This is a genomic window from Bifidobacterium sp. LH_730 (genome assembly GCF_056355835.1).
The window spans coordinates 57,672-115,342 of record NZ_JBKETB010000006.1 but is presented as its reverse complement, the minus strand read 5'-3'; the positions used below and the strand labels follow the sequence as shown (position 1 = coordinate 115,342).

Genomic DNA, 57,671 nt, shown 5'->3' with positions numbered 1-57,671 from the left:
GGCGGAGCTCTCCAAGCTCTCCATATGACGCAACCCGATATCAAACGTCGATATCGGGTTGCGTTTTGTTTGTCTGAGACCGAGAGAATCGGCTCGGGCCTTCGCTTAACGCGATGGTCCAGCAATTATGGACTCGCCTCCGGCGAGGCTCAATGTTGCCCTCGCTCGGGCTATCGCCTCGCTCGGGGCTCGTCTACGGACAGCCCACCGGGCTGTCCGCTAACGACTCGCCCACACAGCCGCATCCGGATCGTCGTCGGGATTGTAGCCCGCATCCGGATCGTTGTAGGTGAATTCGTCGTCGATGACGCCGGAATCCGCCTCCGCCAGCAGCTCGTCGATATCCTTCTTGTCGAGCTTGTATTGCGGCAGCACATTCTTGACATAGCTCTGCACGGCCATTCCCATCGGCACGTCGTGACCGGCCTGCTCCGCCAGATACCAGCGGTGGTCCAGCACCTCGTGGAAGAACTGCGCGGGCTCGATCTGGGAGCGGTATTCGGGCGGAATCATGCGCACGGTGGGCTCGAAGATCTCACGCATCCAGTCGGTGGCGACGATCTCCAGTTCCTCGCCCTCGCGCCAGGTCGAGGCGCGGTAGGCATCGAGGTCGTTGAGCAGGCGGCGGGCCTGGTTCTCCTGCACGTCGAGGCCGGTGAGGCGCAGCAGCTTGCGCGAGGCATAGCCGGCGTCGACGACGCGCGGGCGCACCAGCACACGCTTGCCGTCCTCGGCGGTCTTCATCTCCAGCTCGTCGACGTCGAAGCCGAGTTCGTTGAGCTTGTTGACACGCTTCTCGATCTTCCACATCTCGTCGGGGCCGAAGTCGTCGGTGTCGGTCAGCGCGCTCCACAGCGAGTGGTAGCGGTCGACCAAGCGGTTACCGACCTCGATCTCGTCCACATCGTCGGGCAGCAGCTTGCCGGAGGCGAGATCCATCAATTCGCCGATGATATTCGTGCGCGCCAGGTCGATGTCGTATTCGCGCTGGCCTTGGGTGAGCTTGATCTGCAACTCGCCGGTCTCGGCGTCGACGAGGTAGGCCGAGAAGGCGTCGGCGTCGCGCAGGAACAGGACGTTCGACAGCGACACATCGCCCCAGTAGAAGCCGGCCAGGTGCAGGCGCACCATGAGCACGGCCAGCGCGTCGATCAAGCGCTCGGCGGTGTCGGCGCGGAGGTTGCGCGCGAACAGGGCGCGGTAGGGCAGCGAGAACTTGAGGTGCCGGGTCACGAGGATCGCCTCGAGCGGCTCGCCGTTGCGGTCATGGCGGCCGGTGACGACGGCGATCGGCGTGACGGAGGGCAGTTCGAGCTTCTGCAACTGTCGCAGGATCTCATACTCGCGCTCGGCCTTGGCCCGCGTGATCTCCTTCATCGCGTAGACCTCGTCGCCCACATGCACGAAACGCACGACGTGGCGGGAGATGCCGCGCGGCAGATTGGCCAGCAGGTCGGCCGGCCAGGTGGCCAGCGGCTTGTGCCAGGGCAGGGTGAACATCTTCGGATTCGAGCTGGCCGAAGTGATTCGCAGGGCCTGCGGCTCGGCCGCGGTCGGGTCCTCGATCACGGTGATCGAGGTGGCCTTCGCGGCGCGCGGGTCCAGTTGGGAGCGATCCATTGCTGCTTGCATCATGCCCTCCAATCTAGTGGAGCCGCGGGAGAATGCGGCCAGTGTCGGTACAAGGATGTCTTCGACGGAGGAACAATCCGGTGGATTGTTCCTCTATCCGGCTCGCGTGGCCGGCTTATGCGATTCCTCCGGAATCACGGCCGGCCACAAGAAAAGCCCCGCGGCAACGCGGGGCTTTTCCGACGAGACGGCTAGAGAGGAAGGAGAAACGTCTCGTCTAATGGTTGACAAGGCTGCGCCCTGCCAAGCGTTGGTTCGGCCACCCGCTGCGCAAAGCGCGACGGTTGGTCACTCGGATCGATTAGTTCAGACGCAGCTCGGTCGACGGAGCGAACAGGTGCATCTTGGACGGATCGATCTTGATCTTGACGACGGAGCCGATCTTCGGCAGCGCACGCGGGTTCACACGAACCGTGGTGAGCTTGTTCTGATCGGACATCATCGTGGACGCCTCGGCCTCCGAGCCATCGGTGAGGATGTTGCCGTAGATGTAGCCATCGGAGCCCAGATCCTCGACGTTCATGACCTTCAGGGAGAAGGCGTTCGGATCGTCGGTGGCCGCCAGGCTGGCGTCCTCCGGACGGAAGCCCACGACGATCTGGTTGTCGTCCGCGGCGGTCAGCTTGTTGACGGCCTCGGCCGGCAGATCCACGGTGTCCTCGCCGATCTTCGCCTTGCCGTTCACCACCGGGTGGGTGTTGAGGTTCATCGACGGGGAGCCGATGAAGCCGGCGACGAAGACGTTGGCCGGGCGATCGTACAGCTCGGTCGGAGCGCCGACCTGCTGCAGGATGCCGAGCTTGATGACGGCGATGCGGTCGCCCATCGTCATGGCCTCGGTCTGGTCGTGGGTCACGTACAGGGTGGTGACGCCCAGCTCGCGCTGCAGAGCGGCGATCTGGGTGCGGGTCTGCACACGGAGCTTCGCGTCGAGGTTCGACAGAGGCTCATCCATGAGGAAGACCTTCGGCTCACGCACGATGGCGCGGCCCATGGCCACACGCTGACGCTGGCCACCGGACAGAGCCTTCGGCTTGCGATCGAGGTACTCGGTCAGGTCGAGGATCTCGGCGGCCTTCTCGACGCGCTTGCGGATCTCCTCCTTCGGAGTGCCGGCGATCTTCAGAGCGAAGCCCATGTTGTCGGCGACGGTCATGTGCGGATACAGCGCGTAGTTCTGGAACACCATGGCGATGTCGCGGTCCTTCGGCTGCAGGGTGGTGACGTCCTTGCCACCGATGAGGATACGTCCCTTGTTGACCTCCTCGAGGCCGGCCAGCATGCGCAGCGTCGTGGACTTGCCGCAGCCAGAGGGGCCGACCAGAACGAGGAACTCGCCATCCTTGATATCAAGTTCCAGATCATCCACCGACGGCTTGTCGTTGCCCGGGTAGATACGAGTGACATGGTCGAAAACGACGTTTGCCATAGTTGTCAATCCTTTCAGAGGCAGGTACGTGCCTCACGATCCGTTGTAAAGGGATTTTTCGGTGCTTCGATTCGTGTGTCGCCCGCAACGACTTCATTGCCGGCAATCCGCAAACCTCAGCGTTTACTTATTGAATTATGCGGCCCTCGGGAGAACGATCTCCCTCGAACCTCTCCTCACTATACACGCCGCTTCGACATACACGACACGCGGCGCCCGTCGCATGCCCTTTCGGAGGCGTCCCGGCACCACCCGCGGCCCCACCCGACCGCCCGGCGAGGCGGCATCATCCGTTCTTTCTCCCTTTTCTCGTGCTAGAGGCGTCATAGGTACGAGAAAGGGGAGAAAAGAAGCCGTATTCTTCTCGCTTTTCTCGTACCAATGTGTGGCAAGCACGAGAAAGGGGAGAAAGAACGGGCGGAAGGGGACGCCGTGGAGCCGCGATCGGACGGACGCGAACCGGACAGAGGCCGGACGCGGACCAGACACAGCCGGCCGACGGCCGTCAGCCCTTTTTCGGCATGATCCAGAACTTGAGCAGGGGGTAACTGACGATCACGGCGAGCACCGTGTTGACGACGGAGGCGACGGTGCCGGCGACGCCCGCGTTCAGCCCCCAGCCCTGGCACAGGCCGGTCACATACCCCGGCAGCACCAGGTTGACGACGACGATGACGACGGCGAGGATCGCATACTTCCACGCGGCGTCCTTGAAGCTGGAGTCCGATTTGAACACCCACTTCATCTGCACGACGAAGTTCACGATCTGCGCGATGACCTCGGCGCACAGGAAGGTGAGGAACCCGCCCAGGCCGTTGCCGGACTCGGGATAGTTGAAGATGAGGAAATGGAACGGCTGCGTGATTCCCATCCCGGCCACGAACACGGCGGTGCCGATCCAGGTGACGACGAAGCGGAAGATCGTGGAGACGTTCGACAGGATGTTGAACAGGATGAATTCCCAGATATTCGGGTGGTCCTTGATCCACTGGCGGATCGGCCCGAGGGACTTGGTCGCGCCGGAAGCGGAGGGATTGCCGGGAGCGGTGTTGGCGGTCATGATATTCCTCTTTCGTGGGGTTGGCGGATGACACGGATCGGCCGGATCAGTCCAGTTCCTTGGCGATGGTCTTATTGGCGGATCGGTTGCGGAAGAAGCCGGCGACGAACGACGCGGCGCCGCGGAGGGTGCGGCCGTTGGCGATGGCGGCGACCGACTCGGCCATCGCCGGGTCGATCATGCCCTGGGTCATCTTGGCCATCGCGCGCGGCGGCATATTGAGCACGAACAGCGTGTTGAGGTCGGGCGAGCCGGTTTTCTCGCGCGCCCTGCGCTCCCGTTTGACCAGCGTATTGGCCACGGTGCGCGCCACGAAGCCCTTCGAATCGGCCCACGAACAGATCGGGTCGTTGACGCCGAAGGTCGTCGGCTTGCCCGGCGCAAGCACCTCGCGGCCGAAGAGCGCGCGCATCTCGGCGTCGGTCACTTCCTTGACCCGGCCGGTCAGATAGGCGCCAAGCGACGGATCGGCGGGGACCGGCTCGGTGTCGCCGGAGACGACGAAGGTGGTTTCGAGCGCGATGTCGCGCGCGTTTTCGCCGATCATCAGCGTCCAGTCGCCCGATTCGGCGCGCCATGCGTTGCCGGCCGTGTCGAAATGGCGGAAGGTGTATCGGTCGAAGTCGATGCGCACCGTCTTGGATTCGCCTGCGTCGAGCGTCACCTTGGCGAAGCCCTTGAGCTCATGGTCGGGGCGCAGCACGCCGCCGCGGGGCCCGCGCACATAGAGCTGGGCCACCGTGGCGCCGGCCACTTTGGAGGTATTGGTCACGGTGAAGGTGACGCCGGTGTCGTCGGCCTCGAGATCGGCGTAGGAGAAGGTCGCGTAGCTCAGGCCGTAGCCGAAGGGGAAGCGGACCGGCATGCCGACGGTTTCGTAATAGCGGTATCCGACGAAGGGGCCTTCGCGGTAGATGGCGTCGCGGCCGATGGCCGGATACCAGCCGGCGGACGGGCAATCGTCATATCGCAGGGGCCAGGTCTCGGCCAGGTGGCCGGAGGGATTGACCTTGCCGGTCAGCACGTTGGCGGCGGCCGTGGCACCGGCTTGGCCGGACAGGCCGATGTACAGCACGGCGTCCACCTCGTCGAACCACGGCAGTTCGACCGGGGAGCCGGCGACCAGCACGGCAACCACGGGCTTGCCGGCAGCTTTGAGCGCTGCGATCAGGTCGTTCTGCGCGGCGGGAATCGCCATAGTGGAACGGTCGAGGCCTTCGGATTCGGAGCGTTCGTCAAGACCGACCACGGCGACAACCGCGTCCACGTCGTCGCGCCCGGCGAGCGCCAGCGCGTCCTCGATCAGCACACGGTTGGCGGCTCCCTGGCGGTCGTAGCCCTGCTGCCAGCCGACGACCTCCACGCCTTCGGCGGCGGTGAGCGCATCCAGCAGGTTCTCCTCGCGCGTGGCGTTGACCTTGGAGGAGCCGGAACCTTGGAAGCGCGGCGTCTTGGCCATATCGCCCACAACGGCCACGCGGGTGCCGGGCTTGAGCGGCAGCGGATGAGATCCTTCGCTGCGCTCAGGATGACAAGAAAAGGCGCCACCATCGCCCCGGACGAGGGGAGCGGCGCCACTACCGCTGTCATTCTGAGCGGAGGGGCGAAGCCCCGAAGCCGAAGAATCCCCATTCTTCATCAACACAAACGAGCCTTCGGCCACGCGACGGGCCACCTCATGATGCTCGGCGGCCACATCATCGGCGAGCAGATCGTCGCGCCCGACGCCTTGCGTTTGCGTGAGGCGGGCGAGTTTGGCGACCTCGGCCGCACGCGCATTGAGATCGGCTTCGGCGAGCGTGCCGGCCTTGACGGCACCGACGAGTTCGCGCACGGAGGTGTATCCGGGGCTCGGCATCTCCAGCGTGCCGCCGGCCTTGACGGCCGCGACGGCGGAGTTGGAGCCGCCCCAATCGGAGACGACGAGGCCATCAAAGCCCCATTCGTCGCGCAGGATCTCCCCCAGCAGATGCTTGTTCTCATGCGCATAGACGCCGTTGATCTCGTTGTAGGAGGTCATAATCGTCCACGGAGCGGCCTCGCGCACGGCGATCTCGAAGGCGGTCAGATAGAGCTCGCGCATCGTGCGCTCGTCGATCACGGAATTGGAGGCCTGACGGCGCAGCTCCTGGCTGTTGACGGCGAAATGCTTCGGGCAAGCCGCCACGCCCTGCGACTGGATGCCGCGGATCAGCCCCGAGGCCATGCGGCCGGCCACGATGGGGTCCTCCGAGTAATACTCGAAATTGCGTCCGCACAGCGGATTGCGCTTGATATTCATGCCGGGGCCAAGCAGCACGTTCACATCGAGGTCGTGGGCCTCGCGCCCCAAAGCCTCGCCCATCTCCTCGGCGAGCGCCGGATCCCAGGAGTTGGCGACGGTGGCGGCCGTCGGGAAACAGGTGGCGGGCTTGGAGGCACCAAGCCCAAGATGGTCGCCCGCGCCCAGCTGGCGACGCACGCCGTGCGGACCGTCGCTCATCACAAAACTGGGAATGCCAGCGCGCTTGTTGCCGCGAGAATCCCACTCACTCGCCCCGGAAAGCAGGGCCGCCTTCTCGGTGACGGACAGTTCTTCGACTTCCATGGTCCTCCCTCGCACTACTGGCAATCGTCGTCGATATCTTCGATTCAACCAGCCTCGGCTTCGCCATGCCTCCCCTCGCACATAACCTGTCGTTTCCCCGGCATATTCCGCATCCATCCGCCCCGCACACCGGATTTTTATAGTGTTTTATAGTTTTATAACTTTTTATAGTCTTTATACTCTTTTATAGTTTTTATAGTTCGAAGTCATATGGAAGGCATGTTATGGACCGGCCAATCAATCCATTCAAACCAACGGCGGGGCATATGCCGCCGGCATTGATAGGGCGAGATACCGTGCTCGAGGACTTCGAGGAAGGGCTGGATAACGGCCCGGGCGCCCCAGGACGCCTGATGCGCGTCACCGGCGCACGCGGCATCGGCAAAACCGTGTTGCTCACCGAATTTCGCCGCCTCGCCGAAGCTCGTTCGTGGGAGGTCGTCGACGAAACGGCTTCGGCAGGCTTCACCAACCGCCTGCTGCAGCGCCTCACACCATCGAAACATTCGTTCAGCGCCAAACTGCGCCCTTCCATAGCCGTTGCCGGAGTCAGCATGAGCCTGGGCGAAGCGCAAATCTCCTCGCAGCAGATGCCATTGACCCTGCGGCAAGCCATGGGAACGCGTCTCGACGCCCTGGAGAAGAAAGACGCGGGACTGCTCATCACCATCGATGAGGCGCAGGCCGCCGCGCGCGACGATATGATCGCCATCGCCACCGCCGTGCAGCACCTCATTCGCGAGGACCGCAACATCGCCTTCGTATTCGCCGGATTGCCCTCGATCGCCTCGACATGGCTCAACGACGAGGTCCTGACTTTCCTGCGTCGCGCCCAACCGGAACGGCTCGGCGATATCCCTTTGGCGGAAGTGCGCACCGCGCTATCCGACACCTTTGCGGATTCCGGCATAACCATTGAAGGACAGGCCTTGGAGCTGGCGACCAAAGCCACCGAAGGATATCCATTTATGATTCAACTGGTCGGCTATTACATCTGGCGACTGGCCAACCGGCACCGCGAACATCGAACGGAAGTCACCATCGCCGACGCGCAACAGGGCATTCAGGATGCGCTTGGCAGACTCGGCGACACCGTGCATGGGCCGGAACTTGACGGCCTGTCCGCGGTGGATAAAACCTATCTACTAGCCATGGCACAGGATGACGGACCTTCCTCCACATCCGCCGTCGCTGAGCGAATGGGCAAAGACCCCGGGTATGCCGGCATCTATCGCGCTAGGCTCATCGAAGCGCAGGTCATCAAAGACGCCGGCTATGGAAAAGTGGACTTTGCGATCCCCTATCTACGGCGATATCTGCGCGAGCATGCCGCCTATATCCGACTGTCCGGCGGCAGCGAATCCTGACTTTCGAGGCGCTTGACAACTGAATGGGGCCTGCGACCGGGTGGCGGCAGGCCCCTGGGATGGGCGACGTGGCGACGCGTCAGGCGATGGCGGCGAGGTAGCCTTCGTCGACGGCGCGGTTGATGTCGGCGGCCTTGCCGTTGCAGTCGCCGACGAGGGTGACCTTGATGCCCTTGGCCTCGAGCGGCGCGATATCGAAGGGCTGCGGCGTGGCGCCGAGGGCCATCACCACGCAATCGCAGGGGATGGTCACCGGGCGCGTCTGCGGGGCCGGGGCGTCGGCTGGGGCCGCACCAGCGGCTCCCGGGGCAACCGGTCGGCCGCCAGGAGCACCTGGGGCACCGGCTGCACCCGGACGACCGCCCTGCCCGCCCTGGGCACCGGCGCCAGGAGCGCCCGGGCCACCGGGGCGGCCTGCGGGAGCGGGCGGGTTCAGCGTCTCCGTGGCCTCGACCGCACCTTCCGTGACGCGATCGACCTTGGTGTTGGTCATCAGCGTGACGTGATGCGTCTCGAAATCGGCCATCATGACCGGCAGGATGGTCTGGGATTCCTCGGCGGCGATCCTCCCCATCATCTCGACGATGGTGACCTCGCAGCCGTAATCCTCCTGCGCGATGAGCTCGGCGGTCTCCGCACCGACCAGACCGCCGCCGATGACGACGGTGCGGCCGTGCGGTCGCTGCTCGCCGGCGAGCACCTTCCACGCGTCGAGCACATGCGGCTGCCCTTCCTCCGTGCCGGGAATGGGCGGCCTGGCATTGCGCGCGCCGACGGCGACGATAACCTCGTCGAAACCGGCCTCGGCAAGCACGGAAGCGTCGACGGCGGTGTTCAGCTCCACCTTCGCGCCGGCGGCGGCGAGCGCCCGCTCATACCAACGGACCGCCGTCAGCATGCGGTCCTTGCGCGGCGGGGCCGCGGCGATGACCAACTGTCCACCGAGTTCGCTGGCCTTCTCGTAGAGCGTCACGTCATGCCCGCGCAAGGCGGCGACGCGCGCGGCCTCCATGCCGGCCGGACCGCCGCCGACCACGGCGATACGGCGAGGCGTCTCGGCGGGCTTGATCACGCGCTGGTATTCGTAGCCGTTCTCCGCGTTGAGCACGCAGGAAATGAACCTGCGCGAGGCAATGGCATCGGTGCAGCCGCGGTTGCACATGATGCACGGGCGGATCAAGTCCTCCTGCCCGGCCGCGACCTTGTTCGCATAATCCGGGTCGCACAGGATCGGCCGCCCCAGGCCCACGTAATCGCACGCCCCCTCGGCGATGAGCCGCTCCGCTTCGGCGGCGGTGGGAATCGCACCGACCGTGGAGACCGGCACCTCGACCGCTTCCTTAACCCGGCGCGAATATTCCTCCATGAAGCAGTCCGGGCGCGTGCCCATGGCCGGGATCGTGTCGTTGAGATTGCCGGTGTGATTGGCCTGGCCCACATGGAAGGTGTCGACGCCGTCCTCGACGAGCAGCTTTGCCAGTGCCACGGCCTCGTCGATGAACAGACCGCCGCGGCCAAGCTGCGGGTTCTCGGTGATAATCGGCAGTTTGTAGTCGATGCAGATCTCGGGCGAGCCGGCGCGGATGGCGCGCACGACCTCGCGGGCGAAGCGCGTGCGGCCTTCGAAATCGCCGCCGTAATCGTCGTCGCGCTCGTTGATGAGCGGAGAGCACAGCGAGCCGACGAGACGGTCGCCATGCACCTCGATGGCATCGGCGCCGGCCGCCGCCGCGCGCCTCGCCAGCGCTGTGATGGATCCGAGGATCTCGCCCAGCCGTTCAGCCGTCACCTCGTTGACATAATGCGCCATATCGTGGTGCAGTTTGGCGCGTGCACCGGCCATGTCGCCCTTGGCGAAGAGCTCGGCCACGGCCACGGTGTCGTATTCGGGGTGGAACACCTGCAGGCCGAGTTTGCAATCGAACTCATGCAGTGCGTCGGCGAGCGCCTTGAAACTCGGGATCTGCTCGTCGGTGACGAGCTTGGGCGTGGGCGAGATCGTGTGCACGGGCGTCACGTCGCCGAGCACGATGTAGGCCGCGCCGCCCTCGGCCACGCGCTTGTAGAAGTTGATGCTTTGTTCGGTGATCGAACCGTCGCGCGCCTCGTAACCAGTGGTCATGGGTGGGAACATGATGCGGTTCTTGAGCCGCATATGCCGGATTTCCAGCGGTTCCATGAGATGAGTGAGTGCCATGCCATACCTCCTTGCATGCCTGTCGTGCGATGGTCCGCCCGCAGTCGTCATCGACGCAGGTCGCGCACGCCCTTCCATTATCCCCCGTCGCGCGGCAGCAAATGTCATTCACCATGGCCCCACGATTTATATAATCGTGATTTGACTAATCGTAATTATATATATTACGATTTTATTCATGGCCTTCATAGGACGCACCAATGAACTTGAGTTCCTGGAATCCAGTTATGCGCAATCCAACGCGCAATTAGTGGTGCTCTACGGGCGCAGGCGCGTGGGCAAAACCGAAATCCTGTCACATTTCGCTCAGGGGAAAGACCATGTATTTTTCGCGGCGCCGCAGGCCAATAAAGACGAGCAACTCGCCGCGTTCTCCCGCCAGATGTTCGAAGCGGGGGCACCCGCTTCGCGCTATCTGCGCCAGTATCCCGACTGGGAGACCGCGCTGCAGGACATCGCCAACCTGCCAGCTTCAGCCGATGGCAACAAACGTCTCGTCATCCTTGATGAGTTCCCTTATTTGGTGAGATCAGACAAATCGCTCCCCTCGATCATCCAGAATCTATGGGACCACACCTTGCGCCATAACAACATCACGCTGGTGCTGTGCAGCAGTTCCATGAGCTTCATCGAAAAGGAGATTCTGTCCGAAAAATCGCCGCTCTACGGACGGGCCACCGGCATTCTGCGAGTCGATCCCATGCCCTATTGGGATGCCGCGAAATTCTTCCCTCATTACACCCCGGCGAACAATGCGCTCGCCTTCGCAGTTCTAGGCGGCGTGCCGCATTATCTCGCCCAATTCGACCCCGACGAGGACGTGGCGACCAACATCCGGCAACGCATCCTGCGCCGAGGCGCCGCATTGTATAGCGAGGCGGAGTTCCTCATGCACCAGGAGTTCCGTGAGCCCGCCACCTATAACACCATCCTGCAGGCAGTGGCCCTCGGCGCCACGCAGCTCAACGACATAGCGCAACGCACCGCGATGCCAGCCGCCGCAGTGAGCTCCTATCTGAGGAACCTCATCGAAGTCAATATCGTGGAGCGTGAATTCCCAACGAACGCCAAACCGATCGAGGAATCGAAGGTCATGCGAGGCCTCTATCGGCTCTCCGACAACTTCTTCCGGTTCTGGTATGCCTTCGTGGCGCCGAACCGCTCCGATTTAGAGATCGGCGACATCGACGGGGTCTGGCGGCATGACGTCGAACCGTTGCTTCATGATTTCGCGGGAACGCCATTCGAACGCATATGCGCCCAGTGGCTACGGCGAGAGAATATGCGCGGACAGCTTCCGTTCCGGGCAAGTCATATCGGACGTTGGTGGGATGCGCGCACTGAAATCGATGTGGTCGCGACGGACAAGTCCGCAACGCACCTCATCGCCGGCGAATGCAAGTTCCGCAACAGGCCGATGGATATTCCCATGCTGCGGAGATTGCAGGAAAAAGCCTTGCGGCTCAAAGGGGCGGAACGGTCCGCCATGCTCTTTTCCTTGGGCGGCTTCAGCCCGGAGCTGACGAAGCTTGCGTACGAGGACGAATCAATCTGCTTGATCGGCGTTGATGATCTGTATGCGTAACTAAGAGAGCTGACCCGTTTTGCAGGCCGCGCACGCAGGGCTCCCTCCAAACACACAAACAATCGGATCTCCGCCGGGTTTGTGCGTAAGTCGTATGTATCCATACGGATCTCGTATGGATACATACGGAACTCCGCTGGGTTTGTGACACCAGATGCAACAAACCCGGCAGAGTTCCGTATAGCCCCAATAGAGTTCCGCACAAATCCAGCAGAGTTCCGTATAAACCCCGCGGAGATCCGAACATATACATACGAGTTCACAGCCGCCGCCGCATGACTCACTGCGGCGGCGCGGGTGAGACCACATACGGCAAGCGCAACCAGCCCGTATACGGCGAAACCCGCCCGGATGGGGCGGGTTTCGGGAGCCGTTGCCAGCGGAGCGATCACGCTTCGATGGTGACCTTGGCCTCCTTCTTGCGCTTGGTGAACTTGACGATCGCCAAGGCGCTCAGGCCGAGGAAGACGATGGCGGTGACGCCCCACACCACGTAGGTGATGGTCTTCCAGATCGGGGTGGCGACCTCGGGCTCGCCATTCTCATACATATAGCTGTTCACAGCGGTGTAGAGGATGTTGTGCGCCGACGTGCGCATCGCCTTGAGCGAGGTGGCCGACTTGTCGGTGACATGGTTGGTGGTCGTGGTGGTGGCCAACATCATGTCGGTGCCGCCGCGGATGGCGCGATCGGCGCTCATATAACCATACTTTCCGAAGTAATCGGTGAGCACCATGCCCCTGAAGCCCCACTCGCCGCGCAGGATCGTGTTGAGTGTGCGGGAATCGGAGCCAGCCCACTCAGTGCCGATGTAGTTGAAGGAGCTCATGACGGCCGTGGCACCGCCTTCCTTCACCGCCATTTCGAAGGGCTTCAGGTAGGTCTCGCGGATCGACTGCTCATTGGCCCAAGTGTTGAGCATGCTCATGCGGTTGGTTTCCTGATCATTGAGCGCGAAATGCTTGATGAAGGCATAGACACCGTTCTCCTGCGCGCCAGCGGTCTGGCTGGCAGCCATCACGCCGGAGAGCAGCGAGTCCTCAGAGAAATACTCGAAGGTACGGCCCGCGAAAGGATTGCGATGGATGTTCATGGCCGGGGCATACCAACCGGAGACATGCATGTCATGCGCCATCTGCGCGATCATCTCGCCGAACTGCTTGGCCAGGTCCTTGTTCCACGTGCAGGCGAAGGCCGTGGAGGCCGGGAAACCGATGGAACCGACACCGGTGAAGTTGTTGTTCAGCGAAGCCGGGCCATCGGCGTCGACCATTTGGATCTTGCCGATGGGGGAAATCGCCTGCGAGCCATAGCCGCCGTTGGCGATGAGATTGTCCATCTCGTCGAAGGTGAGCTGGTCGAGCAGGTCGTCCCACTTCGGGTCGTCGTAGTCGAGGCCATAGAGCTCGGCCAGACGTACACCGTTCTTGGCGCCGGTGGTCGGCATTTCGTCGGACTCGTCGTTGGTCTCGGCCGGATCGTAGTTCGAGTTGTTGCGGAACTGCGCCTTGCGCTCCTCGGAAAGGGTGAAGTTCGTCGGCGCGGCGGTCGCCTCGTCGTAGTTGGCGAACTTGTCGGCGCGGGACAGATAGGTCACGTCGCCGTCGTCCTCGAACACATTAGTGGCCACGGTCTGGTCGCCGTTGTGCGTGTTGTCCTCGGAATCGTAGGTGATGGTCTCAGGAACGTTGACGTCCTGCTCGGCGATCGAGTTGTGCGAATCCTTCTGGATCGACACCTCGTAGTCGCCGGCTTCGAGCACCCACGCCTTGGCATCCTCGGAATCATAGGAGGCCATGTCATCGTCCTCGAACTCGATCCTGACGGTCTGCGAGGCACCAGGTTCGAGCACGTCGGTCTTCTCGAAGGCCACGAGATTGGCGGAGGCCTTCTCAATGCCACCATTGGTGTAAGGCGGGTTGACATACGTCTCGACGACATCCTTGCCGGCCACATCACCGGTGTTGGTCACCGTCACATCGAACGAGATCTTGCCGTCCTCATAGCTCACATCGCCCATCTTCTGCTCGAAGGTGGTGTAGCTCAGACCATGGCCGAACGGATACAAGACGACATCGTCATAGTCGATCAATCCTTCGTCGGCTGCCGTCTCGTAGAACTTGTAGCCCACATAGATGCCTTCGACGTAATTGACGAATGCCGGGGTGGTGTCTCCGTTCTCGGAATTGGTGGTGCCGAATTCCTCCATATTGTCGTATTTGAAACTACCGGAATTGTTGGCGGAGGGAACGGACTTGAGGTCACGGACAAAGGTGTCGGAGGTCTTGCCCGAGGGATTGATCTCACCGGCGAGAACGGCGCCAAGCGCGGAGAAGCCAGTCTGGCCGGCGGGCGGACACCACAGCACGGATTTGATCTGCGGATAGTTTTCGAGGAAGTCGAACTGGAAGGTGTTCGCACCGTTGTAGACCAAGGTGACCTTGGAGAAATTCTTCGTCACCAGATCGAGCATGTCGCGTTCGGTGCGGGACAGTTCGAGGAAGGACTCACTCTGCTCGAAATCCTTGTAATCCTTGGAGTTATCGGTGTAACGGATGCCCTTGGCACGCATGTCGCGCGGCAGGTCGGCGCCCTCGCCGCCGACACGGGTGAGAACCACCACAGCCTCGTCCGAGAAATCCTTGGCCTGGTCGATCAGATCGCCGTACTGGTCGGCCGGCACCTCGGGCAGGGTCCAATCCTGGGTGCCCTTGTTCATGCCCACGACCGGACGATCGGCGCGATAGTCGGTATAGAGCTTGCTCAGGTCGGCGTTGGCCTCCAAACCAGCGGACTTGAGGCCGTCCAGCAGCGAAACGGTGTCGTATTGGTCGGACATGGAGCCGGAACCTGTGCCTCCATAGACCGGATTGGTGGAGCCCCAGCCGAACACGTTGACCTTCTTGTCGGCCAGCGGCAGGTTGGCGTCGTCGTTCTTGAGCATCGTGATGGCCTCGGATTGCACTTCCTCGGCAAGCTCATTCGCCGCCGCCACCGTGCCGTCGGACAACATGTATTTGGTGGCGGTCGCGTTATTGAGCAGTGTGGACAGCGGGCCGAACAGCATCATCGACACGGCCACGACCGCGGCCACCAGAGCCACGAGCCAGGACTCGGAGTGGATGAGCTTGCGAGCGGCAACGTCCTTCACCGTCTTCTTGTTCACTCCGATGGTCACGCCGAGCGCCAGCACCAGCACGACGACAACGGCAATCAGCTGCGGAGCGATCGACTGGATGACGGAGATGACGTCACTCCAATTGATACCTAGCATGTGATCTCCTCCTTGTTCTTACTTCCGGCGACGAAGGAGCCAGCCGCACCGCCGTGGTGCCCGATGACACTCCCTCATGTCGTTGACACCATTGCACCAAACAAAACCGCCCCGCGTCGAGCCCGCCCCACATCCTGTCATTCGACGCGCATAATCTGTCAGTGGACCGGCGCGAACTGCATATAGAGCTCTTCTCCTAAGTCACAAGCGCCATTATCATAACTTCTCAAAAATTTTGAGAAGTTTTCTATGTAACTTCTCAAAAATTTTGAGAAGTAAGTATCATGGATATCGCCGCAGACACCGCCGATACCGCCAATAGGGAAAGGACACGCAATGGTTCCGGACAATCCACGGGATTCCTACTCCATGCTGGTTCGCGAGGCCATGATGTTCGACATGCCCACGCCGTCACGCCGGGACGAGGCGATTCGCGAACTGCCCGAGCCAGCGGTATTCAACACCGTGCACATCATCACCGGCGTGCGCCGATGCGGCAAGACTTTCTACTTATTCCAAAAAATTCATGACCTATTGAATGCGGGAGTGCCGCGTAACCGTATCCTATATTTCAATTTTTCCGACGATCGACTGCAACCTATGCCTTCGACTGTGTTGGACGACATCGTCAACGAATACTGGCGCCAGGTGCCCGAGGCACGCGAACAAGGCGCTTACCTATTCCTCGACGAAGTGCAGGAATGCGAGCACTGGCAAGGTTTCTGCCAACGCATCGCCGAACATGAGAAGGTGACGCTGGTCATCACCGGCTCATCGTCGCGTCTGTCCAGCGAGGAAATCGCCACTTCATTCCGGGGACGTTCCCATCCGCACGCCATGATGCCGCTTTCTTTCCGTGAATTCTGCGCGTTCCGTTCGATTGCACTGCCCGATCGCCATGATGCATCCCCCGCCTTCTCTCCACAGGAGATCACCCGATTCGAGCATGCATACGGGCAATACCTCACCGTTGGCGGCTTCCCCGCAGTGCAACGCATCGGAGAACCCGACCGCATCGAAATGCTCCAAGGCTATCTGCGCGATGTGGTCGCCCGCGATGTCGCGGAACGACTGGGGCGCGAAAACATCACGCTTGCCACGCAAACCGCCCTCTACTTGCTGCGCAACACCGCATGCGAACTTTCCGTGAACGGGCTGGTCGAAGCGCTGAAAGCCGTTGGCTGGAAAGTGTACTGGGACAAGATCAACACGCTGCTGGACCTGTTCAAACAGGCGTTCCTTGTCTATCAGCTCAACGAATACCGCACCGCTCTCAAACCCGACAGCACCAGCGTTCCCAAGCTGTATGCAGTCGACCAAGGCATGGCCCACGCCGTTTCCCGTGCCAACCAGCAGGATCTCGGCAAACGTCTGGAAACCGCCGTATTCGGTGAGCTGCTGCGTCGAACCAGTGGCCAAAGGACTCAGGCCATCACCTCCTACACCATGCCGACCGGCAAGCACGAGAAAGTCGACTTCCTCGTCGGCGACGCCTTGGCCACCGAACCCTATGGGCTCATCCAAGTCAGCGCGGATATGACGAAACCCACCACTCGGAAACGCGAGGTCAACTCGCTCACCGCGGTGATGCAGCACACAAAACTCGCCCAAGGCACCATCATCACCATGCGCGAGGAAGAGCGCCTCGCCCTGGACGCAGGGGACATCGCCGTGATACCAGCGTGGAAATGGGCGCTCACCCAGTAGCCTTCGCATGACGACCGCAAAACGCCACCCACGTTTATCCGCGCCGAATCTGATCCCCTGTCATTCGACGCGCATAATCTGTCAATGAACCGGCGCGACCTGCACGACCGACCGGTTTATCCTTGGGCAGTGAGGAAAGGAATCCCATGCGTGCGATACGGATCGGCGTGGTCGAGGACGACCCCGCGCAATGCCAGCGGGTGCTGGATTATCTCAACCGGTATCAGTCCGAAAGCGGCGAGAACTTCGTCGTGTCGGTGTTCGACGACGGCGCGCGGCTGGTCGAGCGCTATCAGCCGGTGTATGACATCCTGCTCATGGATATCCAGATGAAGGAGCTCGACGGCATCGACGCGGCGCGCGCGATCCGCGAGCGCGACGGTGATGTGGTCATCGTCTTCATCACCTCGGCCCCGCAGTATGCGATCAACGGATACGAGGTCGGCGCGCTGTCCTATCTGCTCAAGCCCGTTCCCTGGTTCGCCTTCCAGCAGGAGCTCAAGCGTTCGATCGCGCAGGTGCGCCGCCGCGCCGACGATGCGATGCTGGTCGAGGCCGGCGGCTCGTCGATGCGGCTTTCCCTCGCCGATGTGCTGTATTTCGAATCGATCCGCCACACCATCATCATCCACACGCTTTCCGGCAAACTGTCGATCACGTCAAGCCTCAAAAAGATGGAGGAGCAGCTTGCCGAGCGCCCGTTCTTCCGTTCCAATTCCTGCTATCTGGTCAATCTCGACCACGTTTCGGGTGTGGAGGATCAGGACTGCGTGATGTCGAATGGCGAACGCCTGCGCATCTCACGGCCGCGTAAAAAGGACTTCATGACGGCGCTTACCGAGCACTTGGGCGGCTCCCGATGAATGCCGGCATCACCAACGCGCTGCCGGATATTCCGCGCTTGTATACGGCGATCAGCGAATGGCTGGCCTGCGTGGTGTATCTGAGCGTAATCCCGCTGCGCGTGCCGTTGTGGCGCACGCTGGCGGTGGGCGGCGCAGGGTTGGCCGTGATGGTGGGCGTGCAGTATGCCGCCGGCGCGATGCCCATCGGTCTGTGGATGCTTGGCATGGTGTTGGCCGTGGCGGCGATGTGGGCGATCATCCTGCTGGCCTCGGGGTCGGGCAAGCGCGAGGCCAGCTATCTGACGGCCCGCGCCTTCGTATTGGCGGAATTGGTGGCCTCGCTGCACTGGCAGTTGGTCACCTTCGTGGCCCCACGTTCCGCCGGCGCGCAACTGACCCTGTTGAGTGCGGGCATGCTGGCCGTCACCTACGCATTGTGCTTCGCAGTGGCCTGGCTGACGGAACGCCGCAATTTCAGCCGCACCGAACCGATGCAACTGGCGTGGCGCGACGCGGTGACCACGGTGGCGATCACCGTCGTCACCTTCGCGATGAGCAATCTGAGTTTCATATCGACGAACACGCCGTTCTCGGGCACGCTGGGGCAGGAGGTCTTCTATATCCGCACGCTGGTGGATCTGTGCGGTTTCGCGATGCTTTACGCCCAGCAGGAGCAGATCCGCTCCACGCGCGCCGCGATGGAACTCGCCTCGATCAACGCTCAGGTCGACGCCCGGCATGCCGAATACCTGCGCTCCAAGGAGAACCTTGAGGCGATGGGACGGCTCACCCACGATCTGAAGCATCAGATCGCCGCGCTTCGGGCCGAGCTCGATCCGGCGCAGGCCTCGGCATCCTTCGAACGGCTCGAGGCGTCGGTGGCGAAGGCGGAGGCCCAGCAGCACACCGGCAACCCGGTGCTCGACGTGGTGCTGACCACGAAACTGCGTGCCTGCGCCGACCGCAGGATCACACTCACCTGCGTGGCGGACGGCAAGCTGCTCGAGGGCATGGAGCCGATGGATATCGCCTCGCTGTTCGGCAATGCGCTCGACAACGCCATCGAGGCGACCGGGCGGCTGGCCGACCCTGAGCAGCGTCTTATCCGGCTGGCGCTGTTCCGGCAGGGCGGGTTCGCGGTGGCGCGCGTCGAGAACTATTTCGACTCCAACCTCCGGCATGATGCCGACGGCGCGCTGGCCACCACCAAACGCAACCACGAGCGCCACGGCTTCGGCGTCAAGTCGATCCGCCATATCGCGCGCTCCTACGGCGGCGAACTCACCATCGACGCCGCCGACCACTGGTTCGACCTCCGCGTCCTGCTGCCCCTCCCTTTGTCCCCAACACACGACCGCGACGTCTGACCGGCACCCGACTATCGCCGTCCGTCGGCTGTCCCCAACGCCACGCGCTCTTCATTCCGTTCGCTTGGCCGTCCATACTCTCCCTTTTCTCGTGCTAAGGGCGGTATAGGTACGAGAAAAGGGAGAAAAGAAGCCGTATTTTTCTCGCTTTTCTCATAACAATGTGCGGCAAGCACGAGAAAAGGGAGAATACGGGAACAAACCGCGGAAAAGCGAACCGGACGCCCCCGTGGATCCGTGCCGGCAGCCCGCCGCTGGAACCATCCGATATCGACGACGACCAATCAGGAAAACGAAAGCCGACGACCGCCGGAACATAGGCGACGGTAACGGACGGAGGGCGCGCAATGGATGGCCTGCGGGCGGCGGGCGGCCAAACGACGCCGGCGGCGCGGAAAGCCGATCCACGTCAGCCGACGCGTTCGTGGAGCGGGATGCGGGCGACCTCCGGCACGCCGGCGCGGTCCAACTTGGCCAACAGCGCGCCCACCGACGCGACCTCGTCGTAGGTCGTGCGGATGACCTCGGCCACGCCCGCCCGCCGCAGCAGCTCCTCCCGCTCACGTTCCGCCCGCACCACCTGCTGGATGCCGCGACGGTTCGTCATGGACGGATCGACGTATTTGCGCGCGCCGTCGTATTCCAGCACGATCACGCGCCCGTCGCGCGCATGCCATACGAAATCGACGCGGCATGCGTTGCTTCGGTCGGCGGGGTCGACGAAGACGCGCTGCAGTTCGGGAACGGCGAATCCATGCTCGACGATGGTGGCGCGGCACAACGATTCGCCGCCGTTCTCACTGCGCGCATCGGCATAGTGCAGCAGACGGAAGACGGGCCCGCAATCGGCGCGCACGCCGTCGCATACCGCCAGCACCGCCTCCTCGTCGGCCAATCCGTTGCGGAAGGCCGAGTCGAACATCCCCAGCACCAGCCGGAATGGATATCGCAGCGCGCAGTCGACCAATGTGCGCGCCGGCATGGTGGTGCGCACCGTCACCACATCGCCTCCCGCGCGGAACGTTGCCATATGGACGTCGGAGCCGGCGACGAATACGCGACGCAAACGAGCATGCCCCTTCGCCGGCGTCGACCGGGAGACGATGGTGACGTCATCGTCCCCGAGCAGCGCCCAGGTGTAGTCCAGCCCGAGCACGGCCGCGGCGGTGAGGCCGGCGAACACCCACGACGGATGCTTTCGCGACAATGCCTGCGCAAGGTGGCGCATGCGTTCCGGCGGGGTCAGACGCTCCCAATAGGCAGGGTCGGCATACAGGGCGCGATACGGACACACAAGCCTGCCGACCTTCGCCTGATATCGAAGCCGCGCACGCTCCGCGTTCGTCGTTCCGAATATGCACGGCTGCCATTCCGTCGTCCCCATCATCAACGCCCCCTTTCGCCACAGCATAGGCGTTTCGTCCGGCGACGGTGCCGATGGCCGCTGGAACGCATCGTTTCGCGCGTCAAATGATGGTGGCGGCGGTTTCCGCGCCAACGGCGTCATTTCATGCCGGATACTCGGCGCGCGCTCCGTCCCATTTTCCGTTCCATACCAACGGAAAAGGAAGACTCCACCGCATACCAAGGCCCGGCGGCGACGTAGAATCAGCTCCCTCCATCAAAGGGAACCCCTGGTATCGCGGTTTTCTCCCTTTTCTCGTGCTAAGGGCGGCATAGGTACGAGAAAAGGGAGAAAAGAAGCCGTATTCTTCTCGCTTTTCTCATAACAATGTGCGGCAAGCACGAGAAAAGGGAGAATGGGAAGGCGGACGGGGCGGAGGGCGGCTTGGGGCAAGAACAGCCGGGGAAGGACCGAAGACGGACGAGCGGAACGAACCGGGAGGCGCAACGGACGAGGGCTTGGAACCGCTTGGCATCGAGCATCGTCACGCCGTCGCAGGATGCGGAACAGCCAGCGGGCTTAGACTGGTGGATATGAGCGAGCTGGGTGCGTTGGATCTTCAGGCCGGGCAGGTCGTGGGCGGCTATACCTTGGTGTCCCGGCTGGGGGCCGGGGCGATGGGATCGGTGTGGCGCGTGCGCGACGACGGCGGGCAGGAATATGCGATGAAGATCCTGCGCGATTCGTTGAACGACGCCGAACCGACCCGGGATCAGATGACGGCGCGCGAACGTCTGCGCCGCGAGGCGATGGCGCTGAGGAAGGTGAGCCACCCCGGCGTGTGCGGCATCGTCGACATGGAGCTCGACGACGCGCTGGCCTTCATCGTCACCGAATTGATCGAAGGCCGCAACCTCAAGGACGATGTGGCCCAGAACGGCCGCTATGCCGGCGTCGATCTGGAGCGCCTCGCGAACAAACTCGTCGCCGCGGTCAAAGCCGTGCACGCGGCCGGCATCGTCCACCGCGACATCAAGCCGACGAATGTGATGGTCTCCGCCTCGGGACCGGTGCTCGTCGATTTCGGCATCGCGATGGGCGAGGGCGAAAGCCATGTGACCCGCACGGGCCTGGTCATGGGCACGCCCGGATTCATCGCCCCCGAGATCATCGAAGGAGCCGAATCCGACGAGGCGACCGACTGGTGGTCGGTGGCGTCGGTGCTGGCCTTCGCGGGCACGGGGCAGCCGGTGTTCGGTACCAAGCCGATGATGGCCGTGCTGGAGCGCGAGGCCTCGGGCAATGCGAATCTCGCCGGCCTGCCTCCGCGCACGATGGCCGCGTTCCGCGCCGCGCTCGATCCGGATCGCACGCGCCGTTGCACGCCGGATGCGCTGGTGCAGGCAATCGCCGACGACGCGCTCAACCCCTTCGCACAGGACGAGGGCGAGGTGGTGCGCCCTTTTGATCCGTTCAGCCCGCGCACGCTGTGGGCGAAAACAGTTCGATCGGCGCACTCGACGATCGGATTGAACCAATACGAGGCGGTTGCGCGAGACGCCACTCAGGGTGACGCTGGACCGACGGCAGAGGGAACGACGGCCGTCCTCAACTTGGTGACGGTACCGGCGGCAACGGCCGATTCCGATTCCGCGACGGTAAGGATGAATACCAGCCCAGCGACAATGCCGTTGGCAGAGGCGACGGTGCCGCTGGAGGAAACCACGGAACCGCTGGTCCGCCCGACGACGCCGCTGCCGGCGGCCGCGGGATATGCCGATGCGCGACCGCCGCTGCGGCGCATCGTCGAGAACGCGGGCGGATACGCCGCGCAGACCGATGCCCCGATTCCCGCGGGGGCATATGGATCCCCGGCGCAGGCCGCCGCACCGTCCGTCATGCCGAAGGCATACGCGCCGTCGTCCGACGCCCCGACGGAGGCCGGCATGCCCGTCCCGATAACGGCCCCGGCCACGGAATCGGCCACGGCACCTTGGTCGGCGGTGGAGGATGCGGCCGCACCGCCGATCGACCCCACCTATCTCAAACGTCAGCGATATCACGACCGCGCGCTGCTACCCCTTCTGCTCCTCGCTCTGCCGGTGGCGACGGCCGCCGCAATCGACCCGCTGGCCGGGGCGGCGGCGACGCTCGTGTTGCTCTGGATATTGCTGACCATCGGCTTCAATGTCGGCGCGCAGCTGGATCGCGAAAGCAGACGCGGCGGCGCCGGCTCATGGAGCGATGGCTGGCTGCGCGCGGCATCGCTGCCCTGGCACCTGGTCAAGGGACTGGCCGCGGCCCTGCCGCGCACGCTGCTCGCGGCGCTGCTCTGGATGGCCGGGATGACGGCCGCCACGCTCGCCCTCGACCTGCCGACCTCGATGATCCAACCGGTCGCCGGCTGGCCCATCGAGCTGCCGGTATTGGTCGACGGTCCCCTCTCTCCGACCGGACTGGCCATGGCGGGACTCGGAGCGGTCGCCTGGATCATCGGCGCGCTCTGGCCGCGCTCCGCGGCGCTGCGCATCGGCGCGGGCGCGCTGCGGGGCCGCCCACGGACGACGGAACCGGACCCGGCGGACCCCTCATAACCCCCGCCCACACCCACAGGTAGTGTGAATAGCATCTCAATGCGTTCCTCCGAGCGCATATCGACAACGCAGACAGCGGACGTTCCACGGTCGCTGTGCTATATTTCCCCGCGGAACCCACCTTGGAAAGGAATACGATGGCACCAGCCGACAAGAAAGCGGACAAGCGCAGATCCCGCGCCGATCGGCGCGCGGCCGAGGAAGCCGCGGCGAAGGCGGCGGCCGAGAAGGCCGCGAAGGAACGCAGGCAGCAGACCACCATCGGCATCATCGTCGTCATCATCGTCGCGGCGCTGCTCATCGGCGCCGGCACCGTGCTCTACCGCTCGTGGGCCGCCAAGCATGTCAGCACCGAAGAGGTCAGCGCGGCATACAGCCAGCTCGAGAACGTCAAGGACAAGCCCACGCGCGCCGACGATCAGGGCGGCATCCTCTTCTCCAAGGACGGATACGGCAAGAAGATCGCCAAGGCCCCGACCGTCGAGCTCTACATGGACCCGCTGTGCCCCGGCTGCGGCGGCGTGAACCGCTCCCTCGACCCGACGCTGACGAAGCTGGTCGAGGCCGGCCAGCTCAACCTGGACCTGCACTTCATGTCGTTCATGGACGTCTCCTCCACTGACGACTATTCGACGCGTGCGGCGGGCGCCGCCGTCTACATCGCCGAGCATGACGACGATCCCGCGCACCTCATGGCCTATCTGCAGAACATCTACGCCGAGGACTTCCAGCCGGGCGAGGCCAGCGCCTACGAACCGACCGGCGACGACAAGCTCAGGGAGCAGGCCATCAAGGCCGGAGTGAGCAAGGACGTGGCCGACAAAGCCTTCGACGGCACCTATCACGACTGGCTCGCGGCCATCAACAACTACACGCCGAAGAAGAAGGAGCTGTGGAACGCGCAGGGCGGCTTCAGCACGCCGACGATCCGCATCAACGGCAAATACTGGTCCGTCAGCGACGCAAGCGTCGCCGGACTCGACCTGCCCACCGCCCTCCTCAAGGCCATTGGCCTGGACGAGAACCAGGTCGGCACCTCCACGATGCCGTCGATCGGCGCGAAGGGCGAGCCCCAGTCGCTGACCTGATGGCGGCCGAAGCCATCGGCGCCCGACTGCCGGCCGGCACGGGCGCCCGCCCCATCCGAATTGCACATTCGCTTGGGACTGGTATGATGATGGCGTTCGCCGGGGCACGCCCCGCGCAACGCACGCCTCTTTAGCTCAGATGGCCAGAGCGGCCGCCTTGTAAGCGGCAGGTCGTCGGTTCGATCCCGACAAGAGGCTCGAGCGCGGCAAACAGCGTTATAGTAGATATATACGCACACGCTGCGTAGGATTCTTACCTTGGGTAAGTAGTCCGGAAGCCTTCCCCCCAACTAAGGGCTTTCGGATCCGGGCCGGAGCGTCCCCCAACCTGCTCCCGCCCGTGCATAGGGGGCCGGGACATCCCCTTCTCCCCGGCCCCCTTTTTCTTTGCCTCCCCCTCCGCGCGAGAGGGAGGAACCGTGTGGGTATCGCGGGCGGAGACGCCTGGGTGGGCATGGGCGGTTAGAATGCAAGCCGGTATGTCGTGGGCCGCGAGCGAGACCGGGATATCCGTGCGCACGGACGGTTTTATGCGGGCGGCAAAGACAAATACGGAAGGAAGGCCGATGGCCAGGCGATGGACTCCGCAGAGATTCGTGACGCTGCGCCGTATCCGCGTGGCCGCGTGCGTCGCCGCCGTGACGCTGGGTTCGGTGGGCGTCTTCGGCGTCACCGCGCGCAAAACCGTGGCGCTGACCGTCAACGGAGAGACGCGCACGGTGAGCACCTATGCGATGAGCGTGGACCGACTGCTTCAGGAACAGGGCGTGACCGTGCGCTCGCATGACCTCGTGCAATCGACCGGGCCGACGAAGAACCTCGTCGACCATGACGTGGTGACCGTGCGCTCGGCCTATCAGACGACGATCACCATCGACGGCGAAAGCGTGCCGTTCTGGACCGTGGCCACCAGCGCGGACCAGCTCATCGGCTTCTTCGAGGAGAACGAGCACCAAGCCTCGCGCATCACCGTCGACATCGACAATGTCTACAGCCAGCTGACAGGCGGCATCGTCATCAACCGCAAGGGGCCGGTGACCGTGATCGCCGACGGCAAAAGCTCGGTGGCGCCCGATGGCAAGCTGCCGGCCGCCTCGATCCTCGATTCCAAGGGCATCACGCTGGGCAAGGAGGACCGCGTCAGCGTCGAGCAAGACGGCGGCAAGACGGTGCTGCGCGTGCGCCGCGTCACGCACCGCGAGGACACGCGCACGGTGGCCATCCCCTTCTCCACGCGCACCGTCATCGACGCGAGCCTGGCGGCCGGTCAGACGGTTATCCGCCAGCAGGGCGTCAACGGAGAGAAAACGCAGGTCTATGACGTCACGTTGGTCGACGGCGAGGCGGAGAGCGAGAAACTGGTGTCGGAGAAGACGACGAAGGCCGCGCTTGACCAGATCATCGCCGTGGGCGCCGCGCAGATGTCGAATCCGAGCGACGCCACGCACGGCAAGGCCGACGCCGGCACCAATACGACGAAGCCGGCCAAGCCGTCGACGCCCTCCCAATCCGGCGGGAACGCGGATGCCGGCGATAACGGCGGCAACGGCGCGGCGGGCGACACCGGCTCTGGCGGCTCCGGCAATTCCGGCGACGCCGGCGCCACGACCCCGCCCGACACCGGCGGCTCGTCGAACACCAACCCCGGGGACACATCCAATGACAATCCCGGCAACGACACCGGCACCAACGGCTCGACCGGCGGCAACAGCTCCGCCTGCCGCCTGTGCCGTCCCTCCGTCGCGCAGGCCCAGGCCTACGCGGCGGGCGCCGCGGCGCAATACGGCTGGACCGGCAACGACTGGGATTGCCTGGTCAAGCTGTGGACCCGCGAATCCAGCTGGCTGTGGTACGCCGAGAATCCCTCCTCCGGCGCCTACGGCATCCCCCAATCCCTGCCGGCCGAAAAGATGGCGGCCTTCGGCGCGAACTACCGCGAGGACGCCGCCGCCCAGATCGACTGGGGCCTGAGCTACATCGCGGGCCGATACGGCAGTCCATCCCAGGCCTGGGCCCATTCCGAATCCGTCGGCTGGTACTGATCCATGCCGCAAGCCGAACCGAAGGCGATATGAACGACACTTCCACCACTTCCGACACCGGCCACCTGCTTGGCGCGGCCGATATCCGCCGCATCGCCGCCGAGGCCGGCATCAGTCCGACGAAGAAATTCGGGCAGAATTTCGTCATCGACCCCGGCACGGTGCGCCGCATCGTGCGCGAGGCGGGCGTCACGCCGGATATGCCCGTCATGGAGGTCGGCCCCGGATTGGGATCGCTGACGTTGGCGATTCTGGAGACCGGCGCCACCGTCACGGCCGTCGAAATCGATCCGCCGCTGGCCGAGCGTCTGCCTGCCACCATCGCCGAGGCCATGCCCGAGGCGGCGGGGCGGCTCACCGTCATCAACCGCGACGCGCTGGCCGTGACGCCGTCCGACGTGCCGGCGCTGGCCGGCGCGCAGACGTTCACGCTGGTGGCGAATCTGCCCTACAACGTGGCCACGCCGATTGTGCTGACGCTGCTGGAGCGCTTCGACAACCTCGGCTCCTTCCTCGTGATGGTGCAGAAGGAGGTCGCCGACCGTCTGGCGGCGGGCCCCGGCACCAAGATCTACGGCACACCGAGCGTGAAGCTCGCCTGGTATGGCCGTGCCGAACGCGCGGGCGTGATCGGACGCAACGTCTTCTGGCCGGCCCCGAACGTCGATTCGGCGCTGGTGCGCTTCGAGCGTTTCGCCCCCGATTCGCCCGAAGCCCACGATCCCGCGCTGCGGGACGAGACATTCCGGTTGGTGGACGCGGCCTTCGGTCAGCGGCGCAAGACGCTGCACGCGGCGTTGAGGCATCTGGTGCCCGACGCGGCCTTCGAGGCGGCCGGCATCGAGCCGACCCGGCGCGGCGAGACCCTGACCATCGACGAGTTCGCGGCCCTTGCGGCCGCCGTGCGGAAGGCGGGCTGAGATGGCGACGACATCGGGCGAAACGCCGCATATCGTGAGCGTGCTGTGCCCCGCCAAGACGAATCTCACATTGGCCGTGGGCGCGCCCCGCGAGGAGTGGGGCGGCCGGCACGAACTCGACACAATCTATTGCGCGCTGGATGTGTGCGACACCGTCACGGTCGAGCGCAAGGCCCCGGGCGCCGGCTTCTCGCTTGATCTGTCCGGCGACCATTTGGGCGACCTTGCCTCCTCCGGGGCCGATATGCGCCGCAACCACGCGGTGCTCGCCCTGTTCGCGCTGGCCCGGGCCGCTGGATGCGAACCGGATGTGGCGCTGCGCATCGACAAGCGCATCCCCGTGGGCGCGGGCCTGGGAGGCGGCTCCTCCGATGCCGCCGGCACGCTGCTGGCCCTGAACCGCCTGTGGGGCCTCGATTGGCCGATCGAACGCCTGCGCGAGGTGGCCTCGACGCTGGGCGCCGACATGCCCTTCTGCCTGACCGGCGGATATGCGCGTGGCACCGGATACGGCGAACGCATCGAGGATATTCCCGTCGATTCGGACGAGGGCCGCGCATTGGCGCGCCGCGGATACGCCGGCCGCGCGCTCGTCGGCGCCTACCACGCCGAGCTGAGCACGCCCGAGGTCTACGCTGCCTTCGACCGCCTGGGCGCCGGCGAAGGCGACGACAATCATCTGCAGCGAGCCTCGATCAGCCTGCACCCGCGCAGCGGCCAGGCAGTCGCGGCGGCGCTCGAGGCCGGCGCCACGCACGCTTTTGTATCGGGATCCGGCCCCTCGGTGGTCGTCTTCGCGCCCGACGAGTCCGCCGCCCGCGCCATCCGCGACGCATGGCGCTCGGCCCGTGTCGTGGACCGCATCATCGGAGCCGGCGCACCCGCCTTCCCCCGCCTCGAGGCGGACGGGTCATCCAGTGACGATATATTGTGAGCAGTCTGACGAACGTAAGGACATGAGGATATGGCAGCACCACAAGACGAGCGCGAAGCGCGCAAAGCCTATATGCGGCAACGGCAGAAAACCGTATTCACCGTTTGCGCAGCGGGCATGGTCGTGGCGCTGTTCGTGTCGCTGCTGTTCTATTATCACGTCGGCGGCTTGGGCAAGGTGAAAACGCCCGCCGTCGAGCCGAATTTCGGCGTCGTCACCGCCTGCGCCACCAAGGGCGAGGACGGGGCCGCGGCCAAATTCGTCGATCCGCGCACCGTGCATGTGCAAGTGCTCAACGGCACCACGCATCTCGGTTTCGCCGGCGCTGTTTCCGCAGCCTTGGAGAACCGTCAGTTCGCACCCCTGAAGGCCGGCAACTATCCCAGCAAACGAGTCGAACGCACAACGGTCTATTACGGCAAGAACGCCGTCAACGAGGCCTATACCGTCGCCTCGAATTTCACCGACGCGGTGATGGTGATGGACGACCGCGAGGACAAGCTCGTCAACGTGGTGCTCGGCGCCACCTTCACCGATCTGAAGGATCCGAAGCAATCGGGCGTCGCCGGACAGGAAATCAAGGACTTCGCCAACTGCCAGGCCGTCGACAAACTCACCGACGTGCCGAAGACCTTCGACCATGAGCAGGTGAACTAACCATCAGTCGATTGCAATATACTTCAGGTCTCTAGCCGGGAAGTTCCAGCTAGAGACCTGTTCCGTTTACGCCAGACGCCCTGTCTCAGTCGACCGGCGAGATCTCCTCATACCAACGCTTCAGCTCGGCGACGGCAACATCATGGTCGACCGGCCCGTTATCCAGCCGGTATTCAAGCATATGCTTGTAGGCGCGGCCGACCAGCGGACCGGGTTCCAGCCCAAGCAACGACATGATCTCGTTGCCGTCGATATCGGGGCGGATCGCGTCGAAGTCCTCTTTCTCCTTCAAATCGCGCACACGCTGTTCCATCTCGTCCATCGCCGAGGAGAACACCATCGCCTTGCGCTTGTTCTGCGTCGTCGCATCGGCGCGCGTCAATCGGTTAAGGCGCTCGTAGAGCGGACCTGCGTCCTTGACGTAGCGGCGCACCGCCGAGTCGGTCCACGGTTCGTCCACGTAGCCGTGGAAGCGCAGGTGCAGATTCACCAGTTCGCTGACGTCCTCGACCACATGGTGGTCGAAACGCAGCGCCTTCAACCGTTTGCGCGTCATCTTCGCGCCCACCGCATCGTGATGGTGGAAGCTCACCTTGCCGCCGGCCTCGAAACGGCGCGTGCGCGGCTTGCCGATGTCATGCAGCAGCGCGGCCAGGCGCAGCGTCAGGTCGGGGCGCGGCACAGGGCCGTCGTCATCGGTTTCCAAGGCGATGGCGCGGTCGAGCACGATCATCGTGTGCTCGAAGACATCCTTGTGCCGGTGGTGCTCGTCGATCTCCAGCTGCAGGGCCGGGATCTCGGGCAGCACGATATCGGCCAGCCCGGAGTCGACCAGAGCCTCGACGCCGGCGCGCGCGCCATCGGACAGCAGCAGCTTGGTCAGCTCGTCGCGCACACGTTCGGCGGAGACGATCTCGATGCGGTCGACCATATCGACGATCGCCTCGGCCGTGTCGGGCGCGATCGTGAAGCCGAGTTGCGCGACGAAGCGCACGGCGCGCATCATGCGCAGCGGGTCGTCGTCGAAGGACTGACGCGGATCCACCGGCGTGCGCAGCACGCCCTTGGCCAGATCGTTCGCCCCGCCGAAGGGGTCGACGAACTCGAGGTCGGGCACGCGCAATGCCATCGCATTGACGGTGAAGTCACGGCGAGACAGATCGCCTTCCAGGCTATCGCCATAGTTGACCTCGGGCTTGCGGGAGTCGGGATCGTAACGGTCGGAACGATATGTGGTCACCTCCACCTTGACCTCGGTGCCATCCTCACGCCGGCGCATCGCGCCCAGCGTGCCGAATTTACGTCCCATATCCCAGAATCCGTCGCGGCCCCACGCGCGCAGAATCGGCTCGAATTCCTCCGGACGCGCCGAGGAACAGAAATCAAGGTCATGCGAACGACGGTGCAATAACAGGTCGCGCACCGGTCCGCCCACCAACGCCAGTTCATATCCCTTATCCGCGAACAGACGGCCCAACTCAATGGCCTCAGGCCATACTTCGAAACTCACCTGGTCCCTTTCGCATCACTCCGACTTGCCTTCATAAGCATACCGTCACCCCACCTGCACATAGCCTTGGGTAAGGTGGGAAGCATGATAACGCCCGCGGACCTCGCGCGCATGCTCAGCCATGCCGCCAATGCCACGGGCAAGCATACCCAGACGCCGGCGTCCGAGCAGCCCGAGCCCTCGACGGAGGCCGACGCACCGGCCTACTCCTCGTCCACACGGCGCGAGCCCGGCCGGCCCACTCCCGCCAGCGTGTTCGCGCGGCTGAGCGTCTCCCAGACGCAGACGATCATCGCGGCCGCGGGCCCGACGCCCAAGCTCATGCCCAAGCGCCGCTCCTCCGACGGACCGACGACCTTCGCCTCGCTGGACGCGCAGGAACTGCCGGTGGTGCGCGAATATTCCGCCGGAGGCCTCGTCTTCGACGACCAGGGGCGCGTGGCCATCATCGCCCGCCATTCGCGCTCCGGACATCTCGAATGGTGTCTGCCGAAGGGTCATATCGAGAAGGGCGAGACGCCGCAGCAGACGGCCGTGCGCGAGGTGCATGAGGAAACCGGCATCCTCGGCGAGGTGGTCGATTCGATCGCCACCATCGACTATTGGTTCACCGGCAGCACCCAGCGCGTCCATAAACTCGTCCACCATTACGCCCTCAGGCAAATCGGCGGCGAGCTGACCGTCGAAGGCGATCCGGATCATGAGGCCGAGGAGGCGATCTGGGTCAAATTCGAAGACCTCGACGATGTGCTGAGCTATCCGAACGAACGCAAGATCGCATGGATGTACGCCCGCAAGATGAACAGGCAGGCCAGCGAGTGAAGCAAACCCATATCTGCGCGCAGGCGGGCATAGGCCGCGCCTTGCGCTTGTCGGCGACGCTGCTCGCCGCCCTGGTGATGATCGTGGCCGTATTGTCGCCGATTTCGGCGCGCCCCGCCGTCGCGGAAGAAGTCGGCGGCGGTTCCGGAGATTCCTCCGAGGCAACGACAGCCAAAGCCGTGTCCATCGCCGTCGACGAGGCGACCCCCGTGGTCACGGCCACGTCGGGATACCATCTCAAGGCCACCGTGACCAACGGCACCGATGCCACGCTGCCGACAGGCATGCTGACGCTGGCGATCAACGCCTATTACACCTTCGTGTCGCGCACCGATATCCAGGATTGGGCGCAGGGCCATGCCGACATCCCCACGCCGAACACGCTCGGCACGGCCGTGGTTCCCGAACTCAAGGCGGGGGCCAGCGCGCAGGTCTCCGTCGATGCGGCCGCGGACCAGGAAGGGCTCAAGGCCATCGCCACATGGGGACCGAAACCGCTGTCCGTCTCCTATGCCGCCGGCGACGCGACCGATCCGGCGACCGGCATGACCACCGGTCCCGCAAGCCCCGAGGAGTTCGCCTCCCGCCACGCGCAGACGCATACTTTCCTGACCCGTTCCAACGATGGCCTCAACGGCGCGGAGACACCGGCGCTGGGGCTGACGGTGGCGATGCCGCTGACCTCCGACGACTGGCAGGCGGATGACGACATCGACGCCGGTGATTCCTCCGCCGACGCCGCCGACTCCTCCGATGCCGGCGGCGTGGTCCTCGGCGAACACGGAGCCAGCCGCGGGCACAATATCCAGCAGGTGCTCACCCATCATCCGGCGCTGCAAGTGGTCGCCGATCCGACGGTGTCCGAAGCGCTGTCGATGCCGCCGAAGGCCACGGCCGTCATGCAACCGGCCGCCTTCGATATCACGGCATATGCGGCACATGCCAACGGCAACGCCGAGGAGAACGCCAAGGCCTACGCGGCCGCCGGCGTCGACACCGCGGATTGGAGCGCCGACGCCGCGCGTTCCTTGTATCGCCAGGCATTGGGCGACGAACAGAACGAGCCGACGACCGTCGCCTGGCAGGGGCGGGCGAACTGGACGTTGGCGGCGCTCACCCAGGCACGCGCGCAGGGCTATGGCACGGTGATCGCCGAGCATAGCTTCGACGGCGAGGATACGGGCACCGTGCATACCGGCAAATTGACGGTTCCGACCGATGCCGGCGAGGTGACCGTGCTCGTCGAGCAGCGCGAACTCGGCAACCTCGCCAAAGGCAAGGCCACCAGCAAAGCCGCGAAGGCCGAGGCCGAGGGCAGCGCCGCCGGCCGACTCGCACGGTTCATGGCGCAAAGCGCGTTCTATCAGATGGAACAGCCCTACACCTCGCGCAATCTGCTGGTCTGCCTTGACGCCGATGCGGACACGGCCTCCCTTGACGCGCTGATGGGCGCCGTCGAGCAGGCCCCATGGCTCACGCTCACCGGTCTCGACGAGCTGCGCCAAGCCGACTCCTGGGCCACCGGCGACGATGCCGCGAACGCCGCTCCCACGGACGCCGGGCTAACCGACAAGCGCGCCGAGGAACTGGACGCGACGCTGGGCACGCTGACGCAGGCCCGCTCCGATATCAGCCGTTTCGCTTCCTCGATTGTCTCGGGTGCCGCAGGCCGCGATCCGCAGGCCCTGGCCCGTCAGGACGCCGGCGAAAGCTCGCGTCGCGCCGATTCCAAGGCGTCCTCGTGGATCGACGGACTCAAGCGCACGCAAAGCGAACTGGCCCTGCACGCGATGTCATCCGGTTCGGCCGCGCAACGCAACCGCATGGGCGCCAAGGCCGGCGAATTGGCCTCCCGCCTGCTTGACGGGGTGTCCATCACGCCGTCCGAATCTGTGACCGTGGTCAGCGAAACCGCCTCGATGCCGGTGACCGTGAGCAACCGCCATCCCTATCCGGTCAAGGTGCGCGTCTCCTCGCGCACCGACTCGATGCAGATCGTCACCTCGCGCTTCGCCGAGGTGACCGTGCCCGCCAAAGGCGAGGCCCAGGTCACCTTCGCCATCCGAGTGTCGACGACCGGACGCACCACCGCGCATCTGAGCCTGTTGGACCGCGACGGCAACGCCTTCGGCGCCCCGCAGACCACCGCCATCACCAGCGCGCTCAAAATCAGCGACAAATCCGGCTTCGTACTCATCGGCTTGTCCGTCGCGCTCGGCGTGCTCGGCCTGTGGCGCCAATTCAACCGCAAGAAGGACCCCGACGAATGAGCTCCTCGGTCGGACGCAATTCCCTGATCATGGCCTGCGGCACCGCGGCCTCGCGCGTGACCGGACAGATCCGCACGATTCTGTTGGCCGCGGCGCTCGGCACCACCGGCATGGCCGCGAACGCATACCAAGCCGGTTCGATGATTCCGCAGGCGATCTTCACACTGGTCTCCGGCGGCATCTTCAACGCGGTGCTGGTGCCGCAGATCGTGCGCACCTTGAAGCAGAAGGATTCCGAGGAGCGGCTCAACAAGCTCATCACGCTGGCCATCGCCCTGTTGGCCGGCATGACCGCGCTGATGGCTCTGGCCACGCCGCTGCTCACCCGGCTCTATGTCGGCGGCGACGCGCGCATGACGGCGCTGACCCAGTCCTTCATGCTCTGGTGCATGCCGCAGATCTTCTTCTATGGCCTCTACACGGTGCTCGGGCAGATCCTCGCCGCCAAGAACCGCTTCGGCGTCTACGCCTGGAGTTCGGTGGGCGCCAATATCGTCAGCTGCGCCGGCTTCGCGGCCTTCATCGCCCTGTTCGGCAAGGCCAACGAACAGCCTCTGGAGTTCTGGACGGCCGGACGGCTCGCGCTGACGGCCGGCACCTGGACCGCCGGCGTGGCCTTCCAGGCCCTGGTGCTGTTCGTGCCGTTGATGCGCATCGGTTTGCACTATCGTCCGCGTTTCGGACTGCACGGCTTCGGGCTCAAGCATATGGGTCCGGTGGCGGCGTGGAGCCTCGGGGTCGTGGGCGTGGGCGAGCTGACGAACATCGTGCTCACGCGCGTGATGACCTCCGCCCCGCAGCGTGCGCATGACCTGACCGGCGCGGCGCTGTCGCAGACCGCCGGCAACGCGACCTATCAGAACGCCTACACGCTGTTCATGCTGCCGTATTCGTTGATCGCCGTGTCGGTGGCGACGGCGATCTTCCCGAAGATCTCGGCGGCGATCGCCGACCACGACATCGACGCCGCCCGCAACGACCTCTCCTCCTCGGTGCGCATGATATGGCTGCTCATGGTGTTCTTCGCGGCGGCGCTCATCGCCTTCCCCGAGCCGATCATCGTGGCGCTGCTGCCGTCCGTGAACATGGCCGAGGCGGCGCTTATCGCGCGCGTGCTGGCCTTCCTGGCCGTCGGCCTGCCGCTGTCGAGCCTCTATCTGATCTTCCAGCGCACGTTCTACGCCTTCGAGGACGGCAAGCATCCCTTCGTCTTCGCCGTGCTGCAGCAAGGCTCCATGGCCGTGCTGGCCGTGCTGTTCGCCCTCGTCGCGCCGGCCGAGCATTGGACGACGCTGGTGGGCGTGGCCGTGTCACTGAGCTATGTCATCGGCTTCCCGGTGCTGGTGCGGATGATGCGTTCCCGCTTCGATGGGCATATCGGCGGGCGCGCGCTCACGGCGACGCTGGGCAAGGGGCTTGCCGCCGCGGCCGCGGCCGCGCTGGCGGCGGCGCTGCTGCGCGGGCCGGTGGCCACGGTGATGGGCGCCGATCTCGGCTCGCATGGCGACGAGGCGACGATGAACTGGCCCCAGGCCATCGGCATATGCGTGGCGCTGACCGTCGTGACGGCGGCGGTGTATGTGGCCATGCTCGCCCTGCTGCGCACACCGGAGCTCATGGCCGGCGTCGCGGCCATCCGCGCACGTCTCGGCGGCGCGGGGGACGCTGGAAAACCCACGGATACGGAGAATATGGATGCCGGGAACGATGCCGCGTCCGCGATCGATGACGGCGAAATCACGGACCATACCTCCAAAGGGTGGAAATCAGCCGAAAGTAGCATTGTGTCGGCCATCCCCACCACTAGAATGTCAACAGCGTCGCACTGGACCAGGGAATCATCGCGCCACGGAGTCGAAGGAACTATGAATCTTCAGTTGGGAGATACCGTCATCAATCGATACACACTCGTATCGTCGCTGCGCGAGGCCCCCGGCCTGACGGCGTGGAAGGCCAATGACGGTGTGCTCGCGCATGATTGCCAGCTCTTCGTCGTCACCGATCCGACGGTGCTCGCCCAGGTCGACGACACGGCCTCCTCCCTGGCGCTGTCGAAGGATCCGCGGTTCGCCGAGGTGCTGCAGCTCGAGCATGTGGGCAAGGCGGCGATCGTCGTCACCGAACTCGACGCCGGCATCTCCCTGCGCGACTATATGGCCGATCCTGCGCGCACACTGACCTATGACGCGATGCGTTCGATCATCGGCGACGCGGCCGTCGGCACACGGGCGCTGATCGCCGACCGGCTCGCGCACCATGCGATCGGCTGCGACACGATTCGCATCGCCCGGGGCGGCCTCGAACTCGCGGACGCCCCGGTGAGCGCGATGCTGGCCGAGCCCTCCGACGCCCCGGATTCCGTGACCGGCGAGCACCTCATGATCCGTCAGCTGGCCTCCGTGCTCTACTCGATGCTGACGCGCGAAGTGCATGAGCCGGGCACCGGATACGACCTGAACCGCCTGCCGCAGGACGCGCCCGGCGAGTTCCGCATGATCGTCAAGCGCGGGCTCGACCTGCACGAAGGCGACGACGGCAGCCAGCCCTTGGTGTCCGTCGACGAACTCATCGCTCTGCTGGGGTGGTGGGCGGCCGTGCAGGACCTTGGGGACGACAGGATCTCGCGCCCCAGCAACAACGGCGAATGCTCGATCTCCACGGTGGCGCTGGCCCCTGTGGACGCGGAACGTCTGTTGCCGCTGTCCGATGGCTTGGTGACCTCCGGACCGAGCGGTTTCGACTTCGCGGTGCAGCCGCTCGATATCCCCGATGGTGTGCGCAACACGCTGCCGATCGATGTCTCCTCCGTGCGCAAGCCGGGGGCGCTGATCGACGAACAGCGGGAGGGTGAGACCACCAGCCCGCTGCCGGTGATGGAGGCGGGCATGACGCCTTCGCAGCGCGCGCTGATCGACGAACAGCGGGCCATCGAGGCCGCCGGCAACGCCGCGCTTCCCCCGAGCTTCACGCCCTCCACAATGCCGGAGAACGCCTCCACAGTGCCGGCCGACCCGAACGCACCGCTTAACGAGGACGAGGACTATTCCGACACCCCGTTGCTTGGTCGCATGACCACCAAGGTCGTCGCGATCGCCGCCGGAGCCATCATCGTTCTGCTGTCCGCCGGGCTTGCGGTGCACAGCCTCACCTCCGGCCCCGACAACGTCGGCGGCACGGTGTCGGCCGATTCCACGAACGCCTGGCCAGAGGCGAATCTCGACGACGTGCCCTTCGGCGGCACGACGGACGAGGCTCCCGCCGATGACGCGAAGGGCGACAAGGCGGCGGCCAAGAGCGATAACGCGGCCAAGACCGATAAAAAGGCCACTGTGGAGAAGAAGGCCGAGACGCCGGTCCACGCGGACAAAGCGGTCAAGCAGGTGCCGCAACCGCAGCATGTGAACACGACGCCGCTGCAGCTCGCTTCGCAGACCTTCCTCGACAATCCGGCGGGCCAGGCTGGATATGGCTACGCGCTGCACCTCGCCGAGCCGCAGCAGGCATATCGCCTCGTCGTCTCCATCCGCACCTCGGGCGGCAAGGGCTATGTGATCGCCAACTCGGCCAACGACCCGAACCAGGGCGAGCGCGTCGCCGAATTCACCTTCGACCCGAGCGGCACCACCGAGGTGAAGTTCAACAAGGTCGTCACCACGCAGGATGTGATGCTCTGGGTGCCGGCCGACAGCCTGCCGGGCAACCAGTTCTACATCAACTCCGTGCAGTTGTTCTAAGGGTGAGCGGCCCACGGGGCGCGATAAGGTGGTCATATGACTTCGAATATCGCCTCCAATGACACCATGCCCGCCGACGACGTCCGCGACGCCATCATCGTGGGCTCGGGACCCGCCGGATACACGGCCGCGATCTATCTGGGGCGCGCCGGATACCGGCCGTTGATCGTCGCGGGAGCGCTGACGCCCGGCGGACAGCTGACGAACACGACGGAGGTCGAGAATTTCCCCGGTTTCCCGGACGGCGTGATGGGCCCCGACCTGATGGATGCGATGCAGAGGCAGGCCGAACGCTTCGGTGCCGAGATGGAATACGACGACGTGGAGTCGGTGGATTTCTCGGGCGATATCAAGACGCTGACGCTGGCGGGTGGCGAGACGCTGCGCGCCCGGGCCGTCGTCATCGCCACCGGTTCGCTGGTGCGCAAGCTGGGCGTGCCGGGCGAGGAGGAATATTCGGGGCACGGGGTGTCCTATTGCGCGACCTGCGACGGCTTCTTCTTCAAGGACAAACCGATCGTCGTGGTCGGCGGCGGCGACTCGGCCATGGAGGAGGCCGACTTCCTGTCGCGCTTCGGGTCGTCGGTGACGCTGATCCACCGTCGCGACGAGTTCCGCGCCTCGCATATCATGGTCGAGCGCGTGAAGGCGAACGAGAAGATCGCGCTGATGACGAACACCATCGTCACGAAGGTCAATGGGGCCGTTCCCGCGGGCGCCACGGCGCCGGCCGGCGGATTGAAGCTGGGACTGGCGCTCAACGCCGCCGCCCCGCCTGCGGGCGAGGTTGTGTCAATCGACGTGCGAGACACGGTGAGCGGCGAGGAACGGACCGTGCCGGTCTCCGGCCTGTTCGTGGCCATCGGGCACACGCCCGCCACCGGTTTCCTCGGCGATGCCGTGGCCAAGGACGAGGACGGCTATGTGCTGGTCGAGGGGGCCGGCACGCACACCTCCGTGCCCGGCGTGTTCGCCGCCGGCGATTGCGTGGACCGCACCTATCGCCAGGCCATCAGCGCCGCCGGCATGGGCTGCCGCGCCGCCCTCGACGCACAGGCCTATCTCGCCGACTGAACGAGGCGGCTCTTTCGCCATCAATAAGTTGCGCTGTCTGTCCAGCCTCAGCGCAGTGAAGAGGGTGCCCCCCTCAAACGCGTCGAACGGGCGGTGGACCGCTGGTCGAGAAACGCTCAGCAGCCGCACGCCTCCATGCCCGAGCCGAGCACATCGCGTTCCTCGCCAGGCATCCGGCCCCGTTGAACATCCATCGGCATTCTCACCTCAGGCATTCTCGTTCGAGCTGCCGCCGACTGCGATGCCCATTTTCTCCCTTAGGGTTTCAGATGCTTCGAAACGGAGCGGCCGCCTGCCGACGAACTCGATGAGTCCGGCCTGGTCCAGTTCCTCCACGTATTTGCGCACGGTTTGTTTGGTGAGCATAAGGTCGGCGACCACATCATCGAGTGTCAGGGATTTGGTGGTGTCGAACAGCTCCTCCTGCATGACGGCATAAAGAAGATCGAGCGCATTGACTGACAATCCAAGCTTCTTTCCCAGTTCGTCGCGCAGGTCCCCGGCCTTGTCGAGCTGATTGACTTTGACGCCCAATTCCTCGATAAGCGACGCCTGTGCCCGTTCGATAAAACCGAGAATGGTGGCGACGAAGAACGTGAGTTCGCCGCAGTTGAGCCTGTCCTCGGCCTCTGTGAATGCCTTGTAGTATTCGTTCTTGTTCTCCGCGATGATCCGGGAAAGGGAGAGCACCGTGGGGATCGTGAGATCGTGGCTCAGGTAAAGCGCCAGCAGATAACGCCCGGTCCTGCCATTGCCATCGTAGAACGGGTGGATGTACTCGAATAGAAAGTGGCTCGCTATGGCCCGCTGTAAAAACGGCGTCTCGTCTGACTTGGCGAGATCGATCATCTGTGTGAGCAGCACCGATATGCGAGCCTCGCCGCTGACACCACTGTGTATCGCAGTGCCATGCGGACCTTGGATCTCCACGTCACCCTTCCTGAACAGCTCGCCGTCGGGCTTATCCTCGTCGCTGATCTCGCCGAGAGCCACCTTATCGTAGATCTCCCGGATATCCTCGAGGGTCTTGGGAAGGCCGACGTCCGGGGCGGTGAGATTGAGATACAGCTTTGCGAACTCACTGAACCTAGCTCTCTTCTCATCCCCATCGTCCCTAGCCTGTTGCGCGGCGGCGACGGCGGCCTCGGTCTCCTTCCTGGTGGACCTGACGCCTTCCATCTCATTCGTGGCGAACAATTCCTCGGAGACCGCATGCGTGATATAGTTCCACCGCATGACCCCCGGGATGCTCCGCCACATGGCCGACACCCTCCGTTCGGCCAGCAGAACCCTCTGAATAAGCATACTGATATGCCTCGGAGTGGCGACGAACAGTTCTCCGAGCGGCGTCGTGACTCCTGTGGCGAAAGTGGAGTCCGCCTCAAGACGCTGTTTGGCAAGCCGGTCATGGTTGACGCATGCATCGCCGCTTCTGTCCGCATGGAACAGTCTTGCCAAAGTTCTGTATTCCCTATTCATCAACCATCATTCTCTTCTTTTATAGCTTTCTTAATGATAAGAAATATAAATAAGAAAGTTAAAAACGTCAAACAACCTTCACTAAAAGCGATGGAATACCATAATCAGACCTCATCGTTCCATCTCCTTGCACATTCCGCTCGGCGTCTGTTCAGATTGCGGTTGGCAGCGAGGGATGAAGGCGAGGCCTTGCATGCCGTTCAGACCCGCTCAACAGAACAATGGATAGCAACAGCATGGCCCGCGTCAGTGGAACTGAATAACTCCGGATGATGCAAGCAATTGCCCAATGAACGCCCCTGCTGACGGCCATCATCGGTTTCAGTGCTTCGGCGCCTTTGTTCCGCGACCACGCAACCGATTGGACAATCGGCTACTCCGAAACGCACAGGAGTGAGATCGCTGCTATTCCGCAAACTGCAAGCGATTCGCGGAAGCACGATGCGCGACGACGGCGCGCACCCGACCGCTCATCCGCTCTTGGAAACACCGAAACAAGCGTTCCCGACTGCAAAGGCATGCCAGTGGAGCTCGGCCGCACGCTGGGCCTAAAAACCAAGTCATCCATTCTTATTTGAAATTGGAATCGCGCACGCAGAGATCGGAATACGATCAGACCCAGCCGTCTGCGGGCTTGGTGGGGGTGGGAGCCAAGAGATTGAGAATGCGGTCCATGTCCTCGGGAGAGGAGAATGTGATTTCGATGCGGCCGTGCTTGGGGGTGCCTTTGATGGCGACCTTGGTGTCGAAATGGTTTTCCAGGCGCTGTTGAATCGGAGAGTCCGCCCAGGGATTGGGTCGCTTCGCCTTGGGCGACTTGCGCTGTCCGCCCTGATCATTGCTCATCGCCACGATTTCCTCGGTGCTGCGCACGGACAGCCCCTCGGCGATGATGCGCGTGGCGAGTTTGTCCATTGCCTCGGCATCTTCAAGCGCAAGCAGGGCGCGGGCATGGCCGGCCGACAGCACGCCGGCGGCCACCCTCTTCTGCACGGAGGCCGGTAGATTGAGCAAACGCAAGGTGTTTGCGATCTGAGGACGTGACTTCGAAACGGACTTCGACAGCTCGGCCTGCGTGAGACCGAATTCCTTGATCATCTGCTGATATGCAGCGGCCTCTTCGAGGGGGTTCAGTGCGACGCGATGCAGATTCTCCAACAGAGCGTCGCGCAGCATCTCATCATCGGCTGTGGTCTTGACGATGGCCGGAATGGTCTCCAAGCCAGCCAGTTGCGAAGCACGCCAACGACGCTCACCCATGATGAGTTCATAGGTGCTGTCCAGTCGACCCTCGAATGGATTGGATGTTTCACGTGAAACATGCTGTTTGGCTGCCGTGATGGCTTCGGCGGAACGCTTGCGCACCACAATGGGTTGCAGCACACCGACCTCTTTGATGGAGGCAGCAAGTTCGTTGAGGTCATCTTCATCGAAGACAGTGCGCGGCTGCTGGGCATTGGGGCCGATATCGGAAAGCTTGAGTTCCGCCAGATAGCCGCCCTCGACCGGCTTGAGCTCAGACACCGATTCCGCCTGACTTGATGTTTCACGTGAAACATCATGCTGCTTTACGGGTGCAGATTCCTGGGCCGCAACAACAGTCGTTTTCTTGTCCGAGACCGATTCGGACTTGTCAGCCGGCATCTCGCTGGTATCGACAGTTTTGACTGGCGATCCAAAAAAAACATCACTTGGGTGAGCGATCTCACTTAGCGTCGGCACCGAAATACGTTTGGTCTTCGGAGCGGACTTCTTGTTCACAGGCTTTGCCATATCTACAGGCTTGGATGTTTCACGTGAAACATCCTTCGCCTGGGAAGATGCAGACGCACTGGTTTTCGTCACCGTCGGAACAATTGCAACCGGCTGCGGCTGTGATTCAGATTCACCGGGCAACGTGGGAAAAAGGGCGCCAAGGCCTTTGCCCAGTCGTGACTTCGAGGCCATATCAGTGCTCCTTCGCTCGCGAATCAATGGCATCCAGCACCTGCTGCGAACGACGGGCGATCTCCAACGACGCTTCGCCATATGCAACGGCTCCCATGCCATGCGGGTCATAGGCGACCACGCTTTGACTGAAGCTCGGCGCCTCGGATATCTTCACCGTTCGTGGAATCGTGGTGTCCAACACAATGGACGGATAATGCCCTTTGACCTGGCCGTAGACCTCTTTGCTCAGCAAGGTGCGGCGATCGAACATCGTGACCAGCATTGTGGAAACCATCAGCTGCGGATTGTAATGTTCCTGGACCAAACCGATGGTGTTGATCAGCTGTCCCAAACCTTCAAGCGCATAGTATTCGGCCTGAATCGGAATCAACATCTCCTGCGCAGCGCACATCGCGTTGATCACCAACAGCCCCAAGCTAGGCGGACAATCGATCAGCACGAAATCATAGGGCACGTCCTGCTTCGAAAGAAAGCGCTCCAGCGCCTCCTTGAGCAAATACGTGCGGTTGGGCAGCGCCGCCACCTCCAACTCGGCGCCACTGAGATCAATGGAAGCCGGCACCACATCCAGAGACGGGAAATCCGGGCAGACCTGCATAACCTCATCGATGCCCAATCGTCCCTCGATCACGTCATACACCGACGGTTCACCAGACGCATGCGGCACACCCAGTGCAGTGGAGGCGTTGCCTTGCGGGTCCATGTCAATGACGAGCACATGCATCCCACCTTGGGCAAGCGCCGCGGCAACATTCACTGTCGTGGTCGTTTTCCCCACGCCACCTTTTTGATTGGCCACAGCTATCAGTCTGGTGCGACCGGGGTGAGGGAAAACCGCTTTCTGCAAGGCTTCATATCTTGTGGACAAATCAGCTATCTCAGCGCCAAGCCCCGTGGCTCCGGAACCAAAGATACGTTGAAGGGTCTCTTCGGCGGACTCCATGCCCGCACCCACCTGGGGTTGTGCATCTATTGTCATGGGGTCCTCCTTTATCGCAACCCCTCCAGTTTCGTGATTCGTATGGACATGAAGATTTATCCACAGTCACCCACTTGCAATGTGGATAACTGTGGATAAGTCAGTGAACGAGAGTGCGCCACATACCCCGAAAGAACCATAGAAAGCATTGAAAAATAAGGTTTTTCAAGATCGACACATACCATCATCCACATTATGTGGATAACTCAAGACTCATCCACATAATGTGGATAACTCACCTTCTTCCGCATCCTATCCACAATCCACAACACATATCCACAAAGCACATTCCGCATAGTTAGTTGCAAAAGCTCAAAGCCGAATAAGCAATACAAGGTCACGAGTGAATGCCACTCCCCTCGTATATGTCCGCCGCTTCATCGCAAAGCAATATCTCGAAGTCTTGTGTCGGCTCATTGCACCATCGCAAATGAAGAACTCCACTGCCATCCGCATATCAAACGCTGAATGCCACAGATGCAACCACAGCTACAACTCAAGATGCCGTCGCGGATAACACAACGACGGCATCCAGAGAAGGACATGGCAATCTACTTTTTATCCACCAATACGACATGCGTGGGCTCAAGCCCAGCGCCCACCGATGCCTCGACCACCCTTGGATTGCGACCGCCGCGTTTGGTGATTTCCTTGGCGGCCTTGTCGAGCTCCGCCTGCGCCGAGCGACCTTTCAAAGCCACAAGTCGACCTTGCGGCTTAAGCAGCGGCAACGTCCAACCAGCGAGTTTGGTCATCGGCGCAACGGCGCGGCAGGTGACGACCGCAAAGGGATGGGGCCCATGCCCCTTGCGCATCGCAGCGATGACTTCTTCCGAGCGCTCCCGCATGATGGTGACATTCTCCAGCCCCATCTCCTCCACGCACTCGTGCAGCCATTCCACACGACGCTCCATTGGCTCAATCAAGGTGAAACGATGGTCGGGCAAGCACGCCGCGGCAACAAGTCCGGGAAAACCGCCACCAGAACCGATATCGGCCACGGTTTTGAACTTCGCGCCTTCGGTTGCCTCGCGCACAAAAGGCACGATCGCAGCCGAATTAAGAATATGTCGCTCCCAAATGATGTCCATCACGAGGCCCAATCAGTCCGCGAGGCTCACCCTCCCTGGCAAGTTTCACGTGAAACACTTCCAACTTCGGCAGCGCCTCCCCCAGCACTTCCCCCAACACCGAAGCCCCATCCAACTCATCCACCATCTCGTCCCCGCCCCTTTCCTGTCCCTTTTCGCTCTCGCAAAGCCGTACGTACAAAGTGAGGCATCACCTCACCAACTTATTTACAACGAATATGTAAGTTATGGTACCAACGAGCGTGGGGTCGACGAAATCCTGTCGTAGACCGTAAAGACTTGGCCAGAGCGGCCCGGAGCGTGTCTTAGATAGGATTTCGTCGACCCCACGCGGTCGCAGAGACCAATTCGTAATTCCGAACGAATATCAAAACTCAACAGATATTCATATAAAACCAGCTTCATTCCCACACAACTCACGCAGAATCCAACTCACGTACCATTGGTCAAAACCGACCAACAGCCCATCAGCCAAACACCCGCATGTTTCACGTGAAACACAAGCCAGCCGTTATCCAATGACCATCAGCCAAGACCATCCATCAGACCGCCGGCCACCAGTCGTCAGCTCTCAGGCCTCGCCCTCGTCAACGATCTCGACATCGTCAACATCATCAACATCACTGACATTGGCCCGCAGATACACCGTCACATACCGCCGCGGCTCCTCGCCATGCGACCGCGACCGAAGCCCCTCTTCGCGCACGACATCATGCACCACCTTGCGCTCAAAGGAATTCATCGGCTTCAGATCGACCGGCTCACCGGTTTCCTTGGCCTCGTCCACGGCATCCAGCGCGATATCGCGCAGACGCTGACGCTTCCGCTTGAGATAGCCGTCCACATCCACGATAAGATGCGAACGCTCGCCGGTCTTCTGCTGCACGGCCAGCCGGGTGAGCTGCTGCAGCGCATCGACCACCTCGCCGTTGCGCCCGATCAGGTTCTTGATGTCGGTGTTGTCATCGGCGACGATCTGCACCATCGGACGCTTGTTGCGCACACCCATTTCGATGTCGCCCTCGTAGTCGGCGATATCGAGCAGACCTTCCAGATAGTCGGCGGCGATATCGGCTTCCTCGTTGAGCTGATCCATCGTCTTGTCGTCATCCTGCGTCATGTCATACTCCTTAACCCAGCACAGGTACCATTCCCAAGTCTAAGCCCTCGGGTTCCCTCCGCCGACCGTCGCCGCGGCGAATGCATCCGACGTTCGCCCGGTCGCCGGGACGGCGGAAGGAACCGGGCCGGACCTTGGCCAAGCGGTCCGAAAACCGTCAGGCCATCACCGCTTCTTCTTACGGTTCTTGCGCTGCGGCTGCTCGCGCTGATATCCCTGGGTCTGCTTGCGCTCGGCATCCTCGCGGGCCTTGATCAGCTCCTCCTCCTCAAGCGTGGGGCGTCCTTCGCGCTGACGCTTCGCGTTCTCGTTCCTATGGTCGCGGATCTCCTTGGCCTTGGCCGCCGGGGAACCGGGAGTCGGGAAGGAATGGATCTGCCAGAAGGAGCGCAGCAGGTTGCAGATGTTGTTCGTCAGCCAGTAGACGAGCACGGCGAAGGGCATGACCGCGCCGGAGAAGATGTACATAAGCGGGAACATCCACAGCATCATCTTCTGCATGGTGGCGGCCTGGCCGACCATGGTCTCCTGGTTCATATTGCGCTTCATGCTGTTGAACTGCATGAACCACATGCACAGGCACATCAGCGCCACGAACAGGCCGATGATGATCTTGCCATGCGTGGCCGAGGAGGAGAAGGTGTCGGTGACGTTGACGCCGAAGATCGTCGTCTGCGAGAACTCCTGTGCAGTGGCCTGGTCGAAGGCACCCAGGGAACCGCCCGCCCGCTTGCCGCGCGCGATGTACGGGATGGCCGACAACACATAGAACATGCACATGAACACGGGGCCCTGGATGAGCATCGGCAGGCACGACCCGGCCGGATTGGCATGGTTGTCCTGGTAGAGCTTCATCATCTCGCGGCTCATGGCCTCTTTGCTGGCCTGATCCGTCTTGCCCTTGTATTTGTTCTGGATGTGCTGCATCTTCGGCTGCAGGGCCTGCATCTTGCGCATCGACTTCATCTGCTTGTAGTAGATGGGGAAGATGCACGCGTGCACGACGAGCACGAGGAAGATGATGGACAGCACCCACGAGAAGCCGACCGGATGCATGCCGATCAGCACCAGCAGTTCGTGGAACAGCTTCATGATCCACGTCATCAGCCATTCGACGGGGGTCAGGATCTTGTAGAGCCACCCGAAGAAGCTTTGGTCGAGCATGAATTGCTCTTGGTTATACATCATAGGAATGCATCCTTCATTTCTCGTCGGTCGTCACGTCGTCGGGCAAGGGTGTGAGCCTGGGTTCCTCGTGCGCCTTGGACCAGCGGAACCGGTAGAACACGGAATATCGCCGGGGCACGTCGTCGATGCCGCCATCGCTCCACGGACGGCAACGCAACAGCCGCAGCACGGCGAGCAATCCGCCGCGCATGGCGCCATATCGGCGCAGGGCCTGGATCGCGTAATTGGAACAGCTGGGATAGTATTTGCAGCAGGGAACGGCGCGATTCGCCGAGAAATGGCGCTGATACCAGCGCACCGCCCGGATCATCGACGCCGCTGCCGCGCTCATCGTGCGATTCCGCCCTGGTGATGCTCCCCCTCGACCGCTGTCTTGGAGGCAAGGGCGCGGAAGGCCGAGGCAATCTGCCGTTCCAGTTCCTGGAAGGGCGTCGTGGCCGCGGTGGGCTTGGCACGAATCACCACATCGCAGCCCTGCGGCAGCTCGTCCTCATATCGGCGCGCCAGCACGCGGAAACGTCGCTTGACGGTGTTTCGGGTGACGGCGTTGCCGACCGATTTGGATACGGCAAGCCCCAACCGCCGTGCGCGCGCCGGAACGTCCCCTTCACAATGGCAATCGTCGCGCACCAGATAGTGCACGACGATGTCAGATCGGGATATTCTGCGGCGACGCCGGAGCACGGCGACGAAGTCACGATGGCTGGTGAGCCGCTCCACCTGCGTGCCGCCGGTCTTGGGAACCGGGCTCAGGCGGACAGGGACTTGCGGCCCTTGGCGCGGCGACGGTTGATGACGGCGCGACCGGAACGGGTGCGCATGCGCAGACGGAAGCCGTGCTTCATGTGACGACGGCGGTTGTTCGGCTGGAAAGTCCTCTTCATAATCCTGGTCTCCTAGGTATTCGGCCATGCTGACGCACGGCCCTCATATGAGTCAATCCCTACCAAAATACCCTCACCCCTGGCCTAAGGTCAATGTGGAACGCATGTTTTCACATTTCGGACCGCCAATTTCCCTGCCCGTGCGCCCCTCGGACCAATGAATAGGCCGAATTCGGGGAGAAAGTTATCCACAAATTACACGCATGTTATTCACAATCGAGGCAGGACAACACGCAAGGCTGTGGATAACTTCGCGGGCAGGGAGTAAATATGTGGTGTTGCATATTTTCTTCGCGCGCGGGTCTGCCGTATCAGGAGCGCCCGTCGCGCGAGTTCAGTGAGATGAGTCGGAAAGGGGCCGGATGGCACAGGAACCTCAGGATCCGGCGTCCCAGGCGGCCCGCATATGGTCCGACGTGCTGGCGCTGATCAAACACAACGGCGCATTGTCCCCGCGTGACAAAGGCTGGGTCGAGGGCGTGGTCCCCGAGGCCGTCTTCGGCACCACGATCGTGCTGTGCGTCGAAAACGCCGCCACGCAGCAGGCGCTGCAGACCGATCTGAACGAACCGTTGCTGCACGCGTTGAAGCTGGTCACCGGCCAGGATATGTTCCCGGCCTTCAAGATCGCGCAGCCGATCGCCAAGGCGAGCGAGCCGGAGCAGCCCCGGACGCCGCAGTATCCGCGCCAGTCCGCCTTCGACAGCCGCACCGCGCCAACCGTCGCCGACCTCGCGCAGGAGACCTATACCCCGCCGGTGCCCGGAGGCCCGAGGGTGCCCTCGATCGACAACCTTCCGATGGCGGCGCCCGCCGGCACCGCCGTGCAGCCGGAGTTCCCGGGCCAGACGTTCAGCCAGCAGCCCGCCGCGAAGACGCCTTCGACGCAGTCGCAGGGCCAGCAATCCGGCGGCGACCAGCAATATCCGTCGATCAGCCAGCGCCAGGTGCTGCGCGATCCCAAGACCCATCTCAACAAAAACGCGACCTTCGACACCTTCGTGCCCGGCGATTCGAACCGCTTCGCGCGCACAGTGGCCCTGGCCGTGGCCGAGGGCTCGGGACGCGACTTCAATCCGCTGTGTATCTACGGCGGCTCGGGCCTGGGCAAGACGCATCTGCTCAACGCCATCGGCAACTACGCGCTTGTCAAGGATCCCACGCTCAAGGTCCGCTATGTCAACAGCGAGGAATTCACCAACGAGTTCATCGAGGCGTTGCAGAACCCGAACCAGAGCCAGGGACAGATCGCCGAATTCAACCGCCGCTACCGCGAGGTCGACGTGCTGCTCATCGACGACATCCAGTTCCTCGGCGGCAAGGAGGCCACCCTCGAGCAGTTCTTCCACACCTTCAACGCGTTGCATCAGGCGAACAAGCGCATCGTCATCGCCTCCGACGTGGCGCCGAAGAACCTCAAGGGCTTCGAGGCGCGCCTGATCTCGCGCTTCGACTCGGGTCTGACCGTCGACGTCAAGCCGCCGGACCTGGAGACGCGCATCGCGATCCTGAGGATGATGGCCTCGATGAACCACACCTCGATCCCCAACGACGTGCTCGATCTGATCGCGGAGCGCTTCACCGAGAACATCCGCGAGCTCGAAGGCGCGCTGACACGTGTGACGGCCGTGGCATCGCTGTCGAACCAGCCGGTGACGCGCGCGCTCGCCGAGCAGACGCTGCAGGATTTCTTCACCACCGACGTGGAGGTCAAGCCGACCGACATCATCAGCCAGGTCGCCAAGTACTTCCACCTGACCTTCGATGACATCGTGGGCCGCGGGCGCACGAAGAGCGTCTCACAGGCGCGTCAGGTGGCCATGTATCTGGCCCGCGAGATGACGAGCATGAGCCTGATGGACATCGGCGATGTGTTCGGCGGCCGCGACCACACGACCGTCATGCACGCCTGCGACCGCATCACCTCCGAGATGCAGGAGAAGCAGGAGATCTACAACTACGTCATGGAGCTCACGGTCCGCCTGAAGCAGCATTCCGACGCATAGTTTCGGCAGGTCCTGTTTCCCTCCCATAAAACGGTATGAAAACGTTTTTATGGGAGGGTATTTTGTCATAAGGATGGCTCCGCCGGCACGGGAGCGCACAGCGCTTCCTCTTCGGCCGGCTCGCGCGGTCGTCTTGTGCAATGCCTGCGGCATTGCGGACGACCGTGCGACACGCCCGGCGGTGGATAATTCCACAATAAAGTTATCCACAACGTTGTGCACAAATGTGGGTAAAAGCTGCGGATAACCGGTGGAAAACCCCTCTCTGGCAGTGGACAGCACGTGGATAAATCCACATTTTCTGTGGATAACTTTGCAGCGAAGGTTTTGTTGTGGATAACTAGGCGAGTTATGCACATCCAATCCCGGCGTTATCCACAATATGGAGTTATCCACAATCCGAATGGGGACAACGCCTTCAACCAGTTATCCACAATATCCACAGTGCTTATTACTACGACTATCTTTCTTTATTTGGATAGTCATCTTCCGCTCCCTGCCTACGAAGCGTGCGCGCGAAGCGCACACGTGCACGGGCAGGTAAGATAAAACCCAGCGCAACGAGGACTCGACGCAGGGATCCTCGTCATATGTGAAGAATTCGTGAAACCAACCGAAAGACAGGGACATGAAGGTCGAAATCAATTCCGCCGCTCTCGCCGACGCCGTGGCCTGGACCACGCGCGTCATCGACGCCCGCCCCGCCAATCCCATCCTCGCCGGCGTCCGCCTCGAGGCGGTCGACGGCACGCTGCAGCTGTCGGCCTTCAATTACGAGATCTCCGCTCGCCACCACATCGAAGCCGGCGTGGACGAGGCGGGCTCCGTGCTCGTGCTCGGCAAGCTGCTCGCCGACATCACCAAGTCCCTGCCCGCCGCGAAGACCTATCTGGCCACCGACGGCACGACGATGACGATCTCCTCGGGCAAATCGAACTTCACCATGCAGCTCATGCCCGAGACCGAATATCCGGATCTGCCGTCAGTGCCGGCGAAACTCGGCCAGGTCGACGCCCCCACCTTCGTGCAGGCGATCTCCCAGGCCTCCGTCGCCGTCTCGCGCGAGGAGAACCGCCCGGTGCTCACGGGCGTGCGCATGCAGTTCCAAGGCGACAAGGTCGTCATGACCTCCACCGACCGCTTCCGCCTGTCCCGCGCCAGCTTCTCCTGGACGCCGGCCGAGCCGGCCACGGACACGACCACGCTGGTGCGAGGCTCGCTGCTGCGCGACGTGGCGCGTTCACTCGACGAGCATCAGAACGTCGTGCTCGACTTCGACACCGAGGCCGGTTCGCTGCTCGGCTTCGAGAACGCCGGACGCATCTCCACCTCGCAGGTCATCGACGGCGAGTTCCCCGCGGTCGACCGCCTCTTCGCCGACGAATATCCGATCCAGGCCGTCATCGCCAAAGCCGACCTCATCGGCGCCATCAAGCGCGTGGCCCTCGTCGCGGAGCGCAACGCGCCGATCCGCATGGTCTTCTCCGGCCAGGAACTAACCCTGTCCGCCGGCGCCGTGGACGAGGCGCAGGCCATCGAAACCCTCGACGTCGACATGGATGGCGAGGACATCACCGTGGCCTTCAACCCCTCCTATCTCATCGAAGGCCTGAGCGCGATCACCGAACCCTATGTGCGCATGAAGATGACCACGGCCGTCAAGCCCGTCGAATTCAACGGCCAGCAGGAGGCCGACTCCGACGAATCGATGGACTACCGCTACCTGCTCGTCCCGATGCGTTTCAACTCCTGATGCACATCAGTCGTCTTGCCCTGGACCACTTCCGTTCGTGGGAGCAGTGCGTGCTGGACCTCGCCCCGGGCGTCAACGTGCTGCAGGGGGCGAACGGCCTGGGCAAGACGAACATCGTCGAGGCCGTCGAAGTGCTCTCCACCGGTTCCAGCCATCGCACCTCCTCCTCGCTGCCATTGATCGAGCGGGGACGCACCTCGGCCACCATCCGCGCCAATGTGGAGACCGGGCCGGCCGACGAGACGCGTGTGACGACATACGAGGTGACGGTCGCGGCCCGCGGCGCCAACCGGGGGCGCATCAACTCCGGCGCCAGCCTCTATATGCGCGACATCGCGGGCAAGGTCCCCTCCGTCGCCTTCGTGCCCGAGGACCAGCGTCTGGTTTCCGGGGATCCTGCCGGCCGGCGCTCCTTCCTCGACCAGGCCGGCGTGCAGCTGGTGCCCGGATATGCCTCGCTGCTGCACACGGTCGCGCAGATCGCCCGCCAGCGCGCGGCGCTGCTCAAACAGCTGGCAGACCGTTCCGCCGTCCCCGGGCCGGCCGACGCGGCGCTGAGCGGCCTGGAGATATGGACGGGGCAGTTCATCGAGGCCGGCGTCGAACTGACCCGCCGTCGCGCCAGTCTGGTCGAACGGCTGCGCGGCCCCTTTTCCCGCATCCACGCGGCGCTGGCCGGCGACACGGAACACGCCGAACTGACCTATCTGCCCTCCTTCGCCGAAGTGCTGGACCACGACATTCCGGGGCCGGCCATCTCCGAGCATTTCCAGCGCATCTACCCTGGCGAGGCGTCCCGCGGCGTCAACCTGATCGGTCCGCAGCGCGACGACCTGGGGTTGGACCTCAATGGCATGGACGCGCGCGAATACGCCTCCAACGGCGAGATGTGGACGATGGCGCTGGCCCTGAAGATGGCCCTGTTCGCGGCGATCGGCGAGGACACGGACGTCACTCCGATCCTGATCCTCGACGATGTCTTCGCACAGCTCGACGAGCATCGCCGCCGTCAGATCCTCGACTTCGCGGCCCACGCCGACCAGACGCTGATCACGGTGGCGGCGGCCGGCGACCTGCCCCGGGGCGTCGCCGACACCGACGCCCGCATCATCGATGTGGAGGCCCTGCGCAAAAGCGCCGCCACGCCCGAGCCGAACCAGGCCGCCGTCTGATGGCCGAGCCGATCGCAACCACCCTGCGCCTCGACCAGCGCACGCTGCCGGCCCAGGTCTTCGCCGCCCTCGACCGGCGCGCGCTGCGCATGCGCGATCGCAAGGCCAGGGCCGAGGAGGCATGGAACAGCTTCGGCAAACCCGGCCGCGACCCGAACCGGCTTGGCTCGGTGGCCTCGCTGCTGGCCGCCGACGGCGACTGGACCCCGCATCTGAAGATCGCGCAGCTCAACAACCATTGGGACCAGGTGGTCGGCCCTGCCGTCGCCGCGCACTCCCTCGTCGACGGTTTCCTCGACGGCACGCTCGTCATCCGCGCGGATTCGCCGGCCTGGACCACGCAGCTGACGTATCTGATCCCCCAACTCGAACGCACGATACGCGAACGGCTCGCCGGCCTCGACATCCGCGGCATACGGGTCACCGGTCCGCGCTCGGGATACCGTGGGCGCGCCCGCATCGCCCGCGGAGCGTGATATCGGCCCACGGTGGCCATAGTCGGTTATTTGGAGTAAACTATCGTGCAGTATGTCTGAAACGCTCTACGGGCCGATTTTGTGGCTCACAGCGCTATGGGACGAAAAAATAACCCTCCCCAGCGGAGGGAAATGCAGGAAGGATACCCTGTGGCGGATTCCCAGGACCAAGCCATGAGCAAGGAAGAGCAGCTCAAGGCGGCGGCCGAACGCATCAACACCACCGAATTGCAGGACGGCGAACTCGATTCGACGATGCAGCCCGAGCATTACGACGCCTCGGATCTGAAGGTCCTCGAGGGCCTTGAGGCCGTGCGCATCCGCCCGGGCATGTACATCGGTTCCACCGGCCCGCGCGGCCTGCACCATCTGGTCTACGAGATCGTCGACAACTCCGTCGACGAGGCGCTGGCCGGATATGCGAGCCATATCGAGGTGACGATCCTCAAGGACAACGGCATCTCCGTGACCGACGACGGCCGCGGCATCCCGGTCGACATCGTGCCCGGCGAAGGCGTCTCCGGCGTCGAGACCGTGATGACCAAGCTGCACGCCGGCGGCAAGTTCGGCGGTGGCGGATACGCGGTGTCCGGCGGTCTGCACGGCGTCGGCATCTCCGTGGTCAATGCCCTGTCCACGCGCGTCGACATCGAGGTGCGCCGCCAGGGCTTCCACTGGAAGCAGACCTATCTCGACCAGAAACCCACCGACCGCCTGGCCCAAGGCGAGCCGATGGGCGCCGACGAATCGACCGGCACCACCGTGACCTTCTGGGCCGATCCGGCGATCTTCGAAACCACCGTCTACGACTTCGAGACGCTGCGCCGCCGCTTTCAGCAGATGGCCTTCCTCAACAAGGGCCTCAAGATCACGCTCACCGACCTTCGCGAACCCGACCAGGCCGGCGACGAGGTGACCGGCGACGACGCGCCGGACGCCGGCGAGACGCATCAGACCGTCACCTACCAGTACGCCAACGGCATCAAGGATTACGTCGACTATCTGGTCAAGATGCACAAGTCCTCGCCCGTCGAGGAGGAGATCATCGACTTCGACGCCGAGGACGTCAAGCTCGGCATCTCCGCCGAGATCGCGATGCAGTGGACCACCGCCTATTCCGAGGCCGTGCACACCTTCGCGAACACGATCTCGACCACCGAAGGCGGCACGCATGAGGAGGGCTTCCGCGCGGCGCTCACCTCGCTGGTCAACCGCTACGCCCGCGACAAGGGCATTTTGAAGGACAAGGACGAGAACCTTTCCGGTGACGATGTGCGCGAAGGCCTGACCGCCGTCGTGTCCGTCAAGCTCACCACCCCGCAGTTCGAAGGCCAGACCAAGACCAAGCTCGGCAATTCCGAGGCCAAGACCTTCGTGCAGCGCGTGATGACCGAGAAGCTCGGCGACTGGTTCGATGCGCATCCCGCCGAGGCGAAGAACATCATCCAGAAGGCCATCGAGGCCTCCCGCGCCCGTTTGGCCGCCAAGAAGGCGCGCGAGAACACGCGTCGCAAGTCGATCTTCGAGTCCGCCGGCATGCCCGACAAGCTCAAGGACTGCCAATCCAGCAATCCCGAGGAATGCGAGCTGTTCATCGTCGAGGGCGACTCGGCAGGCGGCTCCGCGATCCAGGGGCGCAATCCGATCACGCAGGCCATCCTGCCGCTGCGCGGCAAGATCCTCAACACCGAGCGCGCCTCGCTGGACCGCATGATGAAGTCCGACACTATCGAATCGCTGATCACGGCGGTCGGCGGTGGATACGGCGAGGACTTCGATATCTCGAAGGTGCGCTACCACAAGGTCATCATCATGGCCGATGCCGATGTGGACGGCGCGCATATCGCCACGTTGAACCTGACGCTGTTCTTCCGCTATATGCGCCCGATGATCACCGCCGGCTATGTGTATGTGGCCATGCCGCCGCTGTATCGCCTCAAGTGGACCAAGGGCCCGCATGACTTCGTCTACACCGACACCGAGCGCGACCGTGTGCTCAACGAGGGCAAGGCGAAGGGCCGCCAGCTGCCCAAGGGCGAGGGCATCCAGCGCTACAAGGGCCTGGGCGAGATGAGCTATCAGGAGCTGTGGGAGACGACCATGGATCCCGAGCATCGCATCCTCAAGCAAGTGACCATCGAGGACGCGGCCGCCGCCGACGAGACCTTCTCGATGCTCATGGGCGACGAGGTCGAGCCGAGGCGCCTGTTCATCCAGCGCAACGCCACCTACGCGAAGTTTATTGATGCATAGCGCTCTGTCATCCTGAGCGGAGCACGAAGCGCGGAGTCGAAGGATCTCCGGCCGAGATGCTTCGACTGCGGCCTGCGGCCTCCGCTCAGCATGACAGGGGAAACTTGCCTCCCACCCGACACGACAGATCATCCCAAGGAATCCGAGTAACGGAAAGATAACCATGGCAGACGAAACGAATACCACCGACGGCGCGGACGAGCAGTTCGTGCCCGACGGCTCGCAGGAGCCGTTGAGCCCGCAGGAGGCGGACACCACCGACTACGGCCTGATGACCGGCGAACGCATCCAGAAGCGCGACCTGCAGGCCGAGATGCGCGAGTCGTATCTGGCCTACGCCATGTCCGTGATCGTCGACCGCGCCCTGCCCGATGTGCGCGACGGCCTGAAGCCCGTGCACCGTCGCGTGATCTACGCGATGTATGACGGCGGATACCGCCCCGACCGCGGATACAACAAGTGCTCCCGCGTCGTCGGCGACGTGATGGGTAAGTACCATCCGCACGGCGACTCCGCGATCTACGACACCCTCGTGCGCATGGCCCAGCCGTGGTCGATGCGCTATCTGCTCGTCGACGGCCAGGGCAACTTCGGCTCCCCCGGCGACGATCCGGCCGCCGCCATGCGTTACACCGAGTGCCGCATGGCGCAGCTGTCGATGGAAATGGTGCGCGACATCGACAAGGACACCGTCGACTTCGCCCCCAACTACGACGGCAAGACGCAGGAGCCGACCGTGCTGCCCGCGCGTTTCCCGAACCTGCTGGTCAACGGCACCTCCGGCATCGCCGTCGGCATGGCCACCAACATCCCGCCGCACAATATGCGCGAGGTGGCGGACGGCGTGCATTGGGCGCTCGACCATCCCGAGGCCTCCAAGGAGGAGCTGCTCGAGGCGCTGATCGCCCGCATCAAGGGCCCCGACTTCCCCACCGGCGCGACGATCCTCGGCCACAAGGGCATCGAACAGGCCTACCGCACCGGCCGCGGCCTCATCACGATGCGCGCCGTCGTCAACACCGAGGAGATCAAGGGGCGCATGTGCCTCGTGGTCACCGAGCTGCCGTATCAGGTCAACCCCGACCGCCTCGTCGTCTCGATCCGCGAGGCCGTGCGCGACGGCAAGATCCAGGGCATCGCCGATATGCGCGACGAAACCTCCGGCCGCACCGGCCAGCGCCTTGTGCTCGTCCTGAAGCGCGACGCCGTGCCGAAGGTCGTGCTCAACAACCTCTACAAGCATTCCGCGCTGCAGCAGACCTTCGGCGCGAATATGCTCGCCCTTGTGGGCGGCGTGCCGCGCACGCTGAGCCTCGACGCGTTCATCCGTCACTGGGTGAACCATCAGCTCGATGTGGTCGCCCGCCGCACCGCGTATCTGAAGCGCGAGGCCGAGGAACGCGACCATATCCTGCAGGGCCTGCTCAAGGCCCTCGATGCGATCGACGAGGTCATCAAGCTCATCCGCGCCAGCCGCGGACGCGAGGATGCGCGCCCCAAGCTGATGGAATTCCTCGATATCGACCAGGTGCAGGCCGACGCCATCCTGTCGATGCAGCTCGTGCGCCTCGCCAATATGGAGGTGCAGAAGATCATCGACGAGCATGAGGAACTCATGCGCAAGATCGCCGATTACAACGACATCCTCGCCCGCCCCGAGCGCCAGCGCCAGATCGTCGGCGACGAACTCGACGAGATCGTGGCCAAGTATGGCGACGAACGCCGCACCCGGATCCTGCCGTTCTCCGGCGAGATGAACGTCGAGGACCTGATCCCCGAGGAGAATGTGGTCGTCACCGTCACGCACTCCGGGTTCATCAAGCGCACCAAGGCCGACGAATACCGCGCCCAGCATCGCGGCGGCAAGGGCATCAAGGGCACCAAGCTGCGCGAGGACGATGTGGTGGATCATTTCTTCCTCACCTCCACGCATAACTGGCTGCTGTTCTTCACGAACAAGGGCCGCGTCTATCGCATCAAGGCCTATGAGCTGCCGGAGGGATCGCGCGATTCCAAGGGCCAGCATGTGGCGAATCTGCTGCAATTCGGCCCCGACGAGACGATTCAGACCGTGCTGTCGATTCCGGATTACGAGGTGTCGAAGTATCTGGTGCTCGCCACCCGCTCCGGCAAGGTCAAGAAGACGGCTCTGGCCGAATACGATTCCCCGCGTCAGGGCGGCCTGATTGCCGTGCGCCTCATGGCCGACGAGGATGGGTCGAACGCCGACGAACTCATCGGCGCCGCGCTGTGCAATGCCGAGGACGACATCATCCTCGTCTCGCGCCTGGGCATGAGCCTCAAGTTCCAGGCCGACGATGCCTCGTTGCGCCCGATGGGCCGTCAGACCGCCGGCGTGCAGGGCATGAAGTTCCGCGAGGGCGACGAGCTGCTTGCGATGGACGTGGTGCCCGAGGATTCCGACAAGGATCTGCTCGTCGTCACCGACGAGGGCTTCGCCAAGCGTTCCGCCATCTCGGAATACCGCCTGCAGGGCCGCAATGGCTTCGGCGTCAAGGCCGTGCAGCTGGTCGAGGGCCGTGGCTCGCTGGTCGGCGCGCTGGTGGTCTCCGAGGACGATCAGGTCATGGCCATCATGAAGTCCGGCAAGGTGATCCGCTCCGATGTGGCCGAGGTCAAGCGCACCGGCCGCAACACGCAGGGCGTGACGCTGGCCAAGCCGGACAAGGGCGACGAGATCCTGTCCATCGCGTTGAATGCGGAGAAGGACGAGGATGAGGCCGAGAGCGCTGAGACTGCCGAAAGCACGGCCGAGGAGAAAACTTCCGAAGCGGTCGTTGTGACCTCGGACGGCGGTTCTGTCCCCGAAACGGCATCCCCGTCTGACGAAAGCGTGAACAACGCAAGCGACGCGGAGTAATCGTCGAAAAATACTGGTAGCCTCGGCATGGAAAACCGAGGTGGATAGGAGCGAGAATGAGCGACAACCAGGAGACCAACGAGGCCGAGTCCTTCGCACCTGAAGAAGGGATGGAGCGGGAGCGTGCCCCGCGCATGGCCCGTTCCGCGTCAAGCGAGCCACTGCTCGACCATGCCGGGCAGGCCGCCGACGAATCGGGCGCCATCAAGTCGCGTCCGGCCGTGCGCCGCACCGGCTCCACGCCCCGCGCCCGCCGCATGAGTCTGTCGGTGACGCGTGTGAGCGCCTGGAGCGTGGCCAAGGTGGCCTTCCTGCTGACCATCGCCGGCGCGATCATCCAGATCGTGGCCGCGGCCTTGGTATGGGTGCTGCTCAATCTCGTCGGCGTCTTCGACCAGA

38 protein-coding genes, 1 tRNA gene and 1 pseudogene (1 of these 40 only partly in view) are annotated in these 57,671 nt (G+C 63.4%); 23 read left to right on the top strand and 17 right to left on the bottom strand.

Annotated elements, in window-relative coordinates:
* Nucleotides 1–219: 219 nt before the first annotated feature.
* From AC1AUD_RS08730 to AC1AUD_RS08715, 4 genes are all read right to left on the bottom strand, one after another.
* A complete protein-coding gene (locus AC1AUD_RS08730; RefSeq protein ID WP_476574016.1) occupies nucleotides 220–1,632 on the bottom strand; it encodes a DUF4032 domain-containing protein in 1,413 nt (470 codons plus the stop codon).
* A 301-nt stretch (nucleotides 1,633–1,933) separates the two neighbouring features.
* Nucleotides 1,934–3,061 (bottom strand): ABC transporter ATP-binding protein, encoded by a 1,128-nt coding sequence (locus AC1AUD_RS08725; protein WP_476573957.1) that lies wholly within the window; start codon nucleotides 3,059–3,061, stop codon nucleotides 1,934–1,936.
* 505 nt (nucleotides 3,062–3,566) lie between these two features.
* Entirely contained in the window at nucleotides 3,567–4,121 is a 555-nt protein-coding gene (locus tag AC1AUD_RS08720; protein ID WP_476573956.1) for a GtrA family protein, read from the bottom strand.
* Nucleotides 4,122–4,167: 46 nt separating this feature from the next.
* Complete coding sequence (locus tag AC1AUD_RS08715) at nucleotides 4,168–6,708, bottom strand: glycoside hydrolase family 3 C-terminal domain-containing protein (protein ID WP_476573955.1); 2,541 nt, start codon at nucleotides 6,706–6,708, stop codon at nucleotides 4,168–4,170.
* Nucleotides 6,709–6,932: 224 nt separating this feature from the next.
* Here AC1AUD_RS08715 and AC1AUD_RS08710 point away from each other — a divergent pair, with 224 nt between their 5' ends.
* On the top strand, nucleotides 6,933–8,075 hold the full coding sequence (locus tag AC1AUD_RS08710; protein ID WP_476573954.1) for an ATP-binding protein: 1,143 nt from the start codon (nucleotides 6,933–6,935) through the stop codon (nucleotides 8,073–8,075).
* Nucleotides 8,076–8,154: 79 nt separating this feature from the next.
* On the opposite strand, the gene bilR is transcribed toward AC1AUD_RS08710, so the two are convergent.
* Entirely contained in the window at nucleotides 8,155–10,272 is a 2,118-nt protein-coding gene (bilR, locus tag AC1AUD_RS08705) for a bilirubin reductase, long form (protein WP_476573953.1), read from the bottom strand.
* A 178-nt stretch (nucleotides 10,273–10,450) separates the two neighbouring features.
* Between bilR and AC1AUD_RS08700 the strand changes: the two genes are divergently transcribed.
* Complete coding sequence (locus AC1AUD_RS08700) at nucleotides 10,451–11,857, top strand: ATP-binding protein (RefSeq protein WP_476573952.1); 1,407 nt, start codon at nucleotides 10,451–10,453, stop codon at nucleotides 11,855–11,857.
* A gap of 388 nt (nucleotides 11,858–12,245) precedes the next feature.
* Here AC1AUD_RS08700 and AC1AUD_RS08695 read toward each other — a convergent pair whose 3' ends face one another.
* A complete protein-coding gene (locus AC1AUD_RS08695; RefSeq protein WP_476573951.1) occupies nucleotides 12,246–15,131 on the bottom strand; it encodes a beta-glucosidase in 2,886 nt (961 codons plus the stop codon).
* 336 nt (nucleotides 15,132–15,467) lie between these two features.
* Here AC1AUD_RS08695 and AC1AUD_RS08690 point away from each other — a divergent pair, with 336 nt between their 5' ends.
* The 3 genes from AC1AUD_RS08690 (at nucleotide 15,468) to AC1AUD_RS08680 (ending at nucleotide 19,050) form a co-directional block, all read left to right on the top strand.
* Nucleotides 15,468–16,838: an ATP-binding protein gene (locus AC1AUD_RS08690; RefSeq protein WP_476573950.1), complete on the top strand. Its 1,371-nt coding sequence runs from the start codon at nucleotides 15,468–15,470 to the stop codon at nucleotides 16,836–16,838.
* Nucleotides 16,839–16,984: 146 nt separating this feature from the next.
* Nucleotides 16,985–17,701 carry a LytR/AlgR family response regulator transcription factor gene (locus tag AC1AUD_RS08685; RefSeq protein ID WP_476573949.1) on the top strand — a complete coding sequence of 239 codons (717 nt, stop codon included), beginning with the start codon at nucleotides 16,985–16,987 and terminating at the stop codon, nucleotides 17,699–17,701.
* A complete protein-coding gene (locus AC1AUD_RS08680; protein WP_476573948.1) occupies nucleotides 17,698–19,050 on the top strand; it encodes a GHKL domain-containing protein in 1,353 nt (450 codons plus the stop codon). Before AC1AUD_RS08685 ends, AC1AUD_RS08680 begins: the two co-directional genes overlap by 4 nt.
* A 409-nt stretch (nucleotides 19,051–19,459) precedes the next feature.
* Here the strand turns inward: AC1AUD_RS08680 and AC1AUD_RS08675 are convergent, their stop codons facing one another.
* A complete protein-coding gene (locus tag AC1AUD_RS08675) occupies nucleotides 19,460–20,437 on the bottom strand; it encodes a CTP synthase (RefSeq protein ID WP_476573947.1) in 978 nt (325 codons plus the stop codon).
* Between the two features lie 551 nt (nucleotides 20,438–20,988).
* Here AC1AUD_RS08675 and AC1AUD_RS08670 point away from each other — a divergent pair.
* From AC1AUD_RS08670 to AC1AUD_RS08640, 7 genes are all read left to right on the top strand, one after another.
* Nucleotides 20,989–22,989 (top strand): serine/threonine-protein kinase, encoded by a 2,001-nt coding sequence (locus AC1AUD_RS08670; RefSeq protein WP_476573946.1) that lies wholly within the window; start codon nucleotides 20,989–20,991, stop codon nucleotides 22,987–22,989.
* Nucleotides 22,990–23,126: 137 nt separating this feature from the next.
* Complete coding sequence (locus AC1AUD_RS08665) at nucleotides 23,127–24,077, top strand: DsbA family protein (protein ID WP_476573945.1); 951 nt, start codon at nucleotides 23,127–23,129, stop codon at nucleotides 24,075–24,077.
* A gap of 124 nt (nucleotides 24,078–24,201) precedes the next feature.
* A tRNA-Thr gene (locus AC1AUD_RS08660) sits at nucleotides 24,202–24,275 on the top strand.
* A gap of 368 nt (nucleotides 24,276–24,643) precedes the next feature.
* On the top strand, nucleotides 24,644–26,119 hold the full coding sequence (locus tag AC1AUD_RS08655; protein WP_476573944.1) for an aggregation-promoting factor C-terminal-like domain-containing protein: 1,476 nt from the start codon (nucleotides 24,644–24,646) through the stop codon (nucleotides 26,117–26,119).
* Between the two features lie 29 nt (nucleotides 26,120–26,148).
* On the top strand, nucleotides 26,149–27,039 hold the full coding sequence (gene rsmA / locus AC1AUD_RS08650; RefSeq protein WP_476573943.1) for a 16S rRNA (adenine(1518)-N(6)/adenine(1519)-N(6))-dimethyltransferase RsmA: 891 nt from the start codon (nucleotides 26,149–26,151) through the stop codon (nucleotides 27,037–27,039).
* A gap of 1 nt (nucleotide 27,040) precedes the next feature.
* Nucleotides 27,041–27,973, top strand: coding sequence for a 4-(cytidine 5'-diphospho)-2-C-methyl-D-erythritol kinase (locus AC1AUD_RS08645; RefSeq protein WP_476573942.1), 933 nt, complete (start codon nucleotides 27,041–27,043; stop codon nucleotides 27,971–27,973).
* Between the two features lie 30 nt (nucleotides 27,974–28,003).
* The gene (locus tag AC1AUD_RS08640) at nucleotides 28,004–28,630 is read left to right on the top strand and encodes a LytR C-terminal domain-containing protein (protein WP_476573941.1); all 627 of its coding nucleotides are present in this window, start codon (nucleotides 28,004–28,006) and stop codon (nucleotides 28,628–28,630) included.
* An 85-nt stretch (nucleotides 28,631–28,715) separates the two neighbouring features.
* Here AC1AUD_RS08640 and AC1AUD_RS08635 read toward each other — a convergent pair whose 3' ends face one another.
* Entirely contained in the window at nucleotides 28,716–30,140 is a 1,425-nt protein-coding gene (locus AC1AUD_RS08635) for a CCA tRNA nucleotidyltransferase (RefSeq protein WP_476573940.1), read from the bottom strand.
* Nucleotides 30,141–30,224: 84 nt separating this feature from the next.
* Here AC1AUD_RS08635 and AC1AUD_RS08630 point away from each other — a divergent pair, with 84 nt between their 5' ends.
* The 4 genes from AC1AUD_RS08630 to AC1AUD_RS08615 are packed head-to-tail and all read left to right on the top strand — an operon-like array spanning nucleotide 30,225 to nucleotide 38,040.
* Nucleotides 30,225–30,962 (top strand): NUDIX hydrolase, encoded by a 738-nt coding sequence (locus AC1AUD_RS08630; protein WP_476573939.1) that lies wholly within the window; start codon nucleotides 30,225–30,227, stop codon nucleotides 30,960–30,962.
* A complete protein-coding gene (locus tag AC1AUD_RS08625; RefSeq protein WP_476573938.1) occupies nucleotides 30,920–33,232 on the top strand; it encodes a DUF6049 family protein in 2,313 nt (770 codons plus the stop codon). The genes AC1AUD_RS08630 and AC1AUD_RS08625 overlap by 43 nt, the downstream gene beginning before the upstream one ends.
* Nucleotides 33,229–36,966 carry a lipid II flippase MurJ gene (locus tag AC1AUD_RS08620; RefSeq protein WP_476573937.1) on the top strand — a complete coding sequence of 1,246 codons (3,738 nt, stop codon included), beginning with the start codon at nucleotides 33,229–33,231 and terminating at the stop codon, nucleotides 36,964–36,966. The genes AC1AUD_RS08625 and AC1AUD_RS08620 overlap by 4 nt, the downstream gene beginning before the upstream one ends.
* A gap of 36 nt (nucleotides 36,967–37,002) precedes the next feature.
* The gene (locus AC1AUD_RS08615; RefSeq protein WP_476573936.1) at nucleotides 37,003–38,040 is read left to right on the top strand and encodes an NAD(P)/FAD-dependent oxidoreductase; all 1,038 of its coding nucleotides are present in this window, start codon (nucleotides 37,003–37,005) and stop codon (nucleotides 38,038–38,040) included.
* A 207-nt stretch (nucleotides 38,041–38,247) separates the two neighbouring features.
* On the opposite strand, the gene AC1AUD_RS08610 is transcribed toward AC1AUD_RS08615, so the two are convergent.
* The 9 genes and pseudogenes from AC1AUD_RS08610 to rpmH form a co-directional block, all read right to left on the bottom strand.
* Nucleotides 38,248–39,519, bottom strand: coding sequence for a Fic family protein (locus AC1AUD_RS08610; protein ID WP_476573935.1), 1,272 nt, complete (start codon nucleotides 39,517–39,519; stop codon nucleotides 38,248–38,250).
* Between the two features lie 612 nt (nucleotides 39,520–40,131).
* Complete coding sequence (locus AC1AUD_RS08605; RefSeq protein ID WP_476573934.1) at nucleotides 40,132–41,466, bottom strand: ParB/RepB/Spo0J family partition protein; 1,335 nt, start codon at nucleotides 41,464–41,466, stop codon at nucleotides 40,132–40,134.
* Between the two features lies 1 nt (nucleotide 41,467).
* Nucleotides 41,468–42,412 (bottom strand): ParA family protein, encoded by a 945-nt coding sequence (locus AC1AUD_RS08600; protein WP_476574015.1) that lies wholly within the window; start codon nucleotides 42,410–42,412, stop codon nucleotides 41,468–41,470.
* A 587-nt stretch (nucleotides 42,413–42,999) separates the two neighbouring features.
* A pseudogene (gene rsmG / locus AC1AUD_RS08595) lies at nucleotides 43,000–43,666 on the bottom strand (16S rRNA (guanine(527)-N(7))-methyltransferase RsmG).
* A gap of 444 nt (nucleotides 43,667–44,110) precedes the next feature.
* Complete coding sequence (locus AC1AUD_RS08590) at nucleotides 44,111–44,659, bottom strand: Jag family protein (RefSeq protein WP_476573933.1); 549 nt, start codon at nucleotides 44,657–44,659, stop codon at nucleotides 44,111–44,113.
* A 165-nt stretch (nucleotides 44,660–44,824) separates the two neighbouring features.
* Complete coding sequence (yidC, locus tag AC1AUD_RS08585; protein ID WP_476574014.1) at nucleotides 44,825–45,844, bottom strand: membrane protein insertase YidC; 1,020 nt, start codon at nucleotides 45,842–45,844, stop codon at nucleotides 44,825–44,827.
* Between the two features lie 16 nt (nucleotides 45,845–45,860).
* Nucleotides 45,861–46,178 carry a membrane protein insertion efficiency factor YidD gene (gene yidD / locus AC1AUD_RS08580; protein ID WP_476573932.1) on the bottom strand — a complete coding sequence of 106 codons (318 nt, stop codon included), beginning with the start codon at nucleotides 46,176–46,178 and terminating at the stop codon, nucleotides 45,861–45,863.
* Nucleotides 46,175–46,567 carry a ribonuclease P protein component gene (gene rnpA / locus AC1AUD_RS08575; protein ID WP_476573931.1) on the bottom strand — a complete coding sequence of 131 codons (393 nt, stop codon included), beginning with the start codon at nucleotides 46,565–46,567 and terminating at the stop codon, nucleotides 46,175–46,177. The genes yidD and rnpA overlap by 4 nt, the downstream gene beginning before the upstream one ends.
* Before the next feature lie 29 nt (nucleotides 46,568–46,596).
* Nucleotides 46,597–46,731 carry a 50S ribosomal protein L34 gene (gene rpmH, locus AC1AUD_RS08570; protein ID WP_007054596.1) on the bottom strand — a complete coding sequence of 45 codons (135 nt, stop codon included), beginning with the start codon at nucleotides 46,729–46,731 and terminating at the stop codon, nucleotides 46,597–46,599.
* Nucleotides 46,732–47,093: 362 nt separating this feature from the next.
* Here rpmH and dnaA point away from each other — a divergent pair, with 362 nt between their 5' ends.
* The 7 genes from dnaA to AC1AUD_RS08535 form a co-directional block, all read left to right on the top strand.
* Entirely contained in the window at nucleotides 47,094–48,737 is a 1,644-nt protein-coding gene (gene dnaA, locus AC1AUD_RS08565; RefSeq protein WP_476573930.1) for a chromosomal replication initiator protein DnaA, read from the top strand.
* Between the two features lie 628 nt (nucleotides 48,738–49,365).
* Complete coding sequence (dnaN, locus tag AC1AUD_RS08560) at nucleotides 49,366–50,490, top strand: DNA polymerase III subunit beta (protein WP_476573929.1); 1,125 nt, start codon at nucleotides 49,366–49,368, stop codon at nucleotides 50,488–50,490.
* Entirely contained in the window at nucleotides 50,490–51,662 is a 1,173-nt protein-coding gene (recF, locus tag AC1AUD_RS08555; protein ID WP_476573928.1) for a DNA replication/repair protein RecF, read from the top strand. The genes dnaN and recF overlap by 1 nt, the downstream gene beginning before the upstream one ends.
* Nucleotides 51,662–52,138, top strand: a complete 477-nt coding sequence (locus AC1AUD_RS08550) for a DciA family protein (protein ID WP_476573927.1) — start codon at nucleotides 51,662–51,664, stop codon at nucleotides 52,136–52,138. The genes recF and AC1AUD_RS08550 overlap by 1 nt, the downstream gene beginning before the upstream one ends.
* Nucleotides 52,139–52,312: 174 nt before the next feature.
* Nucleotides 52,313–54,391, top strand: coding sequence for a DNA topoisomerase (ATP-hydrolyzing) subunit B (gyrB, locus tag AC1AUD_RS08545; RefSeq protein ID WP_476574013.1), 2,079 nt, complete (start codon nucleotides 52,313–52,315; stop codon nucleotides 54,389–54,391).
* Between the two features lie 163 nt (nucleotides 54,392–54,554).
* On the top strand, nucleotides 54,555–57,272 hold the full coding sequence (gene gyrA / locus AC1AUD_RS08540) for a DNA gyrase subunit A (protein ID WP_476573926.1): 2,718 nt from the start codon (nucleotides 54,555–54,557) through the stop codon (nucleotides 57,270–57,272).
* Nucleotides 57,273–57,328: 56 nt separating this feature from the next.
* On the top strand, nucleotides 57,329–57,671 hold the 5' portion of the coding sequence (locus AC1AUD_RS08535; RefSeq protein ID WP_476573925.1) for a DUF3566 domain-containing protein. Its footprint extends 209 nt past the window's final position; only the first 343 of its 552 coding nucleotides appear in the window; the start codon lies at nucleotides 57,329–57,331; its stop codon lies off the right edge, out of view.

What these genes read in the sequence shown, in the direction of transcription:
- AC1AUD_RS08730 (WP_476574016.1), bottom strand. Translation starts at nt 1,632, where the DNA reads ATGCAAGCAGCAATGGATCGCTCCCAACTGGACCCGCGCGCCGCGAAG.
- AC1AUD_RS08725 (WP_476573957.1), bottom strand. Translation starts at nt 3,061, where the DNA reads ATGGCAAACGTCGTTTTCGACCATGTCACTCGTATCTACCCGGGCAAC.
- AC1AUD_RS08720 (WP_476573956.1), bottom strand. Translation starts at nt 4,121, where the DNA reads ATGACCGCCAACACCGCTCCCGGCAATCCCTCCGCTTCCGGCGCGACC.
- AC1AUD_RS08715 (WP_476573955.1), bottom strand. Translation starts at nt 6,708, where the DNA reads ATGGAAGTCGAAGAACTGTCCGTCACCGAGAAGGCGGCCCTGCTTTCC.
- AC1AUD_RS08710 (WP_476573954.1), top strand. Translation starts at nt 6,933, where the DNA reads ATGGACCGGCCAATCAATCCATTCAAACCAACGGCGGGGCATATGCCG.
- bilR (WP_476573953.1), bottom strand. Translation starts at nt 10,272, where the DNA reads ATGGCACTCACTCATCTCATGGAACCGCTGGAAATCCGGCATATGCGG.
- AC1AUD_RS08700 (WP_476573952.1), top strand. Translation starts at nt 10,451, where the DNA reads ATGGCCTTCATAGGACGCACCAATGAACTTGAGTTCCTGGAATCCAGT.
- AC1AUD_RS08695 (WP_476573951.1), bottom strand. Translation starts at nt 15,131, where the DNA reads ATGCTAGGTATCAATTGGAGTGACGTCATCTCCGTCATCCAGTCGATC.
- AC1AUD_RS08690 (WP_476573950.1), top strand. Translation starts at nt 15,468, where the DNA reads ATGGTTCCGGACAATCCACGGGATTCCTACTCCATGCTGGTTCGCGAG.
- AC1AUD_RS08685 (WP_476573949.1), top strand. Translation starts at nt 16,985, where the DNA reads ATGCGTGCGATACGGATCGGCGTGGTCGAGGACGACCCCGCGCAATGC.
- AC1AUD_RS08680 (WP_476573948.1), top strand. Translation starts at nt 17,698, where the DNA reads ATGAATGCCGGCATCACCAACGCGCTGCCGGATATTCCGCGCTTGTAT.
- AC1AUD_RS08675 (WP_476573947.1), bottom strand. Translation starts at nt 20,437, where the DNA reads ATGATGGGGACGACGGAATGGCAGCCGTGCATATTCGGAACGACGAAC.
- AC1AUD_RS08670 (WP_476573946.1), top strand. Translation starts at nt 20,989, where the DNA reads ATGAGCGAGCTGGGTGCGTTGGATCTTCAGGCCGGGCAGGTCGTGGGC.
- AC1AUD_RS08665 (WP_476573945.1), top strand. Translation starts at nt 23,127, where the DNA reads ATGGCACCAGCCGACAAGAAAGCGGACAAGCGCAGATCCCGCGCCGAT.
- AC1AUD_RS08655 (WP_476573944.1), top strand. Translation starts at nt 24,644, where the DNA reads ATGGCCAGGCGATGGACTCCGCAGAGATTCGTGACGCTGCGCCGTATC.
- rsmA (WP_476573943.1), top strand. Translation starts at nt 26,149, where the DNA reads ATGAACGACACTTCCACCACTTCCGACACCGGCCACCTGCTTGGCGCG.
- AC1AUD_RS08645 (WP_476573942.1), top strand. Translation starts at nt 27,041, where the DNA reads ATGGCGACGACATCGGGCGAAACGCCGCATATCGTGAGCGTGCTGTGC.
- AC1AUD_RS08640 (WP_476573941.1), top strand. Translation starts at nt 28,004, where the DNA reads ATGGCAGCACCACAAGACGAGCGCGAAGCGCGCAAAGCCTATATGCGG.
- AC1AUD_RS08630 (WP_476573939.1), top strand. Translation starts at nt 30,225, where the DNA reads ATGATAACGCCCGCGGACCTCGCGCGCATGCTCAGCCATGCCGCCAAT.
- AC1AUD_RS08625 (WP_476573938.1), top strand. Translation starts at nt 30,920, where the DNA reads ATGGATGTACGCCCGCAAGATGAACAGGCAGGCCAGCGAGTGAAGCAA.
- AC1AUD_RS08620 (WP_476573937.1), top strand. Translation starts at nt 33,229, where the DNA reads ATGAGCTCCTCGGTCGGACGCAATTCCCTGATCATGGCCTGCGGCACC.
- AC1AUD_RS08615 (WP_476573936.1), top strand. Translation starts at nt 37,003, where the DNA reads ATGACTTCGAATATCGCCTCCAATGACACCATGCCCGCCGACGACGTC.
- AC1AUD_RS08610 (WP_476573935.1), bottom strand. Translation starts at nt 39,519, where the DNA reads ATGAATAGGGAATACAGAACTTTGGCAAGACTGTTCCATGCGGACAGA.
- AC1AUD_RS08605 (WP_476573934.1), bottom strand. Translation starts at nt 41,466, where the DNA reads ATGGCCTCGAAGTCACGACTGGGCAAAGGCCTTGGCGCCCTTTTTCCC.
- AC1AUD_RS08600 (WP_476574015.1), bottom strand. Translation starts at nt 42,412, where the DNA reads ATGGAGTCCGCCGAAGAGACCCTTCAACGTATCTTTGGTTCCGGAGCC.
- AC1AUD_RS08590 (WP_476573933.1), bottom strand. Translation starts at nt 44,659, where the DNA reads ATGACGCAGGATGACGACAAGACGATGGATCAGCTCAACGAGGAAGCC.
- yidC (WP_476574014.1), bottom strand. Translation starts at nt 45,844, where the DNA reads ATGTATAACCAAGAGCAATTCATGCTCGACCAAAGCTTCTTCGGGTGG.
- yidD (WP_476573932.1), bottom strand. Translation starts at nt 46,178, where the DNA reads ATGAGCGCGGCAGCGGCGTCGATGATCCGGGCGGTGCGCTGGTATCAG.
- rpmH (WP_007054596.1), bottom strand. Translation starts at nt 46,731, where the DNA reads ATGAAGAGGACTTTCCAGCCGAACAACCGCCGTCGTCACATGAAGCAC.
- dnaA (WP_476573930.1), top strand. Translation starts at nt 47,094, where the DNA reads ATGGCACAGGAACCTCAGGATCCGGCGTCCCAGGCGGCCCGCATATGG.
- dnaN (WP_476573929.1), top strand. Translation starts at nt 49,366, where the DNA reads ATGAAGGTCGAAATCAATTCCGCCGCTCTCGCCGACGCCGTGGCCTGG.
- recF (WP_476573928.1), top strand. Translation starts at nt 50,490, where the DNA reads ATGCACATCAGTCGTCTTGCCCTGGACCACTTCCGTTCGTGGGAGCAG.
- AC1AUD_RS08550 (WP_476573927.1), top strand. Translation starts at nt 51,662, where the DNA reads ATGGCCGAGCCGATCGCAACCACCCTGCGCCTCGACCAGCGCACGCTG.
- gyrB (WP_476574013.1), top strand. Translation starts at nt 52,313, where the DNA reads ATGAGCAAGGAAGAGCAGCTCAAGGCGGCGGCCGAACGCATCAACACC.
- gyrA (WP_476573926.1), top strand. Translation starts at nt 54,555, where the DNA reads ATGGCAGACGAAACGAATACCACCGACGGCGCGGACGAGCAGTTCGTG.